The sequence below is a fragment of the Paenibacillus sp. WLX2291 genome (assembly GCF_046603665.1).
Classification (GTDB): Bacteria; Bacillota; Bacilli; order Paenibacillales; family Paenibacillaceae; genus Saccharibacillus.
The window spans coordinates 2,928,328-2,985,998 of the sequence record NZ_CP176755.1; the positions used below are offsets into that span (position 1 = coordinate 2,928,328).

A 57,671-nucleotide genomic window follows, 5' to 3' on the forward strand; every position below is an offset into this window, starting at 1 on the left:
CAACCTCATCCGTCTCCTCCTCACGCGCCTTCATTCATAGTATTGAATAATGGCGCAAATGAATTATGGAATACGCAACAACGTCATGATTGTTGTTGATCGGAAATGTGGAACAAAGCGTAATGTTTCTGTAAATCATCTTCTTCATTCGCAAATGACTATCAAATCGTGAAAACATTCATAACATTACAATGATTCATTTTACAAAACGAAAACATGATTAACCCAATTGTAACTTATTCTCGCTATCTGAAAAGGCTTAACTTTGTTTAAACACCAAATTTAGTACTTTTTGATCACCTTTGTCTAACGCAACATTTACATAGATTGTTGGAAAATCCGGCATAGATGCAGAAGTATGTAAAATTCGATGTGATGAATTGCATGGGGCAAGTAGGAGTTTATCAGGAAAGGAATGACTTTCTTAGCCTATTCTGGTATGATGAACACGAAATCCCGACAGAAAGGATGATGATCATGAGAACCTTTACTTTTTTTCACAGCTGTCCGACGCCCTTGACCATTTCTGAATCGGGAGCCATGACCGGATAACGTATCATAAGCTCCCTTCATCCAAAGGAGCTAACCGAATTGAATAACAATAACAACACAAGCACGAATACGAATACGAATACGAATACGAATACGAATACGAATACGAACTATGTTGTAAGTATGTCTGACTATGGATACAATGATTATTTTGCAGATCAATTTAATCAGCTGGAGCAAAGTACGTCGCTTATTCCAGCGCGTGTGACTGCTGTCTTCAAGCACGTACTGCGCGTCATATCTGCGGATGGTGAACAGCTTGCACGTCCGAAGACTTCTGCCTTCCGCGATGCTCTGCGCACTGAACGTCCGGCGATTGGTGATTTTGTTGCACTGGAGAGTCATCCGGGCGATACTTCGCTGATCCATGCCGTCTTACAGCGCCAGACATTATTTCTGCGAGATGATCCAGACCCGGACGCACAGCAGCAAGTCGTCGCGGCGAATTTTGATTATTGCTTTCTTGTTAGTTCAGCCAATGACGATTTCAACATCAATCGTTTGGAACGCTATCTGACAATCGCCTGGAACAGTGGCGCTCGTCCAGTTATCGTTTTGACCAAAGCAGATCTGGCACATAATCTGTCCACTTATCTGGATGAACTGGAAGCCGCAGCGGTAGGCGTGCCTGTCTTTGCCGTAGATAGTCTGAGCGGCAGCGGGCTACCGGCACTTCGCGCGATGCTGTCTCCCGGTCAGACGATTGTGCTGCTTGGCTCATCTGGTGTTGGCAAGTCGTCACTCGTTAACGCACTGGCGGGTGAGGAGAAAATGAAAACAGGTGGCATTCGCGAAGACGATACGCGTGGTCGTCATACGACTACTCACCGTGAACTGCATCTGCTATCCAATGGCGTGATCGTCATTGATACACCGGGTATGCGAGGGCTTGGTGTTGGTCAGGCATCAGAAGGTTTAGAAGAAACATTTAGCGATATTGAAACGCTTGGTGAACAATGTCGTTTCGCCGATTGCTCACATGAAAATGAACCCGGCTGCGCGGTACAACAAGCGCTAACTGATGGTACACTCTCATCCAAACACTACATCAATTGGCAAAAGCTCAAACGCGAGATCGCCTTCAACGAGCGCAAACAAAACAGTCAACAAATGCGCCAGGACAAGCAAAAATGGAAAGCAATTAGCAAAGCTATTAAAGGCAATAAAAACAGCCCGAAAAATAACAAAAAAGCTTAATTGGGACGTCTATTTGAATATTTCATTCTGTTTCGTCTCCTTATTATGTAGTACCGCTATAATGGTCACTGCGCTAATCACTTTGCTATTATATCTATAGTGTTGCTATGTCCATGTTACTCGCATGTCTACACAACAGTCACTCCCATGCTTATACAATATGGTTAAGTAAATCCACGTAAATATATTCATGCATTTATGTGGATGAATGAGCATATCCCTTCCATTCATTTAGCGTATGCAAAAAAGCTTCCCTTTCTCTACACGGTTTTCAGAACCGCTTGAAGAAGTGAAGCTTTTTATGCGTAAGACATTATTCATTTCTAATCTAGTATGCTCTAAAAATCATAAAATCACAAAATTACAACTTCCGGCTCCGGTACAAAACCGAAACGTGCATCTACTTTTTCCTGTACGAGATTGATCAGATGCAGCACATCACTGGCAGTTGCACCACCGGTATTTTGAATAAAATTGCCATGATGCGGTGAGATGCGTGCCTGTCCATGCTGGGTACCACGCAATCCTAACTCATCTACCAGCTTGCCGGTCGGCTGACCGAAATCATAATTATTTTTGAATACCGATCCACAACACGCATGGTCAAAATGATGCTTGCCGCCTCGATCGTCGATCACATCGTGAAATGCCTGTGGAACACGATAACCCGCTGCTTCTAGACGCGGAATCCAGTTTTTGTAATAAGCAAAATACTCTGGCAAGATCGACGACGCGATACTCGACTCTCTCATCTCGCGCATAATCTCATCCCATTGCTCTTGTTCCGGTAGCGTGTACTCCCCGATATGCAAATCTGCACCAACGATAATCCACGGATTTTGCTGAAAAATGGATTGCTTGTACGCATACTGACATTGCTCTACGCCAATCTGCTGCATCCCCTTTTCCGGGTGCATCACATCAATATAATACACACGCTCTAGCAAACCGCTAATATCGTGTTTAAAATATTTGGCATTCATATAAATGCCCGCCCCCATCGTACCGGGCAGCAAATACGTAAAGTCCATCCCCTGTATACCAGTCATAACACCGATCAGCGCAAGCCATGTCATCGGTACTCCTGCCGACACAAACAGCCGATTTGTGGAAAATTCCAATTCTACATGGCGCTTGAGCGACAGAAACAGCATATCGTCCTGCGGCTGATCCGGGAACAGTACATTGGAACCCATACCGAACCATTTCACACCTAGTCCTTTTTGCTTACTGCCTTCCAACAATGTTACCAGTTCAGCAGTCGTCGCAGGCTGTCCCAGATGCCGCGCGGTACCACCAATTTCATAAGTCGAATAAGGAGCCAGACTGGCATTCAGCTGGCATAATTGATCAAATTGCAGTGTGTTCACATTCATCGTAACCCCTCAGTTCATACACCAAATGTTTGCTTCTCTCTTTTGCATATTGTTGTAGATGTATACTCCAATTGCCGACGAGCGGCATCTTACCTATTATAGATAAGCTTGCATGAAAACCCAAGCACAAAAAAATAATAATTTTCTCATTTTCATGACTTTTTCAACATATTCATTGACTATGCCTGTGAACAGGCGTAAAATTTTAAATTGCGATTATATGAAATTCACGTGTCTGCACTACCCATTTTTGAATAAAAGGTGATAATTATGTCTACAAGTCCATACCGGATTTTGTTGTTCTATAAATTCGTCAACATTGATGATCCGGAAACATTAACCGCTGAGCATCTGCAATATTGCAAAGACCTCGGCATCAAAGGGCGCATCCTGATTGCGCCTGAAGGTATTAACGGTACACTATCTGGCACATGGGAGCAAACAGAGCAGTATATGAATGATATGCGTGCTGATGCGCGCTTTGCCGATATGGTGTTCAAGATCGACGAATCGGACGTTCATGCGTTCAAAAAGATTTTCGTTCGTCACAAGCAAGAACTCGTCACGTTCCGTCTGGAAGAGGATGTAAACCCGAACGATCTGACCGGCACGCATCTCTCGCCCAAAGAATTTTACGAGCAGCTGCAACGTGATGATGTAATCGTCATCGACGGTCGCAACGACTACGAATATGATATCGGTCATTTCCGCGGTGCAATCCGTCCAGGTGTCGAATCGTCCCGTGAGTTCCCAGAATGGATTCGTGAGAACTTAAGTGAGTTCAAGGATAAAAAGATTCTGACGTATTGCACAGGTGGCGTGCGCTGTGAGAAACTGTCCGGCTTCCTGCTAAAAGAAGGCTTTAATGATGTTGCTCAGCTGGATGGCGGTATCGTCACCTACAGCAAAGACCCTGAAGTCCAAGGTCGGCTGTTTGACGGCAAATGCTATGTATTCGATGAGCGCATCTCCGTTACAATTAACCATACTGACGAGGATATAATCGTTGGAAAATGCTTCCACTGTGAAGATACGACAGATCATTATGTGAACTGCCCGGTGTGCAACTTGCAGCATATCGTGTGTGATAGCTGTGAAGATGAGCATGAGCATTATTGTTCAGATGCTTGTCGGGAGCAGGCGCTAGTAACGGCGCAAAAATGAATATAAGATTTTGATGTAATATAGTATTGATGTAAAAAGGAATAGTCGACGATTGCTGTGTTCGCAGTGATCGTCGACTATTTTTAATTTATGGGTATTATAGCTTGGGTATATTCACATCATGCGGCTGGAATCAAAATATTGGCTTGGTCCGCCGTGATCGAGTTCAAGTTGTTCGCGGTAATTGCCGCTCGTATATTCGCCGATGATACGGCGCCAGAACGTTTGAGCGGGGATGTTGGTGCTGACCTGCGTAACTTTCCAGCGACCAGAATAGCGGTCGAACAGTTGATGGGCTGCCCATTTGCCGACACCAGCGCGTCTATATTTGTGCAGTACGAAGAATTCGGTCATATAGTAATCCGCAGCTTCTCCGGTTCCAAGTCGGTCAACAAGTGCAAAGCCCGCAATACGGTAATCCGAGTAGATGAGATATGGAAATTTGCGTCCGGGACGGCTCCAAAATTCGTCAAGATCAGGGTATTCAGGGAAGCGTCCTTTATCGTTCAATTCGATATTCAGATAATATGTAAAATCGTATAGATAGAATTGCATCATTTCGCGAATGACTTTTTTCTTGCTTCTTGGTACCATTTCCAGCGATAGCGCCATGATCGCCCCTCCGTTGTATGTCAGTCGGTGTGTGTACACATCCAGCACATGAAAATTTTGGCATTTATCTCATGCCTTCCTTCTACTATATAACGTGGATGTCCAAGGAAGCAAATCATTGTGTTACAATCAAATTATGAGGTGAGACAACGATATGACGATACAGAAAATCAACGATCGCCGCAAGCTGGAAGAGAAGTTGCCGTCCATGCCGTGGTATGTAGAGCAGTTCATCGGCTATAAGCTGCCCGATCTGTCACCATCCACATTGCTGGAATACATACGGGATTATGAATCCTTTTTTGGCTGGTTGATTGCCGAAGGATTATCTACTGCGACGTCATTTACAGATATTCAATTGCAAGAACTAGAGACGCTGCGAATGGATGATGTGACAGGTTACCGACTGCATTTGACGACCCGTGCTGAGAGTACGAACGCGCGTGTCACCGTGTCACGCAAGCTGTCCTCCCTGCGCTCGCTATTTCATTATTTAAGCCAAATTGCTGAGGATGATGACTTTTACCCTTTATTAAAACGTAATATTATGGCCAAAATCGAAGTCAAACGGCTGCACAAACCGAAGGATACCGCTGCCAAGCTAAAAGGGAAAATTCTGGAGGATGAAGAACTGCTGGAGTTTGTCGGCTACATTCTCGAAGGGCACCGCGAGACCATTGCCAAAAACAAACAAGCACTGTATTCGTATGAGCTGAATCGAGAACGCGATGCCTGTATTGCCAGTCTCATTCTAAACTCCGGGTTACGCGTGTCCGAGGTTGTGAATTTGAATATGAATGATCTGGATCTTAATCAGAAGATGTTGTATGTATCGCGTAAAGGTAATAATGACGAGACATTCAAAACGCCTGTGTATTTCCGTGAGCAGGCGCGCGATGAATTGAATACGTATTTGCAATTGCGCGAGTCTCGTTACCGTACACCACGCAATGAGTCAGCACTATTCGTTGCCAAGCCAAATGGACAATCTTCCGGTAAACGCATGACCAAGCGTGCAATTCAGGCGATGATTATCAAGTACGCCACGCATTTTGGTAAGCCCTATTTGACGGTGCATAAGCTGCGGCATTCCTTTGCCACCGATTATTATTTGCAAAATGATATTTATAAGACCAAAGAGCAGCTTGGTCACGCTTCAACAGAAACGACCGAGATCTATGCGCATCTGACCGATAAAACGATGTCCGAGGCGATTGAACGTCGCGGTGATCAATAAAGTAATACCGTCCTACTCTCCATCTGGAAGCGCAGGACGGTGTTTGGCATACCAATCATTAGATGATTGTTACTTCTCGTTTGTCAGTTTAACCGCCAGCTCGATAAACGAAGCGACTGCTGTACGAATACGAAGCTCCACACCTTCGTCAGCCGGATTACCGTCCTGATCAAACTCACGCTGTGCGCCGCCAATGGATATCCATTCCGGGCAGTTGATGCCGTGCAGATTGCGCACGATCGTTTGCAGATGTAGCAGCGAAGCTGTACCAACCTGACCACCTGCGGAGTTAGCAGCTAGTACTACTTTGTTATTAAAAGACTCGCTGTTGAGGAAATCGAGTGCATTTTTCAGAACACCTGATAGTGAACCGTGATACTCCGGTGTTGCAAGCACGAGTGCATCCGCGCCTTTGGCAGCAGCGGACAGCTTCAGTACTTCCTCATGACCGTACGCTTCGCCCGGACCGTACAACGGCAATGGATGCTGTTGCAGATCAAATACTTCTGCTTCATGCCCTTGCTCTTTTAACAGACGAGCAATATATTCACACAGCCGGGTGGTGGATGCTTCTGGGCGTGTGCTTCCTGCGATGAGTGTTACTTTTAACATGTTAATCTCCTCCTACGTTCTATCATCTCTATTTGTTCACATGCGCTTGTTCATCCTTAGGTAATGCGGGAAATCAGGATTCTATGTAAGCATTCAATAACGTGAACAATTCCATAATACCATCTTTTCCGCATGGAATAATAGGTGTTTGCTTCAAATTTGAAAAATGGGCAGCGACGATCTCTGGTTGTAGACGTGCATAGATCCAGTGCAGCGCAGTCACCTGCTCTACTAATTCCAGCCCTGCTTCATCTGCAACAATGACCACCTTCGGATAACTTTCCATTTTAAAGCCTTCCACGATAATCAGATCATACGGGGGCTTGCCGGTTTGTGCCAGTTGGTGAATCAACTCATCCAAGGGTGTCGATTGCCCATATAGAATTGCAGTACGAGACGGCGAAGTGATTGCTACCGCCGCCGCACCCGCTTCTGTATGGGCAAATGTATCGGTACCTTCATGATCCATTTGAAAATTATGCGCATCATGCTTGATGACTGCTACCCGTTTGCCTGCCGCTGCCCATAATGAGAGTAATGAAGTGATGAGTGTTGTTTTGCCAGCATTTTTGTAACCGACGATCTGAATAACCGGGATGGACGTGTTCTGCTGATTACCGCTCATTAGCGTACCAACCTCAGCACACTGACACTGGTGCCAGCAGGCAATGTTTCACTCGTTGGTGGAATGACGATTAGGCAATCGCTATCCTTGATCGTCACCATCACATTCGACTCATCCAGCAATGCGGGATAAGCGATCAGCTTGCCATCGTGCGCTTCCAGCCGTCCGCGTACATAGCGAGTAAAGCTGTTAATCTTCACATAGTCACGTCCCAGCTCTGCTTGCCACTCTGGCAAATAACTGTCCTGACTGCCCATCATTTGACGAATGGTTGGACGGACAAGTAATTCACAACCGACAAAACAAGCACCCGGATTACCAGACAGCGCGAACAACAGCTTGCCATCCTTGACTGCACCAGTCGTTACGCTGCCCGGACGCATTGAGATTTTGTTAAACAGCATCTCTACATCATCACTGCGTACAAGGTCACCCATAATATCGTAATCTCCAACCGAGACACCACCGCTGGATACGACCAGATCATACGTTTCCAGTGCATTCAGCATCATGCCACGTGCCAGTTCCAGATCGTCTTCGACAGCTCCCAGCAGATGCGGCTCACCACCTGCGGCAGTAATTTGCTCAGCGAGCATAAGCGAGTTGCTATTGCGGATTTTGCCCGGTTCAATCTCGTCCTCCACACTAAGCAATTCCGTACCTGTGGAAAATACCGCTACCTGTGGACGACGATATACCGTGACCGTATGTACGCCAAAGGTCGCCAGTACACTAATCTCCCCTGCTCCGATTACTCTGCCTTGCTCAAGTAGCACATCGCCCTGCTGAACTTCCAAACCGATCGGCGTAATATTACGTCCACTCTCCATCTGACGCTTGATACCGACAAAGGTCTCTCCGTCTTCTATCCGTTGCTCGGTCATTTCCAGCATTACGACCACGTCCGCACCGTCCGGCACCATTGCGCCTGTCATAATGCGTGAAGCATGACCGGACGTAATATGTACAGATGGCGTATACCCACACGGGATATTATCGACTACTTTGAGCCAGATCACCTGATCACTGGATGCTTGCTTCAGATCAGCAGATACAAGTGCATAACCGTCCATGCCGGAACGACGAAAATGCGGATAAGGATGAGGTGCTGTGACTGTTTGTGCTAGAAAACGTCCGCCTGCTGTATGCAATGGAATCTGTTCAGTTGCAGATGGTTGGACATGAGCGGCAATCTTCTGTTGAGCTGCTGCGGGTGTAATCGGTTTACGATGAAATTTGGCAGGATCCAGCTGAGCTGGTATTGCACTATTTTGCTCTGATTCGGGTTGTGCTGTCATAAGTATAGTCCCTCCAAAATAAATATACATACAATCACTTACTTACAAGATTCACTTCATTACGCAAACTTGATGATGAAATCAAAAGGTAAACATGCCAGGTACATATTTCTGTCCTGGTATCGTAGTCTCATTTATAACTCAAGTATAATAGACATGCAAGTCAACCTGTAATGAACGTACATGCAAAGTTCGGCAGGGCGTTGTATGTCGAAGATGGTTATTGAGTTTGCATACGTTGCTGTATCTTACTATAAGAAGTAGCGTGAATTGTTATAAAATGATGATTTACGTTTTCTACGTATCGTATGTATGCTAGAACTGGAAATGTTGGGTTCGCGGTTGAAGTGGCATAGAATATTATAGTTTCTATTATGAATTTTTCATATGTTTATTTTTTAATATTAACAAAATAGAACAAATCCCTCCTCGACTAACAATATGGTTGGTTGGTTGGTTGGTTGGTTGGTTGGTTGGTTGGTTGGTTGGTTGGTTGGTTGGTTGGTTGGTTGGTTATACTAGCCCTTTATCTACAAACAAAAGCAGGAATCTACGTATCACCAATGTAGATTCCTGCTTGGATGTTGCCAAATGCAATTCATTTTACCGTTCTATCTTCGTCCGCGTTTACGAACTTTACCGGAGCCAAAGCTGGATTTGGGCGAACTGCTGCGTGAGGAGAAGAACCCCCCGCTTTTGTTGGACGAGCTGCTGCCGCGGTTGATTGTGCCGCTAGAAGATGGCGAACCGCGATTGGAGACATCACTTCCATACGTAGAACGTTTCGATCCGGATGTATTGCCTCGTTTGAAAATAGAACCGGATTTATCCACCGTCAGCGGTGGAGCCTGCTTCATATCCTGTGCAGATGGCTTGTTATACTGCGTCTTCGGCGGATAGGTGTTCTGACTTGTATATCCTCGGTATGTACCGCCGCCATATCCTCCGTAACCACCATAACTGCTACCGCCGAACAATTGCTGAAGCAGCGACGCCGTCAAATACCCCTGCAAAAAGCTAGAGTTGTAATTTTGTCGTACATATTCGGTGGAATCGACCTCAATTAATGTATCTTCCGTTTTCGCCGGATCACGCTGCACCTGAATCAGTTCATCGTTATAGACGAGAAACATGCGCTCCGGGTCTTGCACTGACATATTTTCAGGCGTGCGTTGATCAGACAATTGCTCCGCCACTACCGGCACCGTCTGATTGGCAGCACGATATACATACGAAGTAGAATTACCATTGCGACTAACCGATTCCAGCGGGTAGTTGATCTTCGAGCTGCCAAATCCACAGCCTGACAGTAGCGATGCAACCAGACTGACGATCAGAATCAGTTTTATTGTAAAAGATGATCGTTGTTTCATATACATTCGCTCCTAATTGGCCCGGATGACCGAAACATCGCCATTCAGTACATATTCGCCTTCATACAGAGTAAAACGTCCACCCTGCCATTCAATGCGCAACAGCTTGTGGTCATCCGATTGATGCTGCCACACATGCTGATCACCGTTGGCTGCTCCCGGCAATACAGGTGTACGCCCAGTAGATAACACCGTCCCACTATATTGCTCATCCAAATAATAATCAGTGCCATCCATCTCAATATGAGTTGGCACTTCATTCGGATTCTCCAATCCACCATCAATCGGTGCATACAGTGCATAACGCAGTTGTTCCCGCGATTCCACATGCAGATATACAATGTTCGAGCCATCTTGCAGCGTTAGCATGACCGCGTTACGCGCCGCATTACGCGCAGTGCCGACCACTTCGTATGTAATCAGCGACACCTCGCATATATCACCAGCACGCAAATCCAGCGGCCCTTTGTCTGGACGCGGTGCTTCTGGTTTGGAGATCAGATTGCTAATTCGTTTCCACAGTCCCATGATTATGCATTCCTCTCTATCCTTGTTGCTATCAATTGATATTATTTCCTTCAGATTCGAGACACACCTGTTCATTTACAGCGAAGCGGAAATGATAAATGCGCCAACTAGTTGCAGCGCGCCACCAAGCAATCCATGTCCGATCATACCTTGACGTGTACCTTCATCCAGATCCAAGCCAGCAATTTTCTTGAGTAATAGTCGTGCGAGCTGTTCCAACACGAGCAAGATCACAAACGATACGATCGATACAAGCACTGCTTCCCACAGACTCCACGACGTATTAATCGATACCGACAAAATGTAACCTTGTGCAAACAACTTCATCACCAGTCGAATGGCTACCGCTGTATTGCCTGCCTTGATCTCGGCAATGTCCTTATATTTCGTAAAAAAAGAATCCAGATACATAAGCACACATAACAGTACAGCACCTACACCAGTCCATACGAGAATTTGCAGTATAATATCCCAATTCATGCAGTTTCCAGCCTCCAACAATTTAGAATCAATTCCATGTTACTGTCCATCTGATTAAAATAGCCAAACAAAAACGAAGGAAGAACCGTTATCGTTCTTGCCTTCGTTCGTTATCCGCATCATGAGGATACAATTATTGCTTTTCGTATTGCTTCATCAGCGCAGACAGTTCGTCCTCGATCTCCTTGTTCGTGCCAAGTGCTTCGATTTCGTCGTCCAGCGATTTGCCTTTGGTGTTCATCTCGTTGCTTGCTTCGGCGCGTGCTTCCATTTGCAACATTTTGTCTTCCATGCGCTTCATACCGGAAGCGGCTGAATCGGCGCTGAACCCATTCATCGTTTTGTTGATCTCGGTTTGTGCCTTCGCTGCGTTATAGCGAGCAACCAAAGTTTCGCGCTTGTTCTTCATCTCGTTCAGCTGCTTGCGCATCTCTTCCAATTTGCCACGCAGATTGTCAGCTGCCGCTTTGTTTTGGTCAAAATTAGCTTTGTATTCGTCACGCTTCGCTTCGGCGCTTTTCTTTTCTTCCAGCGCACGACGAGCGAGATCAATGTTTTGTGCTTGAGCAGCAACATGCGCTTGCTCTTCACGTTTTTTCACTAGTGCATCCTGTTCTTCGTACAATTGCTTAAAACGCTTCTCAATAGCAATTTGTGAAGCGACTGCTTTTTCCGCATCTTCCAGATCGGCTGCCATATCGCGAATATACTGATCTGTCATTTTGATCGGGTCTTCTGCCTTTTCGATCAGGGCGTACACATTGGACAGCGTAAGATCACGCAAACGTTTGAAAATAGACATAACTTTGTTCCCTCCACTTGATTATTTAAAATGCGCAATGCCTAACACAAAACCCCGGTCATGCACACCCGGTTGTTTGTTATGCAGGTTAATACGGAGAAACATACATATGGTTTCAGCTTCAATTCTCAGGTGTGCCAGCACCCTATCGACTGGTAGAACGAACGGACGGCATAGAGTATGTACAACTATGTTCCATGAATATCCAGATCGCTCTATCATCATTAAAGCTCGCTCTGGAAACACATGTTTTCCATTAAGAGGTAATAAATAATTACCCAAACAGATATGCCTTTGATTCTCAACACATTCATTTTAGCGGATATTAGGACTATAGTCTATATTCAAGCATGTGAAATGGCATATTTGCACAAATGCGCAAGAAGATCATTTCAGTCATCTATTCAATTTAACCTTGTCGTACTTATCGATAACATAGATCATGACACATAAATACCCCTCATCAGTGGTTGGGGAGCCACCGATAAGGGGTATCTGTTCATTCAGAAGGGGTTGGATGGTTTGTAGTCAACCACGTCGCCGGGACGAAGGGCGAGTGATTGGATTTTAGCGTGTTGTTACAAACAGATTATTGCTGTATTACATCGATTTGGTCAGTGTGATTGAGCTGTTGTTGTCGCTCCATTCTACATCCCAGCCAAGCAGTTCAGTGATCGAGCGCAGTGGTACAACCGTACGACCATCGCTGTTCACCATTGCTGTTGCGGACAGTTTTTTGGTTTGACCATTTACTACGACTGTATCTTTGCCAATCCAGAATTTCATAGTATCGGAACCAGCAGTTACAGTTACTTCGTTAGCTGCTTTGTTCCAAGTTACTTTCGCACCGATTCCTTCGCCCAAATAGCGCAGTGGAATATACGTAGTGCCATTCATAACCATTGGAGCAGTATCCATCATCGTTGTTTTACCATCGATTTTCAGCGTTTTGCTGTTCAGCTTCATCCAGATCATCATATCATCAGAAGTCGAAGTCGATGGTGTAGATGTGCTTGGTGTTGTTGGAGTTGGTGCTGGTGTCGTTGTTTGCGGTTGCTCTGCTGGTGCAGAAGCTGTTGCAAATTTGTCAGGGTATTGTTTTACAATTGCGCCACCCAGTGCTTCGCCGATACCGAACATTGTTTTGTAGCCTTCACGGTCGGCAGTGTAAGAACCAGCATAGTCTTTGCTTGCATATTTATCAATGACAGCTTGTACTTGATCTTCGTGTGTCATCAGTGCATTTTGGGCTGCGCTAGCTGGCAGGTTGTTGGCTGTAGCTGTACCTAAGAAGCTAGCGAAGTCTTTTGTAAATGTAGTGATGCGATCTTTCACTGCTGTCAATGCTGCTTGATCATTCTTTTTCAGTGCATCTACATAGTCGCTTTGTGCTTTGATGTGATTAGTTACCCAGATTTGTTCGAATTGATCAGCACCTGCATTGCCATAGATAGATGCAATCGCTGCTTTGAAATCGTTTGTGTTGCCTGCTTCAGCGGCAATCAGTGCATCAGAAGCAGCAGATTTACCATCATACTGCTCTTTCATTTGCAGTGTGGACAGTGCAAAGTGCTCAGCTGCCAGATGGTTCAATGCAGAACGCAGATCAGCGGCTGGTGTATCAACGCTCGTGTTGTCAAACATTGCTGGTTTTTGCGCTACGATAGCACCGGACAATGCTTTACTGATAGTAAACATCGTGTTCAGACCTTCACGATATTCTGTATACGCACCGCTGTAATCGCCAGCTACGTATTTTTCAAATACATCTTGTACTTCATCTTCATGCAGGCGAATAGCTTTGGCTGCTGCATCTTCAGGCAGTTTATTTTCAGTTGCTGTTGCCAGGAAAGCGGAGAATTCATCGACAAACGTTTGAACTTTCGCTTCGGCTGCTTTCACAGCTGTCTGGTCATTCGCTTTTGTTGCTTTTACCAGTTCATCAGTGTATTGGTTATGAGCACGGAAGATACGCTCGAACTCGTCAGCTCCTTGTTTGCCGTACAGAGATTCGATAGCAGGTCCCATATCGACCGCATTCTGGTCGAGTGCTTTGTAAGCTTCGGCTGCATCAGGTGCGCCTTCATATGCTTTGGTCATTGCTTCAACAGCCAGTTTAAAGTGCTCGGATAAAAGATAATCCAGACCTGCACGTAATTCCGCTGCTTTGGTGCTTACTGTTGGTGCTGTTGTAGTAGTGGAATTCATGTCTGCCGCAAAAGCACCAGTAGTCGGCACAAGCAGAGATAACGTCAAAACAGGTGCAATTATTTTTTTCATCTTCATCATTAAAAACTCCTTTGCAAAAATGATTGTTGTTGACTGTTCCTATCCCTATCAACGCGGATGGTTTCCATTTGGATCACATCTTCGCAAAAAATTATTTCAAAATGGTTAAAAGTAGCTGCACTATTTTGCCACAAATCCAAGCACCGTGCGGCTTGCAGGTGACAAATATGCATCTACATTTATTTCAACTTTGTCATTTTTAATATAGCAAAAACGCCATTTTCCAAAGTTACATTTCGGAAAATGGCGTTCTCTGACGTATTAATTGCGTGAAACGATTATTTGCGGTAGCCGCGCAAGTATGGAACAGGAACATCCGCTTCCACTTGCAAAGCTTTGGCTGCATGGACAGGCCAATATGGATCGCGCAGCATTGCACGTCCAATCGCAACCAGATCAGCCTGATCTTGCTCTAGTACGCGCTCAGCATCTTCGTACTCATCCAATAAGCCAACAGCAATGACAGGAATATTCAGTGCACGTTTCAATTGTGCAGCCATTTCCGCTTGATATGCAGGGACGACCTTCATGCCACCTGCTCCAACCGGGCCTTCTCCACCGGAAGATACATGTAACATATCAACTCCAGCATCGCGGTAACGACGACATGTATCTTCAATCTCGTTCACGCTATACCCATGATCTACATATTCGCGTGCCGATACTCTCATTAATACTGCCATATCGTCCGGTACTGCTTTTCGAACGGCTTGAACGACTTTTTCTCCAAACAATGGCAGATCTTTGCCGTACTCATCATCGCGCTTGTTCACAAGTGGAGAATGGAACTGATGCACCAGATAACCATGTGCTCCATGAATCTCTACGGTGTCAAAGCCCGCTTCTACGGCGCGTCGTGCAGCATCACCGTATGCCTGAATCAGTTCTTCGACCTCTGCTGTAGACAGCGCGTGCGGCTCCTTGTAGCCTTCTCCATCGTACGCAATCGCAGATGGCGCAACCGGCGGATTGGCATCTTCTGCTTTGCGCCCAGCGTGACCGAGCTGAATACCGATTTTGCTACCATAGTTGTGAACTTGATCGACAATATGGCGCCATGCTGGGATAAAGTCATCCGACCAGATTCCAGTATCTTCGTCGGTAATGCGTCCATCTGGATGAACCGCCGTCATTTCTACAATGATCAGACCAGTGCCGCCAACAGCGCGGCTAATATAGTGAACGTTATGCCATTCGTTGGGCATTCCGTCTTTGGTATGCACGGAGTACTGGCACATCGGCGGCAAAACCACACGATTTTTCAGCTCCAGGTTTTTTAGTTTATAAGGTGTAAACAACTTCGCCACAGTACATTCCTCCAATAAGTAAAATAACTGATAGTACAATAGAAGATTATCCTTTTACAATATATAAACAATATCAAATAAAGGATTCCATTCGAATCGGCATTATCGGTAATCATTATATACTATATTACTAATAATAACAATTTACGAGAACCTGTAATACGTTATACAAAAAAAGCATATGATCATTCATCCTTATTCGGATCAATGATCATATACTTTGCGATTGTTCCTTAGTGAATCGCCATCATACGGCGATCTTTTACAATACTTTGCTGAGGAAGTCCTGAGTACGCGGGTGCGAAGGTGCGCCGAAGACCTGCTCCGGTGTGCCCTGCTCCACAATTTGCCCACCATCCATGAAGATGATACGGTCGCCAACTTCACGTGCGAAACCCATCTCATGCGTGACAATGACCATTGTCATGCCCTGTTGAGCGAGTTTTTTCATAACTTCCAGCACTTCGCCAACCATCTCTGGGTCGAGTGCAGATGTCGGCTCGTCAAACAGCATCACATGCGGCTGCATTGCCAGTGCACGAGCAATCGCAATGCGCTGCTTCTGACCACCAGACAGCTGATTTGGATAGCTGTCTTTTTTGTCAGACAGACCGACGGTTTGTAGCAGATCGAGAGCGATCTTCTCGGCTGCTGCTTTGTCGAGCTTTTTCACTTTGATCGGTGCAATCGTCAGGTTTTGCAGTACCGTTTTGTGTGGAAACAGATTGAAGTGCTGGAACACCATGCCCATATTTTTGCGAGCACTGTCGATATCGTACTTGCGGGCAGTAATCAGTTCATTTTCAAAATAAATCTCGCCGCCTGTCGGCTGCTCTAGCAGATTCAGACAACGCAAAAATGTACTTTTCCCCGATCCACTTGGACCAATTACAACGACAACTTCGCCCTGTGCAATCTCGATATCGATGCCGGTGAGCACCTGATTTTTGCCAAAAGACTTTTGTAGACCTTTAACGTCGATCACTTACACTCCATCTCCTTTCCAAGATGCCCAGCAATTTGGACAATACAAATGTCATTACAAAGTAAATGGCTGCTGCAATCAGCAACGGATTTAATGCGGAATACGTAATACTGCGTACTGCTTGCGCTTGGAACATCAGATCGGCGACCCCGATAAAGGAAACGATCGATGATTCCTTGATAATGACGATAAACTCATTACCGATTGCTGGCAATACACTTTTGACTGCTTGCGGGATAATAATGTGGCGCAATGTTGCACCATACGACATACCGAGCGAACGTGCCGCTTCGGACTGTCCACGATCCACACCCTGAATACCAGCTCGGAAAATCTCTGCCAAATAAGCAGAGCTATTGATCGATAGCGTAATAATACCAGATTGCAATACGCTGAATTCAATATGGAACGTTTGCGCAATCCCATAATGGATGATCAGCAATTGCACCAGCATCGGTGTACCACGCAAAATCTCAATATACGTCATCGCGATCCAACGCAGAATACCTACGTTCGACAAGCGCATGAGCGCTACGATCAGACCGATTACAAAACCGAACAGTACGCCCAGTGCGGAGAGCAACAGTGTATACTGCACGCCTTTGGCATAATAATGGCGATAATCCCAGAAAATATTGAAGATGTTGGACGAAGCTTTCTGCTCATCTGAATTCAAGGCAGTTGCGTCCTGCACGAACTTGGAAACCTCATCTGTCTTCTTTAATTCAGCCAGTGTACCGTTGATCTGGCTCAATAACTCAGTATTACCTTTTTCTACAGCAATCGCCATCTCGGTATCACTATCTGGAATGGTTGCTGCTGTGATAGCCAGGTCGCTACTATTGGCAACTTGACCTTCTGCTACAGGCCCTTCCATAACTGCTGCATCTACACGACCGGATTGCAATTGCAGTACGATATCAGAAATGCGGTCAACCGAAGTCAACTTGGCACCTTCGATATCTTTGGCGATACCTTCTTGGATCGAACCTTTTTGTACGCCGATGGATACACCTTTCAGGCTGTCCAGCGTAGCGTATTTATCCTTGTCTTCCGCACGGGTCATGATAACCTGACGCGAAATATAGTAGGAATCCGAGAAATCGACATTTTTACGGCGTTCCGCTGTTGGCGTCATACCGGAAATGATCATATCGATCCGTCCGCTGTCCAAAGCGGGCAGCAAACTGTCAAACGGAATGTCTTGAATTTCTAACTGCGCGCCCATATCTGCGGCGATGCGCTTGGCAATCTCTACATCAGAACCGACGATCTGATCTTCACCGTCGATATTTTTGCGAAACTCATACGGTGCAAAATCCGCGCTCAAGCCGACAATAATCTTTTTGCCGGAACCTTCTGAGGCAGATGCCAGAGGTACAATCATAAAAAACAGCATCAGCATGCTGAGTGTACATGCAAGCCATGGTTTTAGTGCTTTCAACCTTCTATCTCCTTTACGTCCTATGATGTGGATGGTGCTTGTTCCTATGTGACTTTGGAGTCAACCGGGTTATTATAAATGAAATTGTATGATTATTCAATGGTTTTGTATACATGAGTGGGAATAAATTGGGACGCTATAGCAATTTAAAATAGGTTGGTTGTGAGTACAACCGCTGCGGAAAAGGATTGGGGAACGAACTTGAGTAGAGGCACGAGAATCTTTTGGATTAGGAGTAAATGAAGATTCTCGCACCTCCAAAATCGTTCTTTTCCCCAATTCCTTTTCCTCCGCTAGTGCAATCAAGTATCTTTGAATGTATCTAGTTTATTTTCAAGCTTTCTTTACTGTAGTGCAAAGTAAACCAGCTTGTTCCAAACTGAAATTCGTTTGCAACACACTTGATTCCGCCATCATGCTATACTGTTAGCAGGTACACCTTTACATATTTGATCCAAAGGAGAATTACATCATGAGTCATGAGCAACTGAAACAGCAGATTAGAGCTACGATTGAGCAGAATGCGGAAGCGTTTCAAGCGGTATCGACGTATATTGGACAGAATCCGGAATTGGGCAGTGAGGAGTTTAAAGCTTCGGCGGCTTTGAAACAGGTGCTGGTGGAGCATGGGTTTGATGTGCAAGGGGCTGCACTTGGGATTGAGACGGCGTTTTTGGCTACGTATTCGGCAGCAAAGCCGGGTCCTGTTGTCGGGTTGATGTGTGAGTATGATGCGTTGCCTGAGATTGGGCATGCGTGCGGGCATCATCTGATTTGTATGATGAGTGTCGGTGCGGCGGTTGGGCTAAAGAGTGTACTGGATGAGATTGGCGGTACGATTCGCGTGTATGGTACACCAGCAGAGGAAACGCGCGGGGCGAAGGTTCCGATGGCAGCAGCAGGCTGGTTTGATGATTGCGATTTTGCGATGATGGCGCATCCGTATTATGCGTATGAAGAATCGGGAATTTCGCTGGCAATGGATGCGCTACAATTTGAGTATTTTGGTAAATCGGCTCATGCGGCAGCTAGTCCACAGCATGGTATCAACGCATTGGATGCGGTATTGCAGCTATTTAACGGCGTAAATGCAATGCGACAGCAAACGCGTAGTGATACACGGATTCATGGCATTATTAATCATGGCGGTGTAGCTGCCAATGTCATCCCAGATTATGCGTCTGCACAATTTTATGTACGTTCAGGTAGTCGTGCGTATACGAATGAGCTGGTAGAGCGTGTAAAAAACGTCGCTCACGGTGCAGCACTCCAAACCGGTTGCCGTTTGGAAATTTGTAATTATGAATATTCCTATGATGAGCTGATTACGAATCAGACACTATCAGCTACGTTTAACCGCAACCTGATTGCTAACGGTATTGCCCTAGACGAAATTCATTCTGGCAAAGATGCAGGTTCGCTTGATCTCGGCAACGTCTCCGTACGCTGCCCTGCGATTCATCCATATATGAAGGTGACGGACGAAAAGCATGAACTGCACAGCATTGGTTTCCGTGATCGCGCGCAGGAACCGCAAGCGCTGGATGCTATGATTTTTACTGGAATTGTACTGGCAGAAACGGCGTTTGATGTAATGACCGATAGTGAACTGCTGCGAGAAATTCGTCACGAATTTGAACAACGTGTGCAGAAGCAAGCTGTACTTTAATATTGTTATCAATTTTATATTCCTGATGTGTATATGAATGGAGGTTTTACGTTATGCCCACGTCATTTACAGTCGTTATTGTTATATTTGCTGTCGTTTTGATTATCATTAATGTATCCAAAAGCAAATCCCAGCAGCAAGGTCGTCGTGCAGCGCAGGATGAGCGATTTTTCCGTAAACATTCTCCCCCTCCTGCTCATCTGGTGCCGCCCGGTCATCCTTGCGAACCGTTAGCGCACAAGTTGTTGCAATCGTTACCGGCTCATTATGACCATCAGCTGCGCCAGCGCATATTGACCGAGCATCCAGAATTGAGTCGGGATGAGTACGAATGGCGCTGGTTTGAGATGAAGCGTTATCTGCTGCTCTGTGCTCTGTTTCGTGAAGTACCGATGTTTAGCGATAAAGTGGATAGTGTATGGCATGAAATGTTGATGTTTACACGGGATTATCAGCAATTTTGTGAGCAATTTTATGGGTATATGCTGCATCATTCTCCGCATGGTGGCAAAGTATCGCTACCAGATCAACGAGCGCTATTTGATTGGGCATATGCGGAGCTATTCCCAATGGAGCGCGCCAATTCGTATTTGTGGGGAAGCTTCTTCCGGTTTCCGTTATCGAAGTCCACGATTAATGAATTACTGATGTTTCATCCGAATCAGCAGGGTCAATGGACGTACAATCGGGCGACATTTGAACATAGCCCGGAAGCCAAGCAGGCGATTTTGTATCTGAATCAGCGTTTTCAGGCGCATAATCAAGCAGTGCTACAAGGTAATAAACCGGGCGATCACCGGAATCGTACAGCCAACCACAATAGCAGTTCTGATTCTAGTAGCTCGTACACATCCAGTTATTATAGCGATAACAATTATGGACTGGGTACGGCAGCAGCGGCATGTGTATACTATTCAGCTTTGCCACCTGCGGATTTCTGTTCATCTATCAATTCCCATTTGCCAACAGACGTGCAACAGCAACATTCCCAAGCGACCTCGCACTCCAGTTCAGCATGCGGAACGGGTTCTTCCGGTTCAGACTATAATTCGGGTCACTCCGGCGGACATCATTCGAATCACTCGGATCATTCCGGTAGTTCGTGCAGTAGTAGCTCGTGTAGTAGTAGCTCATGCAGCAGCGGAAGTTCGTGCAGCTCGTGTAGTAGCAGTTCGTGATTGGAATTTTTATTTTGGTGTGGAGCGCAATAGAGCATTCAATTATTATAAGTAAAAGGAAGGTGGCATCATTCGCTACCTTCCTTTTTGTCGTCTTGAGATATTTCCCAATACTATAGTAAGTATACATGCACCTGCTTAAAAGTTAATCTACTTTAGAAGGTCCCTTTTCTACACAATATAAGCTCATCCTATCTAATAAAGTGCTACTTCCCAATTCTCAAATTCTGGCTCCACTTTGTATTGTTCATCAATATAACTACGAATGAACTGCGCTGCTCTCATTTCTGCATGCTTTGCATTACAGACTACACCTTCCTCATCCATCTCAATGACATTAGCAAAAATCGCATATACTTGCTCCAAAGCACTCGGTTCTTCAAATATACATGAGTAATCCATACCGTTAAGTAATGGTAATCCAACTGTTCCATTTGCAATCCAGAACGAAAACGTTCGAAGAGCACCGCTGAAGGAATGGCTTATTTTTTGCATTGTGATCCTCCTTTATCTTTCAGTTCAAAACTTGACTCCTATGATATCAGTATACTTCTATTCGATCAGTCACACAAAAACAGTAACTCTGTCGTTAAATACAGCTATCCAGAATTACGCCTCTAAATGCAATAGCTCCAAAGGGTTATTGTGCATTTTTTCACTAAATTGACTTAAATCTTTGTTATTTGTTTGAAAATTGTATTAAATATCACATCGCCAATAAAAAAATTGGTACGCTAGGCTCCATCAAGACTCTCATCATAGAGCAGTTAAAAGAAGGGATATCACATATGATCATTGACACAGTATTATGGAGCCGATTGGTAACCGGGCTAACCTTATCTTTTCATGTTATTTTCGCAACGATTGGCGTTGCCATTCCACTTATGATCTCAATCGCAGAATTAGTCGGTATTCGTAAAAAAGACAAGCATTATACGTTAATGGCAAAGCGTTGGACTAGAGGATTTATCATTTCTGTTGCCGTAGGTGTGGTCACAGGAACCGCTATTTCATTGCAATTGGCATTGGTTTGGCCTAACTTTATGCAGCTTGCCGGGAATGTAATTGCGCTCCCGTTATTCATGGAAGTATTTGCTTTTTTCTTTGAAGCTATTTTTCTAGGCATCTATCTGTATACGTGGGAGCGATTCCGCAATCCGTATCTTCACTGGCTGTTAACGATCCCGATTGTTCTGGGCGCAGCCATGTCTGCTGTTTTTATTACTACGGTCAACGGTTTTATGAATCAACCGGACGGATTCGTACTGGAAAATGGACAATTTACGGCAATCTATCCGCTGCAAGCGATGTTTAATGAAGCAACACCATCCAAAGTATTTCACGTACTCACATCCGCTTATATGACTGGCGCCGCCCTGCTAGCAGCCATCGCCGCATTTTCCATTCTCAAAAAAGGTGCTTCTGTATACAGCCAAAAAGCGCTCAAGCTAATGATGAGCGTGCTGCTGATTTTTAGCTTTTTGACTGCCTTTGCAGGCGATGTTTCCGCCAAGTTTCTCGCAGAGCATCAGCCGGAAAAGCTAGCTGCTGCCGAATGGCATTTTGAGACTGAAAAAGGCGCCGATCTGATCTTTCTCGGCTGGTTGAATGCGGAACGCGAAGTGATTGGTGCGCTACATCTACCAAAAGCACTCAGCTTTTTGGCATTTAGCGATTTTAATGCCGAAGTTACAGGGTTGAACGAATTTCCTGCCGATGAGCAACCGCCGCTACTGGTGCATTATTTGTTCGATTTTATGGTTAGCATCGGCTTTGCGTTACTGGCTGTGTCTGTGCTGTTCTTCGTACTCCTATTCTGGAAAAAGCGCAACGAGCATCATCGCTGGATGCTGCGCACGATTGTGTTCGGTGCACCGCTTGCTTTTCTCGCAGTAGAGCTGGGCTGGTTTTATGCTGAAGTCGGACGACAGCCATGGATCATTCGTGGTTATATGCGTGTGGACGAAGCAGCCACCACTTCACCAAGTATAATGCCGCTCTTTTTCGTCTTTTTATTGCTGTATATTATTCTCGGCACATTGTGCATTGTCGTGCTGCGCCGACTGTTCCGCAACAATCCCGCAGAAGCAGAGCTGGAAAAGGCGGCACATGCAGAGGCAACGTTGTCCAAGGAAGCAGGTGATCTGACATCATGAGTTATGAAATGGTCGGAATTTCGGTATTGTGGATTTTTCTGTACGGATATTTGATAATTGCATCCATTGATTTTGGCGCAGGCTTTTTTGCCTTCTATGCGCGGGCAACGGGCAAAGATCATCTGATCAACCGCCTCATTTCTCGCTATCTGTCGCCTGTCTGGGAGATTACGAATGTATTCTTTGTATTTTTCTTTATCGGGCTGATTGGCTTTTTCCCAGATGCTGCTCACTATTATGGAGCGGCGCTGCTAGTGCCGGGCAGCATTGCGATTATTTTGCTGGCGATTCGCGGTTCGTTCTATGCGTTTGAGAATTATGGTTCCAAGAAAAACATCGTTTTTCTGTTTTTATACGGTGCAACTGGATTGCTGATTCCAGCATCGTTATCAGTCGCGCTTGTACTGTCGGAAGGCGGATTTATTATTGAGCAAAATGGCGCTGTACATCTGGAATATGTAAAGTTGCTTACGAGTCCGCTTGCTTGGAGCATTGTCGCTCTGGCGCTGACCTCAGTTCTGTTTATTAGCGCTTGTTTTCTATCCTTTTATGCACATCGGGCAGACGATCGTCCGGCGCTTGAGCTATTGCGCAGTTACGCGTTGTTCTGGAGTACTCCGACCATCATTGCTGCATTTACAGCATTTCTATATTTGAGTCAGCACAATGAACGTCATTTTCAAAATATGATGAATTTGTGGTGGTTGCTCGGTTTATCCGTTCTCTGTTTTCTAATTGTACTGTGGCTGCTGTACAAAGGACGCCATTATGACTGGGCATTTATAGGCGTGATGCTTCAATTCGGCTGTGCCTTTTTTGCTTACGGTATCGGGCATTATCCTTACATTCTCGATCCTTATATTACGGTGCAGGGTAGCGCAACTGGAGAAGCGATGGGGATTGCGCTGATTGCTGCTTTTATCGGCGGACTGCTGCTGCTCATTCCGTCACTTGCCCTCGTATTCCGACTATTTCTTTTTGATGCGGATTATGTCAAAGGCAAACGCTGAGGAGGGATGAATCCATGAAAACAAACGCCGGACTTTTAAAGGAAATTATGCTTGCACATCGCAAACGTACCCGGTTCATACGACTGCTCTCCTTTGCGCTTGGCATCATGACCATCTTGCAAGCTGTACTACTGGCTGAAGGCGTGCAGCAGATCTTTGTTGAATCAGCTCCACTACGCTCATGGACTGTCGTCGCTGGCGCTTTGCTTATCGTAATGATCCTGCGTACTTGGATTTCATATGTAAATGGTTATATCGGGCTAAAGATAGCGGCAGATGCGAAGCGCACACTGCGTCTTCGATTGCTGCGCCTGCTGGCTTCGCATCCGCTGATGTCTGCACGTCAAGGGCAAACCGGCAGTAAAATCAGTGTCGCACTCGATAGCGTTGATGAAGCGGATAGCTATTTTAGCCAGTACGTGCCCAAAATGATCGAAGCGTCTATCGTACCGGTGCTAATTTTGCTAGTTGTGTTCAGTCTGCATGTTCCATCAGGACTTATATTGCTGTTTACCGCTCCATTTATCCCGTTATTTATGGCATTGATCGGTATCCAGACACGGCAAAAATCCGAAGAGAAATTCCAGCAGCTGTCTTTGTTTTCTGGCACTTTTCTCGATTCTCTGCAAGGAATGATTACATTAAAATTGTTTGGACGTACCGGAGAACAACAGCGCACAATGGAACAGCGCAGTTTGGCATATAGGGATTCCACGATGAGTATTTTAAAAGTGGCTTTTACAAATACGTTTGCACTGGAAACAATTGTTATGCTGGGCATCGGTATTGTTGCGTTGGAACTGGCTTTGCAGCTGGTGGTCTTCAAAGCGTTGAATTTTCATGTAGCGTTTCTGATTTTGCTATTGGTACCAGAGTTCTATAATATGCTAAAAAATGCAGGTACAGCATTTCACGGCGGACGTACAAGTATGGGCGCTATTCGCAATATTGAAGCGTTATTGCAGGGTTCAAATGATGGTAGCAACAGTGCGCATATGCAAGAAAATGATGCGAATACTGCTATTCATGCTACAAATGCTACAAATGCTACAAATGCTACAAATGCTACAAATGCTACAAATGCTACAAATGCTACAAATGCTACAAATGCTACAAATGCTACAAATTATGCTGCCCCGTCTTCCCTACTGTCAATTGCCAAACCAAACGCACCTATGATTGAACTGCGACAGCTGGCTTTTCATTATCGTTCTGGAGATTTTGAATTGAACATAGACGGACTATGTATCGAGCCGGGACACAATATTGCGATCGTCGGCAAAAGCGGTGCTGGCAAAACGACACTGCTGCATCTGATTGCCGGGCTGCTTCCTCCTTCCAGCGGCGAAATTCGTGTGGATCATCAGTTATTAACGACTGCAAATGAACAAACATGGTTCTCACAAATCTCGTACATTACACAGCATCCTTATATTTTTGCAGGAACGATTGCCGAAAATATTGTCATATCAGTAGATAGAGAAGTCTCGGCAGTAGAAATCGCGGCGGCAGCTGAATCAGCTGGTTTATCGGAACTGATTGCGGAGTTGGAACATGGTTACGATACCCCGGTAGGTGAAGGTGGACGAGGCTTATCCGGCGGCGAAAAGCAGCGACTTGCTCTCGCACGAGCGTTTTTGAAAAAGCCGTCTGTGCTACTGTTTGACGAACCGACCACCGGTCTTGATTTGCATACAGAACGTATATTGCTGCGTTCGATCCGTCAATTATCACAGCACGCCACAGTCATTACGATTGCGCATCGGCTGCATACGATTCGAGAAGCTGATTGCATTCTGTTTATGGAGCAGGGCAAGCTACTATCCAGCGGCACACATGAGCAATTACTACATGCCGTTCCGCAATATGAGGAAATGATACACACTCGTCGTCAGGAGGTGGTAGGATGAGCGAACTGTCCATTTTTGCCAGAGCAATGCTTCAAGAGCGCAAAGATATACTGCTCTCCATCGGTGCCGGATTTCTCGCTGGGATTGCTGGGGTTGCTTTATTTTCCATGAGTGGGTATCTAATCTCGAAAACGGTCTTCCTCCCTCCTCTTTATACGCTGATCTTACTGGCATCGCTGGTCAAATTGCTGGGACTAACGCGCGCAGCCAGTCGCTATGGCGAGCGTCTGTATTCGCACCGTGCTACATTCTCGTTGCTGAGTCGGCTACGGACGACCTTTTTCGCCAGACTGATTCCGCTGTCGCCAAACGTGTTGAATCGTCAGCGTAGCGGAGATCTGCTCGCTGTAATTGTTGGGGATGTGGAGAGTCTGCAATTTTACTTTTTGCGGGTTGCCTATCCACCGATGATCGTCATATCGGTGTTTTTGGCTACGGTGATCTTCACGTCCTTTTTCTCAATCTGGATTGCATTGTTGTTCGTGCTTGGCATGATCCTGATCGCGTTTGTCGTGCCAGCGGTTATTCGAAAAGGACAGCAAAACCAAGGTGCTGTACGCAAACAACGAGCAGCATTTTCAACTGAGGCAGCGGAAATGATGTATGGCTTTATCGATCTGAAAGTATATCGGCAACTGCAACAGCGTGAGCAACATCTGGCACAGATTTCCGAGGAATTGACCGAGATGCAGCACAACGATGCTACTCGTCTCCTTCGTGGGCAATCTCTGCATGCGTTGACTACCTTTATCATGTCGTGGTGTGTGCTTGCAGTAGGCGCGTGGTTAATTGTTGACGGTTCGATGGAAGGTATCTTTCTAGCGATGCTCATTATGACGGCTATGACGGTATTCGATGAGTCCGCGGCGATGGCGACATTGCCTGCCTACAAGCAGGACAGCGAATTTGCAGCCAAACGCCTGAATGAAATAGTACCGCAAACGCCGCCAGTGCCAGAACCTGTTCAATCATTGCAACATGATGCAGCAGTAGACATAGAACTGGAACATGTCTACTTTCGGTATGAAAACGATTGGCGCTGGACACTACAAGATATCTCCTTACAATTGCCTGCCGGATCAAAAACCGCTATCGTAGGAGCAAGCGGTTCGGGCAAAACCAGCTTATTAGAATTGCTGCTGAAGCTACACACCGCAGATCAGGGACAGATTTCTCTAAATGGTGTACCCATCCGTGAATGGAATACCGATAGCATCTGGAAGCAGAGCCGTGTCGTACTACAGCAAGGTCACTTTTTCCATGGAACATTACGCGAGAATCTACTACTAGAACCGAACGCATTCACCGATGCTCAATTGACAGATTTGCTAGAGCAAGTAAATCTGGGTCATAAAAAACTGGATGATCTCATGCTGGAAAAAGGAGAAAATTGGTCGGACGGTGAGAAGCAGCGTCTGGCGTTGGTTCGTGCCATGCTTACACCTGGTCAAATATGGCTGCTGGACGAGCCTACTTCATCGCTTGATTATGTCACAGAGCGCCATATTCTCCGCCTTCTGATGGAGCGAGTTCAAGATGCTACACTGGTCATGGTGAGTCATAGATTAACCGGATTGGAAGATATGGATCAAATTGTTGTCATGGACCAAGGGAAAATCGTGGAAAATGGCACTTATTGTGAGTTAATGGCGAAGAGAGGTTACTTTTACGAGTTGAAGCAGCTGGAATTGGAGCTGATTAGTTAATTTTTATAATGATGAGAGTAGTATGGTTTGATTATCTATCCAATGAAATACCGGTAATACTCCATTTACAAACAAGTTATACGCAAGCCACCAGTACTCATGAATGTTAATCAAGCCTCGATTTAATAGACAGTTTATAAACACCCTGTAAAACGAACTGGCGTCGGTATTCTATCGGCGTCTATTTGTTTTATTTTCGCTTGGTCGTTTGGTATTGTAAATACGCGTCCAGCAACGTCAGCGGTGTACGTAAACTGACGCTTTTTGCGGATGAGAGACTGAGTACCAAGAGATTATATGAGCCAGAGTACTTTAATCCAGATATTTACTCAGAATAGACATTATAATGTGTACGCAATCTCTACACCAATTGAGATAAAACCCTTTGTTCGTTGCTTTTAACATGTTTAAATGTCCTCCATGTCTTATGATACGTTCAAAAGCATCATGTTGATGTTGAAGCCAAGGTTGTTCATATCTGGTTGACTTGAAAAATAATGATTGAGCTTTTTCACAAATACCTGATTATCATCTGCTATCATCACTCGAATCATCGTTACATCTTCTCCTTTCATCCATTCTCAGTTCAGTTGAATTTTAAATACAACAGGTACTAAAGTGGACATAGGTCTGCTTTGAATATAGAGAGCCTCTGGCGTTTGTTGCCAATGCACTTGATCCTCAAATCCCAATACACTTATCATTTGAATAATACCAGCAAAATGTGGAGATTTTATTCGCAGGGATGTAATACGAACCCTTCCATCTTGTGGATAGACCAGTAAAATCGCGTATAAAGTAGTGTCTTTGAACGTAAAACGAATATCCTGCGATGTATACGGTTTCGGTTCATGATCTGTAAAATGTCCCTCCATAATGGTCGTTGGTCCTTCTCCAGAAATACGCCAGTGTATCGTTTCATAGATCGCTTCGCCATTCCTACGCAGCCAATCGCCAATATCAAGCAAAATTCGTTGATCCTCTACTGGAATACTGCCATCGGCTTTGGGACCAATATTAAGCAATAGATTACCGTTTTTGCTAACAATATCAATTAAATCACGAATGATATCAACAGAAGATTTGTACACATTCTCTTCGGTATAACACCATGAATTTTTGGCAACGGCAGTGTCAGTTTGCCAGTAATAGGGCTGAAGTTCAGCAAACTGACCACGTTCAACGTCGGGAACAGCCGTACCAAACATAAACGCATCAAACTTGTAATTGATTGCTACTGGTATGCCCCACTCTTTGCCTTTATTGTAGTAATAGGCTGCGAATGTTCTAAGATATGGCTTAAACGCGGCATGTTGAATCCACCAATCGAAATAGATAAGCTTCGGCTGGTAAAGGTCTACAATTTCGCAAGTTCGAATTAGCCAATCCTCTAAAAATTCAATACTAGGTGGAGAAGCAAATAGGTCATGATGATCCGGTTCTGGCTCAGCTGGCCAATAAAAGTCGCTTCTAGTCAAAGGCTTATGGATGTCAGATGGAAAAGATCTACCATGTGACATAAAAAAACAATGCTCTGCTCGATGCGAAGAGGCACAGAATATTAAATGTTTTTCTTCAAACGCCTGCTTCATCTCACCAAGCAAGTCGCGACCAGGTCCCATATGAAAGGCATTATAAAATGAAACATCACTTTTATACATCTGAAAACCATCGTGATGTTCAGCAACTGGCATTATGTACCTTGCCCCTGATGCTTTGAACAACGTTGCCCATTCCTTTGCATCGAATTGATTAGCAGTAAACATCGGAATAAAATCTTTGTATCCAAATTCCGTATGCTTCCCATATACTTCAATGTGATGTTCATAAGCTTTAGAACCCGGAATGTACATATTACGTGAATACCATTCATTTTCAAAAGCAGGGATAGAATACAATCCCCAATGAATAAAAATCCCAAATTTCGCTTGCTTATACCAATCCGGAACATCGAAACTTTGCAATGATTCCCAACTTTCTTTAAAATCTCCTCTTGCAATTACTTGTTGAATTTGCTCTAAATAAGAAGATCGATTCATGTCATACTACACATCCTTTATCTTTTCTTTTCGCAATATAGTATACGAAACACATACAATCCGATACATGTAGATTAGTAACTAAATCCTGTACAAAAATAACGAAAAAGGGAGATTTGCATCCATGAATGACGATATTCTGCTTTCTAATTATCTAGCCAATCTCAAAGTAGAATTTATTATTGCGAATTACAATAGATGTTCTTCACAATGGAAAGAACTAGACTACACGCCCGATTACAGTAAATTCTATTGGATATGTGAAGGAGAAGGTTGGTTAAAAATTGGAAGAAATGAATACTATCCGCAACCGAGAGAATTATTTTTATTGCCACAAGGCATCAAACAATCCTACTCAGTCATTAATGAGCATCCTTTTCAAAAATACTGGTGTCATTTTACCGCACATGTAAATGGCATTAATTTATTTAAACTGTTGGATATTTATCCTTTATGCATACCATATCAACCTGATCGGTTAACCCAAATTTTTCAAGATATTATCACTTTTGCTCATTCCGATGCAGTCTATGCCAATTTGTTGGTTAAAAGTAAACTGATGGAACTTATTAGTTATTTCATCATGAATGTACATTCAGATCATCGACAACTCGTTTTAAAAAATCGAGCTGCTCTAGATCAATTAGCTCTTGTCTTAAACTATATTGATGATCATATTGGTTCTACTATCACGCTTGAAGAATTAGCACATCTTATTTACATGCATCCGAATTCTTTAATCCGTATGTTTAAGCAGCACATGGGAATGCCTCCCATTCAATATATCAGCCGCAAAAAAATCGAAAAATCGAAACAGCTGTTAACAGTAACCTGCTGCTCAATTTCCGATATTGCACAACAGTTGGGATTCAATGATAATTTTTATTTTTCTAAGCAGTTTAAAAAATATGTAGGCTTAGCACCAACGGATTATCGAAGATATATAAATACTCATTAAAGCTGCCTATCAAGAATGGCAGCTTTTTCTCTTATAATTTGGATGTATACAATGGATTTTCTCCCTACATGTTCACTTTCTGTTTTTTAGTAATATGGTAATTTCTTCATCCGATTCTTGCATCCCTCTTGCAAACCATTCTTCAATCCAGCCGAATAATCCATAAGAGAAATATGCTGCGACATACGCACCAAAATTTGGATATTCTGGTCTTGGTCCATATAAGGTTTTCAACACTTCTTTAAGCAGATGAAAAAGCTGGCGTTGACTAAGCAGCAAGTAAAAGCCACTGTTTGCTGTGAAATGTGCAAACAAACTGCCCAACATTTCTTCCTCTGATTTATGATCGCTACTCTCATACTCTCTATGCCAGCCAAGAATTAAGGTATTGATATACTCCCGAAGCACGTCTTCCTTTTCACTGTAATTTCGATAAAAAGAGATCCGACTAACCTGTGCCGTTGCAACGAGTTGGCTAATAGAGATACTTTTGAGTTCATAGGTCTTTAACAAATCAAGCATAGCATCAGTAATTTGCTGCTTTACATAGGTATTTTTCACATTAGAATCCGCCATGTTACATTTACTCCTTTCTGTATCATTTTTGCTCATTATATTGCGTGTCCTCTACTGTGGTGCTACATTCGTTATATCAAATGATACATTTGTAACATGAATCTGGTCAATATAAATAGGTTGATCATAAAGGAGTTTGACAAAGATGACACTTACACAAAAACGCATCCTCATACTAGCTATAATTGTCATTGCAGCTATCGTCTCTGGACGGCTGGCTGTAAGAGCAACACTGAATTTCTTGCTCGGTGGCACATTGTTTGGAGGCAATTTTTTATGAATAGTGAAGACAATCGTAGGAGAAAAAGAAGATGGGGTTTTATTTATATTGGTACTTTTATTGCTGTATTCGCCATTTCCGCTATTTTCAAAATGACGTATAGTCCGCTATCTGGCGAAATGAAAGTAAATTGGAACGATTCTGTCGGGCATATCTACACAGATATCGCTTATGGCGATCAAGAGAAGAACAAATTCGACTTGTATGTTCCTGCTGATCATACAAAGAAACATTATGGTCTTGTCGTATATCTTCATGCAGGTGGCTTTACCGGTGGTGATAAAAGTGATGACGTTACTATGCTGAAATGGCTCACTTCCAAAGGTTATGTTGCAGCAGGAATCAACTATACACTACGCGACGATAATAATCCCCAAGCTAGTGTCTATACTATGTCCCAAGAAATCAAAAAAAGTATGCCTATCGTCAAAGCGGAAGCACAAAAGTTAGGCTATGATCTCGATCACATGGCTATCGCTGGTGGATCGGCAGGCGGAACACTTGCATTATTATATGCCTACCGGGATGCAGATACTTCCCCTATTCCTGTCAAAATGGTTTTTGAAATGGTTGGACCACCTAGTTTCTATCATAAAGATTGGACGAACTATGGTTTAGACAAAAATCCAGAAGCAGCAGCAGGATTGTTCAGTATTATGTCTGGTAGTCACATTACACCTGATATGATTGGAACAGAACGTTATATAGAAGCTGTGAAGGATATCTCCCCCTACATGTGGATTCATGCTAACTCTGTCCCTACACTCGCAGGTTATGGAAGATATGACAAGGTAGCTCCATTTGGTAGCGTGAAATACCTTGTTAACGCATTGAAAGCAAATAATGTTCCGTATGACTATTTTGAGTTCCCTCATTCAGGACATGGTCTACAAAATGATAACAAAATCTATGCCCAGTATATCAACAAGCTTAATGAATATTTAGAACACTATATGGGCAGCAACTAAAAGCAAAGGATCGTTAACATATGAAAATATTATTACGTATATCACTAATCTTCGTCATTCTGATTGTTGTTGTGATCGCAGGAGTATGGGGGTTTATTTCATATCGTGGTTCTCACTATTTTGACTTTGTCACAACTGATCAACCTATTGAAGCGAAGTATACTGCTCTAGGTCCATATGACGTTTCTTATGCTGAATTCAGTGCTGACAATGATATGTTTAAACAATATGAGATCTGGTATCCTTCTGACATGAAGCAAAACTCCTCTACGTTACCGCTTGTCATTATGGCGAATGGTACCGGCATTACTGCTTCGAAATACAAAGCTGTCTTCAAACACTTAGCTTCATGGGGCTTTATTGTCGTCGGTAATGAAGATGAAAATTCGAGAACGGGTGCTTCTTCTGCTGCGGCTCTAAACTTTATGCTTAGTCTAAATACGGATCAGCAAAGTGATTTTTATAAAAAAATTGATGTCGATCATATTGGAATTTCGGGACATTCACAAGGTGGTGTAGCAGCGATAAATGCTGTTACTCGACAGAAAAATGGTCACTACTATACAGCCATGTTTACAGCAAGCGCTACATCAAGTTTTTGGGGGCAAAAAAATCAATTGGGATCGGACTGGAGCTATGATGTTACCAATATCCATATTCCGTATCTGATGGTTGCTGGCACTGGAGCATTTGATGCGGGAACTGCTACAAGTATACAAGCAAAACAAGGACAGGGAATCGCTCCATTATGGTCATTGCAAACCAATTATGACCGTATTTCGGATAAGGACAATAAAATCATGGCACGACGTGTTAATACAGATCATAGTGATATGCTCAATCATGCAGACGGATATATGACCGCTTGGTTTATGTATTGGTTAAAAGGAGATCAACAAGCAAGAGATGCGTTTTTTGGTGATCATGCAGAAATCTTAACAAATGCAAACTGGCAAGATGTTCGTAAAAACCACTAATTAATACTTCATTCCATGCAATCTATACACTATTTGCAGAATACAATACCGTCCGTCTAAGCAAGCAATATGTATTTTAAATTTTATTATGTGAGGAAATTTATAATGAGAATCTCTAACTCTGTTACGGAAAGTGAAACAAAAAAACCTCAAAAAAAGCATATCATTTTGAAGACTGTTGGTATTCTGTTTGGCTTACTAATAGTAGCGGCACTTTGTATATATCTGTTTGTTTTACAGTATCCCAATCTAAAAGAAAATCCAAAGATTGGTACATGGTATCGAGTCACCAGTTCAGAAATGAAATCATCAGATGGAAGTTCGTATAGAGCATTTTTCAAAAAAGGAAGTGCGAATAAAGTCATTGTTTATTTTGCGGGTGGTGGAGTCAGCGTAAATGAGGAAATGGCCAAAGATGAAACGTACAATACCAAAGAGATTCCTATAGATATTTTAGCAAATCTAACAATGAATATGGGTGGAATTGCAACAGCAACAGATACTAACCCTTTTAAAGATTGGACGATCATTGAGTTTCCTTATGCTACAGGAGATTTTCATGCAGGGACTGGCGAGTTCAAATATATAGACAAAAAAGGAAAAGAAAAAATACTATACCATAATGGATATACAAACTATTCATTGGCTATGAAACAAGTAATGCAACTTGCTGGTATCGATCATCCCGAAGATGTACTGGTCACAGGCTATAGCGCAGGTGGCTTTGGTGCAGCTTTATTGGCCGATGACGTCTTTACGAATTATTTCCCAAATGCTAAAAGTAAAACGGTTTTAGCAGATGCTTCCTTATTACTCAATAAAAATTGGCATGATATAGCCACCAATGTCTGGAAAACACCAGTTCAAATTGCGAATCGATTAACGACAAATAATATTACATTAGACAGCCTTACTTCTTTGCATAAAAAATATGGTGATCAGGTTCATATCTTATTCGATTCTTCCACACGCGACGGCGATCTTGCAAAAGTTCAAAATTATTTTGATACCGGAGTAATGGATGTAAACGAAGCTAAAGCCGACATCTACCAGAAAAACTTAAAAACTATGATACATGAAATCAAAAATCAAGCCGGCGGTTATTTATTTATTTGGGATGGGTTACCATGGTACGATGATCCACGGAATTTGACGATGCATACAATTACCGCAACGCCTCATAGTTTTGTTAATTTCAAAGAACAAGGGATCTCCATTGCAGACTGGATAATGAATGCCGTACATGGACAATTAAAAGATTATGGTCTTACTCTAGTAGATAAAAAATACTAAATTGAAAATATCAACCTCCAAATTAAAAAATTGTAAATAAAACTAAAATAATCCTTTTATAAAAAGAGTGTTATACACAGGATTCGCAGAACTTCTTCAATCTAGATTCTATATGGTACAAAGTTGACATGCAGCTTAAATTTTCCTCTTTGAAACCCTGAATGACATTGCTACAATGGATAAAGACATTTATGTGATAGATCATCATCTAACGGAGATGATCTATCACATCATTCCCCTTGTCCTGTCTACGATTTCACTTACATCGGAGGAACGCACTTACTATGACACGCACTTGGTTTCCACGCTTGCAAGGCAACAGCCGCGGCTGCCTTGCCTTTGAACCATTTTTCCTAATTCCTTTTAGTGGCGAAGATCGTAGGGTATCAAATTCCCTATAAACTCTAATAAAATTACGATTCATTCGATTCAACTTTGCATAATATATCATTGTTTATCTTGTGCCGTCGGCACGAAATCGGCACGAAACTAGAAAGGAGTTCGTTATCTTATATATATTGCGATTGCTTTTCATCTACGGTTTCACATACATAAAGCAGAAATTATATACGTATACTATCTTTCCTATATCTAAACTAGAAATCCTCTTCTTTTGATCTCCACTCTACTTTCTTCACGGACAAGCGTGTAGATAGTACTGTTGACCTTTTACAAATCAAGCGGCAAATAGCTTTGCCTTTCATACAGCAACATACTCTTCTTCCAACCGACACAGCTGGTCAACGCATTCGTGCAGCGCGTTTAGAGAATCATATGACGATTCGTGAAGTTGCCTCGCGAATACAGATTTCAACTAATTCACTCAGCTCGATTGAGAATGAGAAAACTAATCCTTCATTGCTTATAGTCGGAAAACTTTCTACATTATATAACAAAGAGATTTGGTATTTAGGTGCTTATGAGCATATGCCTGTAGAAACACAGGGTCAGCGTATTCGCAAGGCAAGGTATTATCGTGGATGGGTAAAACAAAACTTAGCAAACTTCTTTAATATTGAAGCAAAATCTGTTTACAACTGGGAAGCAGATCGTGTTCGACTTTCCAGTGAAACAAAAAAGAAATTAGATTCGTTTTTTCAAATATTCCATTAAATACATTGAGCCGCTTATATTTAAATAAGCGGCTCAATGGGTATTCATCCTATGGCTATTGAATTATTTAAGAATTAGTTTCATTATCAAACTAATTAGTAAGAATGCAAATCCACAGCGAGAATGCTTCCTCCGTTTGTTAAAGACAGCTTATTCACTTTTTCATTTATTTGTTCAGTTATAATATGAACTGGTTGGTCAATGAATTTTGAATCTCTAGGGCTTCCTTGATTGGGCATAATATTTTTTCAATTCAAAAAATAACCATTATTCAGAAAAATTTAAATATTTTGAGAATAATGCAAAATCAAACAAAGATATTATACTAAAAATAATAAGAAAATAAAGTTTAAAATTAGATCAACCTTTTCATTTTAAGCTTAAACAAAGTATAGAATCAATTTTTAAACAATCATGGATTATTAGAATTTGAAATAAATTTAGATTTTAAGTAGATTTCTTATCCAGAGATCTTTATCACCTACTATATAAAATTAAAGTTTTCATAAAATTTCACACGAAGACTTTAATTTTTTTAGCACTTAGTAACAAACAACTTATTTTCAAGCCCTCCACGTTCTTTGTTCTTTTCCAATCGAAGCTTGTCAAACTCTTTGATACTTATTCCTTTATATTCGATAATTGCACAAGCTACTTCACTCAAGTCTGCCGGCTCATCCAAACTTTGAGCTTCATTAGTGTTCATTTATCCAATTCTTCACTAAAATATTTCTCCATAACTTTAGTGAATTTTTCAAACTCATTAGTTGCTTTTTTGAACAACTTTGTTGTTTGTTGTTCTGTAGCATCTACAACACTATTTTTTTTCATTTTAGCACCTCGCAAATATTTCACTTCTATTTTAGACTTCTTCCCGTTCTCAGACTTCTTCCCGTTCGTAACATTGTCTTTTAATTTAACATTCCATTCTATGTTGATTGGATTATCAATAAGCCAAAGTCCGTCTGGTATGAATTTCTGATCTATTGACAGCAAATATAAATGATCCCATCCATCATGAATTGGAGATATAATTCTAGTTGTAGAATACCCCGACACAGTTTTGACTTGAACTTTGTATTCCTTACTATTGTTTTTATCTATATATTTAATATCCCAACCTTTTTCACTTGCACTACCATACTCTATAGATTTATGACCTAATTCTGATAGGTATTGATATATATAAGCTTCACCAATAACGCCTGTTTTTTGATCACCTATTTTAGGAATAAAACTTTGAGATGAATCTTTTTGAGCTTCTTCTAATTCGAAATAGGCTTCTGCATATCTTTGTACATTATCCATAAAATGTCTGAAAAGGTGATTTCCGTTCATAAATTCTCCTTTTATTGTAGATATGATATCAAAAAACTTTAAAATACTGTTTTAAATTTGAAGCTAGGCTCTCAGCGATAAATCAATAGGTTAATTGCCACTGAATCTATACTTTTCAAAAATGCTATTTGTTCTTTTTCTACTTTTCCTTTCCTATTGATGAGTGTCTCTCGTAAAGAATGGTAACCGTTAATAAAAGGCTATTTTTCTTATACATTCTTTTTAAGAGCTCAACTTCTGATGTTTAGCAAATTTGCCATTTTGACCACATTCACATTTTTTATAAGTCAAGACTAAATTCTAGACTTTATATACATTAATGTGAATACTTCCTTGAAGATTATATGGAAATAATTGGTCTACATTAGCTAACATATCATAATTAGAGGCAATATGAATAGCATCAAAAAAATAAAAAGAGTTCACATAATAAATTATCAGAGAATAACTATTCAAATCATTTTAATCTCTTTTAAGTATTATGTGTTTATTTAGTACACATTCCAAGCTGAATAATCTACCAAGTCGTCCTTTCGTTGTAAGATGACTTAGTAAAATCGGTTGAATTTGAATTGGTCTGAGTTAGTATTCAAAAACGTACAAAATATATTGAGAAATTTTGAAATAGCATATAAGCGCATATTTATTATACTCGTGGTGCTAGCTGAAAAATAAAAATAGCCTTTGCCCAGAAAAACATCCAAAATGAAAGTGACCAAACCCCATTTTGGAAGGTGGATTCCTGTGCAAAGACATCTTCATTGTACACAAAAACCATGCTCGGTACAAAACCAATCTGGCGCTATTTTGAAAAAAGTTCAGCAGGAATTGCAAGCGCTCGCGCCCTTTCTTCAACGGAAAAACCATCATCTGCTTCAGCAAAGCGATGCCCATATCCTGACGCTTCATCTGCTGGGAAAAGGTCTAGGATTCACCTCTGAACGTGCCTGTCATCGCTTTATCCAAGGAAACTTAGGCCCTATCGTGGAACGTTCTCGGTACAATCGACGATGGCGAGATCTGCGCTTCGCGCTCAAGTGGTTACGCAAACGACTCTCTTCGCCGGAGTTCGGCAGCGCCTACTCAATCATCGACAGCCTTCCCCTGCCCTTGTGCCACCCGGTTCGTGTCACAAAGGGCGCGATGCTTTCGAGGTTTAGCTGACGTTGGCTATTGCGCTTCAAAACAGAGTCATTACTACGCCTTCAAGTTGCACGTGCAAATCGACTCATTCGGTTTCGTCCAAAGTTACGTCTTGTCGGCTGCTTCGGTTCATGATGTACAGATGGTAGAAGAGTTGCTTTGCCAGCACCTTCTGCCCTCGTTCTTGGAGATAAAGGGTACCTTAGTCGCTCTTTACATGTTCGGTTGGAACAAAACTTCGGTACCATTCTTTGTGTGCCCACTCGTTCAAACAGCAAAAAAGAACGGTGGACACCAGCCTTTACACGCTGGATGCGACGCAAACGCAAGAAAATCGAAACGGTATGTTCCATCTTAGTGACTCGTTTTGCTCTTTCTTCGATTCGTTCGAAGAGTCCATCTGGATTCGAAACGACTTTAGATGGGATTTTGCTAGCCTATACGCTTTGGAAAACAGGAGTAATCCAAGATTAGTTTTAACTAGCACCACGGGTATTATTTATATAAATCTAATACTGAAAGCAAACTTTCCTCGGTCTCACAATAACATAGTATGCTAATTTTCTGTCTTCCTCATGTTAGAAATATTAACCAAATTATGACTATTAAATTCTTTTCGACATATACCTTAAGAAAAAAATTCTTGTAAGTGCTAGTAAACTTTCAATTCATTTATTCTCATTGGCTTTCCGAAATCTACTGTTTCTAAAGGCACATCGAAAACTGATATAATCAATATATAATGTTAGTTTTCAAATAGTAAATGCTTCATTATAAATAGATACTAGGAGGAGAATCATATGCATACACATACGAGATAATACGGATATGCGCGAATTTCAACTTGAGAGCAGAACGAAGATAGACAATTACATGTATTATTACAACAAGGAATTAAAAATGAATTTATTTTTATTGATACAGTTAGTGGCAAGAATTTTGATCGTCCAGAATATTAACTTTTAAAGTGAGTATTGCGAGAGGGCGATACTTTATTTGTTAAGTCGATCAATCGCTTTGGTCGCAACAAACAAGAAATACTAAAAGAATGGCAATGGCTTATTGATGCTAAAATTCATGTAGTCGTGATCGATATACCTATTCTGGATACACGCAAGTATCAGGAACTAGAGGGTGTAGGTAAGTTGATTATGGATTTAGTACTACATATATTGAGCTGGTTGGCTGAGGAAGAATGGAATGACATTAAACAAGCTCAGTCTGAAGGTATAGCAGCAGCTCGTAAGCGAGGAAAACATTTAGGTAGACCGGCAATACAATTGTCTACACTTTCACCAGAACAAAGCTTCTTATTAGAATCCTTTTACCCCAAATGGAAATCTAGAGAAATGACTGGAGTAGAACTAATGAAGAAACTAAGTTTGAAGAAGAATACTTTTTACAAAATAATCAAACAGTATGAGAATAACTCGTATTCAATAAATTGAGTGATACACAAAGAAAAGTATACAGAATAATATACAATTATCTTTCAATTTATAACGAAATCCTGACATAGACTATGTTATTGAATTCCATTTTTAAATCTAGAAATTAAGTAACACATATGCTAGAAGTAATAAAATTGTTTGGTATAGCAAAATGAATTAAAATAAGCAATGATATCATAGCTAAAAACAGCTATAATTTCATTGCTTGTTTTATATACTTGTTAAAATATTAGCATAATTATAATATAAAATTTATAATTTTCAGATAATAAACAATTAGTCTCATTTCTTATTTCATTGATATAATTATAATTCGCTTATACTGATATACTAGTTTTCAAACTTTCTCGTGTTGATGATTGTCATCTACATAATACGTTTTTAAAGTTCTCAACATTGGGAATAAGTACATCCATAAGACCGCAATTACAATAGTTCCCATACCACCAATGATCGTGGCTCTAACAACTCCAAACCAACCAGCCATCGTACCTGATTCGAACTCTCCTAACTGATTAGAAGCTCCGATAAACAAGTTGTTAATTGCGTTTACACGTCCTTGCATTTCTTTAGGTGTATTTACCTGTACAAGTGTCGTACGAATGACTACGCTGATTACATCTGACGCACCAATTAAAACAAGAGCCAATAGAGAAAGTATCAAGCTTTTAGATAAAGCAAACAATACAGTGGCTAATCCGAAAACAATTAGCGATCCAAACAATAATGTACCCACTGATTTATTTACAGAAAATCGAATAAGAATGAGAGACATAATCAATGCCCCTACTGCCGGAGCTGTCCGCATCAATCCTAATCCCCAACTTCCTACTTGGAGAATATCTTCTGCAAAAATAGGTAATAAAGCAGTCGCACCGCCTAGTAATACTGCAAATAGATCAAGAGAAATAGCACCCAATATAATCTTTCGAGTCAATACGAAGCGTAACCCACCAAGAATAGCATCTACATCTTCTTTCTCCTCTATCTTCTGAGCATATTTTACTTTGATGCGAGAAATTAAAAAAGCAGAACTCAACATTGCAATAAACGAAATAATATATACAACAGATGGAGCAAAAATGAGCAATACTCCACCTAAAGCCGGCCCAATAATCGAAGCTGCTTCACCAGCTGACGCATTCCAAGCGGAAGCTTTAGGCAAAGATTCGCGATCAACCACATCAGGAACCAATGCAGAACTAGTTGGACTCTCAAAGGCTCGCGAACTACCAAAAAGTACAGCCGCAATGAGTATATGATATCCTTGTATCCAGCCTCCTACACTTGCAATCAAGAGAAAAAGAATGACTGCACATTCAATCAATTGACAGAGATATACTACTTTAACTCTGTTAAATTTGTCTGCAACTTGTCCAGCGATAAGTGTAAACAAAATCATAGGTATAAACTCTACGAGACCAACAAGTCCTAAGCTGAATGCATCTTTAGTTAATGAATACATTTGCCAACCTATAGTCACAGTTAACATTTGAAAAGCTGTCGTTGCAAAAATTTTAGATATCCATAAATTTCGAAAAGCAGAATTGACCTTTAATAACGATGAATTTGAATTTATTTTTGAAATAATAATCACTCCGTACAAATTATCATATTCTTGATGTCACATCATATTTTCATTAAAGCTATCGATTAAATTTAAGATTGAGAACGAAATTTGGACGGTGAATAGCCTGTATACTGTTTAAATACACGACCAAAGTATGATGGATCAGTAAAACCAATATGTTGAGCAGTATGTTCTATAGAGAGCCTAGAAAATTGTAATAAACGTTTTGCTTCAAGCATTTGACGATCACGAATCAATTCACCAGCTGTTTTACCTAACGTACGTTTCGTAGTTTGAATTAAATGATTAGGGGTGACAAATAACATCCGTGCATAATTATCGACACTAGTATGACTTTTAAAATGTTCTTCAACCAACTTTAAAAATGACTTTGTTAGTAGATAGGCTCGATCTTCGGTTTGTTGAATAGTGTTAGCCATTTGATTACGCTGTATTTCAATTAAAATTAATTGCAGATAGAAGCGTATTGCTTCATCACTATACAACATTGTCATTTCAGATTCTCGATGAAGCAGTTCAAATATACGATCAAATGCAACTGTTTGTTCTTGATTGATATAACAAACTGCGTCTATATTGCCTATATAATTATTTATAAAAGAAAAAGAATCGGATTCTTGCTTGCATACAATATCCTTATGAAACTTGATTAAATAGCCTTGCAAAAGTTGATCTGTATCCTCAAAACTCCATCCATGAACTTGTCCTGGAGAAATAAAACAAATTACATTTTCATTCAATGCATACGTTTTGAAGTCAATAGTAACTGTCCCACTTCCTTTGACAAGCCAGAAAATTTCATAAAAGTCATGACGATGAGGAGATAAAACATCTTTCTCTTCGGTACGAAAAAAAGGACGTTCGATTCGAGATAAGTTTATTTTTTTCACATCCACCAATGTACGATCATGGATAATGGGGATATCTTTAGTCATATGATAACCTCTCATTACATTAAACTGTAATCTTTCATAACAAAGTTAAATCTTACGTTACGAATTGCCCAACACTTTCTGTTGAATGACTTCAAGCACTTTTTCTTTTCCCAATGGATACTCAGATTCATGCCATTCTTCTCCTATAATTGAATAAAGCTTTTTCTCCTTTACTGCCTTCAATCGAGTAAATAAAGGATTTGATATAAAGTCCTTGAATCGCGATGCTACAACTTCATCTGTATTTGCTTCATATGCATAATATCCTACAAAAATATGGTCTGGCTGTAATCCGTAAATAGTATCCAGGGATACTACTTCCACCGTTGAGTCCGGTTTATTTAAGGGTACACCTTCTGCTGCGGGTAATCCCATATCGGTAAAAAGTACATCGCCAAGTAAAGAACGCCCATAAATCCGATATTCTGTTGCATTAGTTACATAAAGTGTAAATGTCTCACCAGGAAACTTGGCTTTAATTTTGTCTCCGATTATCTTTGCTTTTTTCATATATTGATCAAACCATGTAGTCACTTCTTTTTCTTTACCTAAAAACCCGCCCAATTCGTGAAATTGTTCTTTCCAGGAATAAAGATCATTTTTAAGGTAAATGGTTGGAGCAATTTGAGATAACTGGTCATATAGTTTTTCTGTACGTGAATTGCTAATAATTAAATCCGGCTTTGCTGCTATAATATCTTCGATTTTTACAGTCTGCGGAGAAATAAATGTAACATCATCCAATTTCCCATTTAAATATGTTGGGGCTTTTCCATTTAATCCGGTGGAAGACATAATAGGCGTATATCCCATAATAAGCAGCTGTTCTGTTGTATATGCCAAATCTACAATTCGTTTTGGATGAGCGGGTATGTCCACATTTCCTTTTTCCGTTTGGATACTACGCATATCTTCGCTCTGTGCAGTGTCCGAAGACGAAGAAGTTGTTGATGAATTGGTATTCATATTGTTACAAGCAGACAAAACAAAAATCAAAGATATAATAATGATACCTACTGTTATTTTTTTCAAAGAGTTCACCATGATCCTTTTTTATATTATTTAGATCGAAACAAGAGGTAGAGAAAGTATGGTGCTCCAATAGCCGAAACTAAAATTCCAGCAGGTAGCTCCATTTTAGGCACCATTGTACGCGCACACCAATCACAAATGAGTAATAATAATGCACCTACCAGCGCAGAAACCGGAATCACATATTTGTACGTATTACCAATTAAACGTCGGGCAATATGGGGTGCCATCAAGCCAATAAAGCCAATACCTCCACCTGCTGCCACACAAGCTCCCGAAATACCTACACTCATCAGTAAAAATTTGAGACGTGCTCGATCCATTCGTATACCAAGACTAGCTACCGTACTTTCTCCAAAACTTAAAATATCAAGGTGGCGGTAGTTGTAAAACGCCCATAATGATAATGTTACAATCCAGGGAAAAGTTGACCAAATAATCGACCAGCCTGTCCCTGTAAGGCTTCCAGCTAACCATACTGTTGCTGACATATATACTTCATCGTTTAGTTTCAACGATAATATTACATATGCTGCTCGCAACCCTTCTCCTATCCCTATACCTACAAGAATTAATCGAACAGGCAAAATTCCTTTTCGCCATGCCAACATATAAATACTAATAGCTGTTAGCATAGCTCCTAAAAATGCAAAAAATGGGATACTCATTGCATTATAATTTGTAATAGTTTTACTTTGAAAAACAAAATACATCAGTAAGACAATCGAAAGCCCTGCACCAGAATGTACACCCATTAAACCGGGATCAGCCAAAATATTTCTGGACAATCCTTGCATAATTGCTCCCGATATAGCCAATCCGCCTCCAATGAGAATAGCTGCAATCATTCGAGGCAACCTTAAATCCAACAGAGTAAAATTTTGAATCTTTGAGCCTTGTCCTGTTAAAGTGAGCCAGACTTCTGATGGCGATATAGAAACCGCCCCCGAATTCAAACTCAATACGGATACACTCATCATCAAACCTATAAAGATGAACGATACGATCCATACACGTCTTCTTCGCAATGCTTGCATTACATTCCCCTCCATTGCTTTCTTGCAAGGTACAAGAAAAAGGGTACACCAAGTACAGCCGTTATTGCCCCTATTGGCGTTTCATAAGGAAATTGTATCCAGCGTGCAACGATGTCCGCATAGAGTAGCAATACTGCTCCCAGAGCAGCAGAACAAGGAATGATCAATCGATAATCCTGCCCTACAAGCGCTCTAACGATATGAGGAATAACAAGCCCGATAAATCCGATAGCTCCTGCAACTGAAATGGAAATACCAGTCATGATAGCTACCAAACCTATAGCCGTCACTTTGATAACGATCGTTTTTTGTCCTAGCCCTTTTGCAATATCTTCTCCAAGACTCAATATACTAATCGAAGGAGATAAAATGAAGGTGACAAGCAAAGATACAATGCTTATGGGAATAAGTAAGAAAACAGAAGGCCATCGCACCATAGATAAGCCTCCAGCATAAAAGAAAGCCAAATCTTTTGAAATCTCATAGTAAATAGCAAGTCCTGAACTGATTGAGCCAAACAAATAACTAATCACAGTTCCAGCTAAAATCATTTTTATAGATGTCATTCCGCCGGGAGAATATATGCTGATAAGATAAACGAATAAAATACTTACTCCTGCTCCGAGGAAAGAAACAAAAGTAATCTGTAAAACATTCAATAAAGGGAAAAACACCATAGCTATACATATAGCCAAACCTGCTCCTTGAGACAAACCTAGAATAGAAGGATCTGCCATAGGATTACGGGTAATCCCCTGCATGACAGCACCTGAGACTGCCATACAAGCCCCTACCAGTATGGCACTAAATATTCTGGGAAGCCTTAATTCGTAAATCAATACATGAATATCATTAGCATGATCATAGAAAAATAATGCTTGCCAAATATCCTTCCAAGAAACATTTGTACTACCATAAGTAATGGATATTGCTATCCCAATACCTACAAGCAAAATGCTAAACACACCAAGAATAATGGCAATCGAAATATACTTATTTTTTGTAGCCGTAAGAGATATCCTCCTTTATGAGTGAATAGGAACGATGGCTTAAACATCTTATTTGATAATGATTATCAATGTAAATAAATCCTATAAACAAACCAGATAAAGTACCGATTTTAATAACAAAAGTCCGAATTTAAATAAAATGCTCTATTCTTTTTGATACTCTTTCGGTGTCAGTCCAGTATATTTTTTGAACATTTTTATAAAATAGCTTGTTGTATTAAATCCGCAAGCAAAACCAACTTCCTGAATGTTTTGCGTTGTTGTATTTAATAAATATTTCGCAGTTTCAAGGCGATGCCTGATTACAAATTCAATAGGTGTACAGTGCATGTAGTCATTAAATATACGAGCAGCTTCACTTTTGCTAATACTTGCCGCCGATGCGATTTGATTAAGCTTTACTTCATTCATAAAATGATTTTCTACATAAGAAATCATAAGCTGCAAGCGTATATAAATTTGTAATTCCTTTTTATTTTTTTTCAATTTTGGGATCGATTCCATGTGTTTAATGATTATTTGCCATATTAAATTCATATAGCATTGAACTTGCATTTCAAAACATTCCTCTTCAAGATTCACTGTTTTAAAATCCAATGCAGGAACAGTCCCATAGGCACTCGCAGAACCATACGTTTGTAGCAAATAGAATACATTGAACAAATGGTACAGGATCTGTTGCTGCCAAGTAGTTTGAGGAGATAAAACAAAAAAAGGGATCTCTTCATTTGTCAGCAGCGGTTTGATATATTTCTGAAAAATTCGTGTAGATGAGGCAGCTATTAATTCTGCTGAAAAAATAATATTAGGGCACTGACACTTGGATTGTTCATCTATTTGCTGAAATCCATGCAGTATATTTCCATTAATAAAAATCCCATCACCTTTCTCCAAATCTACATAGTGATTACCAAAATGAACTCGAACGTTACCACCATATGCTATATAAAATTGAGGTTCAAAATGCCAGTGCAACGGAACACTTTGTTGCGAGAATTTGTATAATTCGTCTACATAATACTGAATAGGAAAATCAATATTACCATGTTTCGTTTTTTCAAATAGTGTATGCGTAAGTGGCATTTGATCTGCTTTCATTTTTCCTCCTATGGGAATATTGTTATATTTTTAAACGATATCGTTTCTTTTATTAAAATAGCCGACTGATATAATTATATCCTGTATTGGATAAGTATTTTAGCATTTCGACATATTAGGGAGGTTTATTTTAAAAATCAAAGACGAAGCCTTTATAGATGCAACGTCTTTTCAAATTACATGAAGGAGTGCGCAACCTATGGTAAAACAAGCTATATTTTTTATGATTGCTATGCTAACGGGTACACTTTTAAGTTTTGAAGGTGCCCTTTTCGGAAAATTAGGTGAGAATGTAGGAGAGTTGGAAGCAAACTGGTACAACTTTACAATGGGAGCCATTATCGCTTTGGTTCTTTTGATATTTTTTAGAAGGGGCAATCTTACAGAAGCTCTCCATCTCCCAAGATGGAATTTCCTTGGGGGCGTGTTGGGAGTTATCTATATGTTGGCTATCGTTATTGGGGTTCCTCTCATTGGTGTAGGTCTCTCCATGATCATTGTCATCATTGGGCAAATAACTACCAGTATTTTAATTGATCATTACGGCTGGCTTCATAATAAAAAAAAGCCAATCCAAGTGAGACGAATAGCTTCGATGTTATTCATGTTATGTGCATTGATACTTACTTTAATATAAAGGAGAATTGAAATGAGTATAGTTTTAATTATTATAGTTACGTTAATTGGTGGAGCAGCGGTTAGCACTCAATCATCAATCAATGGAACAGCAAGTAAACGTATTGGATTATTGGAAACTGTTTTCATCTCATTATCTATAGGTGCTTTAGTCCTTACTATTCTTGTTTGTTTTTTTGGTAGTGGCAAATTGTTTGACCTTATACATGCCCCTAAAACGCAATTACTTGCTGTATTTTTAGGTTTTGGTTATTTGTTTTTATCTAGTTTTAATGTGAATACGTTGGGGGTTACTCCAGCAAATCTTGCCACCATTGTTGGGCAAATACTAGCTGGTTTTGTTATTGATACGTTTGGATTATTTGATAGTGCGATGATTACGTTCTCCTGGCAACGCGTCGTTGCTATCGTTTTCATGTTGGGTGCATTAACTTTAATTTTTAGTGAAAAACAAAATACACCTACAACCCAGATCTTAAAAAAATCAAACCTTTCGTAGTAATCAATTGTATTTTACACATGCCAATATACCTCATACAGGATCGTATACATCGATCTTGTATGAGGCAATTATTAAATATAAGGACGAATACAATATTGTGAGTAACATCTATAGATGAGACTAATTATATGCTATTAAGTAATAATTTTTGATACCTTATGAGACTTCTAATGTCTTTAATTGAGATTTTTATATTTATTACAATTACAAATGATAATTCGTGTAACATATGTTTTTCCAGATGATCAAAATCTTATCTCTATCCTTTATATAAACTATGTAAAAGAGCTGCGATAATAACCCTAGCCCAAAACCAAATATCTAATAAATATACATCATTAAATGAATAACACAATAAAGCACAATAATTTTTGTCATGACGCTTTTTATTATTTCACTCTAAGATTCATAAAACTTTAATTATTCATAAGTTTACTATTCTCTCATACGTTTTCTTGTTTGTGGGTATCAAAAACTACTTGTTAAGAATCTATTGAGAAAAAGATCATATAGAATCACTTATCCAATACATTCATCTCAAAGTTTGAATAGCAGGAATCGAATTATCATTTATAAGGGAAAACTCCTTATAATAAAAAATAAAAAGAACTGAACGCTTATAAACTATACACTTTGTAAGGACACTTTGAAAAAAGGTTAGGACACGTCAAGAAGCTGTTGCCTGTATCATTCAGGCGGCAGCTTCTTGACATTCTATTGCCCACGTTTCCGATTGCAATACGTTATACAACGCTTGAGTTCTCGCTTCACTTTCTGGAGTGTTTAGGCAGGCTTGAGATTCGTTTCGTTTTTCAAATGACCAAAGAAGGATTCCTATGGAGCGTTATCCTAACAATCTCCTCTTCGCGACATGGATTGTCCGAGCTTCATTTTCTTCACGAGCTTTTGGAATGTTGGGTGTATAATGAAAGCCCTAATCTGAATGAACGCTTCACGTGTGAGATGGAGTTACTTTTTGAGTTGTTTGATCGTCTCCAGCACTAAAGTAAATCCCAGTGAATCTGAGACCGTATACGCTACAATTTTATTCGTTTGGGCATCTTGAATCTTAGACAAATATGCCCGGTGACACGCTCCGTAACGGAGATAAGTAATATTTGTTAGGAGAACTTGACTGGCGATGCTAGGTTTAAATTTCCATTGCAATGTATTGGGACACGTGCGGTGTTCCTGCGTCGCTTTGGCTATCCAACACGTAGGACTCTCTGCTGTTTCTGCCGATGGCACAAGGCTTTCTCGCTCCAATACGTATAATAAACGGAACGCGAGATCCCAGCAAGATGGCACAGCCACCGCACTTTATGTTTGAATGTCGGCTGATTCGCAATCTGCTGAATCCATTCGAATTTCTGCCTCATCCTTACTTTGATTTCGGTTTCTTCGCCCGCCTTTCGAGCCAATCGAGCTTTTTAGGAATTTGTTCTTGACTTCGAGCCATTCCAGCCGGGCGATCTTCTTTTTGGAGCGCCAGTGAACGCCCCGAACCTTACTTTCTGCCATCCGAAAGACCAATGATCCCCCTTCTGTTTGTAAGCGGTACGCCAACAATGAGGAGCCGTTTGAATACGTTTTTTTCCAACATATCGAAGTCAAAGCCTGCCTCTTGAAAAATCTCACGCGAGAGCTTTCCTTGCTTGTAAGCTTAGATAAAGTGTTCTCTAAACGTATCCGTATAGGTGATGGCTTTTTCGCTGACCTGTTTCATATGAGGATTATTTTGAAGTTGTTTTTGTTGCTGGATTGTGAACAATTGTTTAGCAATTCGTTTCGACCACCACTCGTTTTTTCTTTATTATACTCAAAAGACTCTACAAGATGTCTTTTTTCAAAGTGTCCATCTTATAAGGTAACGTTTATTATCTCATTCAAGTTCTTTTTATTCGTTTGAAATTATTTTAGATTTAACTATATAGTTATCATTTAAGTATTGTTACTGCATATTTATATTTTCATACAAATAAAGGAACAGATGACCTACCAACGGTTGAATTAGAACTCATACTCCGCTACACGTGCACCACCCAGCTTGTACAGCAGCATGAATTGCTCAGCCATAAAGCACGGTGAATAATGTAGATCCTGCTCCAACCAGTTATAAATAACCCCAAGATGGGCATAAATATTGTAACTCATATATACATCCTGCTTGACTAATCGTTCCGGCTGCTCGCCTTGCAACAGCTGCAATCCTTTGTTAATAAAACTCTCCAACAGCTGCTGGAATCGCTTCGTAAATGTGTGCTCATTGCCTAGCATCACTTTGTAAAAATCCGCATGACGCCAAATATGCTCAAACATCTCACGAAATACGCCTGCCAGCAGTTCCAGATCGAATGGCTGCTCCGGCTGACGAGTTTGCGGTCGTTCCATTACTTCATCTAGCTCCACCAATATCTCATCCATACAGCTGTCCAGCAAATCCTGTTTATCCTGATAATGAGCGTAAAAGGTTGCCCGGTTAATATCCGCCGCCCGCGTAATGTCCATTACAGTAATGGCATGCAGCGGTTTCTCATAAGCAAGCTGTAACAATGCCTGCAAAATCGCTTCGCGAGTACGCAGCACACGACGATCTGTGCGCTTTCCTTCCATACACTCGCCAGCGAAGTCTGTAGTCAGACTACTACCAATAGCTGGCATCGTTATATTCGAACTAGCAATACGACTAGCAGTATTCAAGTGATTAGCGGTACGACTCGTAGGATGAATGAATTTCATAGGGCACTCCTGTTCCTTGCTCCGGCAGTTCTCATAATGATCACTTGCCGAAACAATCTTTCATTTTTTGTATTACATTTGAGAGTTAAGCAACACTTATGTTCAATGTGACGAATAAGATACATTTCTTGTAAAACTGATGGTTGATTGCCATTTTTCGATAGGTAAAATATAGCATAACAGCCATGATCCATGTAAGGCTGACATCTGGTATCGAACCATCAGGAGGGAAATCATGTCGAATTTGCATATTATTATCGCGGGCGGAGGCATTGGCGGTCTCTGTCTGGCACAATCCTTACACAAAGCCGGAATCAGCTGCGCCGTTTACGAACGAGATCTGGAAATGGGCATATCCGGTTATCGATTGCATATGAATGCGGATGGCGGAAATGCACTACGCTTTGCATTGCCTGACCATCTGTATGAATTATATGTACAAACATCCCGTCGCACCCCACGCCGCGAAATGGCAATACTGCTGGACAAAAACGGGATCGAATTAGGTGTGCGTCCGCATATTGGACCTGCCAATGACCCGGTACTGCCGCATACAGCCGTCAACCGCAAAACACTGCGCCAGATTCTACTTATAGGGATTGAACATCTAGTGCATTTCGGTCAAAAGGTAACTGGATATACGCAAAGTGACAGCGGTGTGCAGGTGCAATTACAGGATGGCACCATCGTCAACGGCGATCTGCTCATCGGTGCGGATGGCATCAATTCCGTCATCCGCAAACAACTGCTGCCAGATATTGACGTCATCGATACCGGTACACGCGCCCTGTATTCCAAGCTCAAGCTGAATGAGAAGCTAGCGACTTCACTACCGGATGTATTCTTCGACGGACTGACTAGCGCATCCGACGACGCCGGTACGTATATGGCAATCTGCCCGTATCAACCACGCCGTGCTGTAACAGAAGCGGTCGCTGAGTTGGCACCGGGCGCTGCTATTGAGCATGTGGACGACTATATCATGGTCAGTCTTAGCATTGGACCGGATGCAGGCATCAGCGACGACGTACTGCGTCAATCGGCGCCGCAACAGCTACATGACATCATGAAAAAGCTGACCAGCGACTGGTCGGGCGATCTGCGCAAACTGGTAGCTCATATCGACCCCGACACCATTTTCCCGCAAACGATTCGTCTGCTCGACCCGGCAGAGCCGTGGACAACTAGCCGCGTGACTTTGCTTGGCGATGCCATTCATGCTATGCCACCAAGTTATGGTGCTGGTGCGAATCTGGCACTCAAGGATGCTCATCAACTCGCACAGCAGATGATTGCCATGAATGATCGTCCGGCGGATTGGGCAGAGTATGTGCATGCTTACGAGCAGCAGATGCGCTCTTACAGCTACCCGATTCTGGAGATGTCCTCCAATAAGCAAACGGCACGTACATTCACATTGATGAATAAGTAAATCCGGCAAGGATGATACCCATCTGAAATGTAAACGATACACTATCGACGATACAACACATATCAATTGGGAATGAGACTGCAATAATATCCAACTCATTCCCTTTCCAGAGGTGAACAAACGACTTGGATTCTTCTATCTCTTTGCCCAGCGCCCACACTGCCAACCGTCTACTATTGGTACTGGCGGGCGCATTAGTATTTGCTTCGATGAATGCAACGATGTTCAATGTAGCTCTGCCCTCGATCGGGACCGAGCTGGGATTACAAACATCGCAAGCAGGTTGGATCGTGACCAGTTATATGATCATCTATGCAATCGGCTCGGTGATGTACGGCAGACTTGCCGACCAGTATCGACTCAAAGACCTGCTAACTGTCGGTCTGTTGTTACTAGCTGTTGGATCGCTGTGCGGTTATTTTGCAGACAGCTTTGCATGGATCGTAACGGCGCGACTGATTCAGGCAGCAGGCGCTTCGGTGTTCCCGGCATGTGCGATGATCATTCCTGTGCGCTTCTTTGCACCGGAGATGCGTGGACGTGCACTTGGTATGACCTCTGCTGGACTCAGCTTTGGCGTGGCGGTAGGACCAATCATTGCAGGCTTTTTGACCACCTATTTGCATTGGAACGATCTATTTCTGCTGGCGATGCTGCCTGTTGTATCGTTGCCCTTTTTCCGTACATATTTACATGAAAAAGCGGGAACACGTAGCAAGTTGGATGTGCTTGGGGCACTGCTGCTAGCATTGACAATTGCAACGTTGCTGCTCACGATTACGAATATCAATATAGGTACAGCCGGATTAACCTTATTATGGCTGGTACTGTTCATTTGGCGGATTCACAAAGCAGCGGTGCCATTTATCGTCCCTGCGCTATTCCGCAATCCATATTATTGCTGGGGATTGCTGTTGTTTGGATGCAGCTCAGGCATCGGCTTCAGCCTGCCATATCTGACGCCGCTATTATTCTCGGAGATCAACGGATTGAGCGCTTTTACCAGCGGCTTGCTAATGTTCCCCGGTGCATTATGTGCAGCATTGCTAGCACGAGCGGGAGGCAAGCTAGCAGATCGCAAAGGCAATGCGTGGACGGGTTATCTAGCACTGTGCTTTTATTTGATCTGCTTTGGATGCTTTACCGTACTGGCTGGCAGCAATCCATATACGATGATGCTACTGCTAATCTTCGGCTATATCGCTCAGTCCTTCTTCCAACTGACGATGGCAAATACGATCTCTCGCACCCTTCCACCGGCGTTATCCGGTACAGGAATGGGATTATTTATGCTGGTGAACTTTGTATTCAGTTCGATTGCGACTACAGTGATGGGCAATTGGTTGAATCGTGAAGGCACGACTTCCTTTGCTGGTTGGATGGTGAATCCTGCGGCGGTTCGATATGGGGAGATATATGCGGTATTTGTAGTGATTGTGCTGTTGATGGTTGTCGTGTATACGTGGTGGCAACGGGCGACGAAGCTGCGTTAATTATCTATATATGCTGGGATAACACTAAACATTTTACAACAAACATACACAAAGACCTTTTCCGTAATAGCTTGGGAAAAGGTCTTTGTGTGTATGTCACATTTATTCGTTGATGCCTTTGGCAATTCGGTCAGCATCAGCGCTTCAACTGTTGTGCTCCAAACCCGATCTTTTTTAATAGCTCAATCAACTGCTCTTTTTCCTCATTAGAAACGGAAGCAAAATTGCTGGAAATCGTATGCACATGCTTCGGAAATACTTCATCGAACAAAGCTCTGCCTGCATCAGTAATGTCCACATTAAAAGCTCTACGGTCATCCGGGTTCGGCTTTCTTGCTACCAATCCCTTTTGCTCCAGCTTGTTGACGACATAAGTGATACTGCCGCTTGGAATCGACAGAATCTCACTAATTTTCTGTACCGGATGAGCCCCTTTGCTATACAGCAATTCCAGCGTAATAAAATTCTCATTGCTGATCTTATGGCTGGCAATGTCTTTTTGAATATTGTCGACTAATGCCTTAGAGGCTTTCATCCATATACGAAACAATCTCAAATCCAGATCGTTATGATCCTGCATTGTTCTAACCCCCAAATGAAGTTCATGATAGCTGACGGCGCATTCATCTGTATGCTTACTGTACCATTATAACTTTTTCGGAGTTAGCGAGACATCGTCATAAACCAATTCATTGCGATGGAATGTCTAAAATGGTAAATGATCGCCACCACCCCATTCATCTTCATCATCCGACACTCCCCATGCCCAGCAGAAGAAGCAGAATAAGGGGTCTATCGAATGAACGCGATCGTTCTGAGCATACTGGTCTTCCGACGTCTGACTGTCCTCAATCTCCAACTCTTCCACTTCCCACGGTCGCATGTCATGATTCATGTTGAACTCTCCTTTGCATTCGGAAATATCAGATGACGGCGTTGATATTTAACAGTAGCACAACAATACCCAGCACCAGCAAAATGATCGGCATACCTAGCTTGCTGCCCGGATCTTTAATCTTAATATGAGTCAAAATTCCACCTAGCATCGTACCGATAACGAGCAAGCTTCCCGCTACTGCTGCTACGCCGTTCCAGATGCCCCAGAGCAGCAGTACTGCCGCTATCATTTCGACCAATCCGGTAAACAGTCGAAATCCACTCCCATATCCATAACGCTGAAATTCATCCACCATTTGCTTGGAACCAAATTTCATACTGCCAAACATAATAAAGCCCAAACCTAGCAAAATCTGAAGCACGATCGATACAATAGTCATATCATAAGTCTCCCTTTTCTGTTTTATCCTAACTTTAGGATAAATATATCCTAAGTGTAGGATATTGGCAAGACTCTTTTTAATAACCTGCTATACTTGAACTGCTCCCCGTTTATCGGTTCCACAACAAGAACTGCTATAATATCCATCCTGTATGTACAAAAAGCACCCGTAACCTATTCATCTGACAAATGTTTAGCAGATGAGGTAGATTGAGGGTGCTTGTATCGATTCACTTTATTGAATCCAATCCAAGATCGGTAAAGGCAAAGATGAGTTTGCCCATATAACGACAAGACGATGGATGCATGAATTATGACTTGTTATTGACGATCTGCCCCTTAACCGGCTCCATATCTCCCTGCCAACGTACAGCAATCGATTTCCCATTTGCCAGATTCGGGTTATCTGCTATTTGGAAATGTAGATGCGCTTCACTGGAATTGCCGGAGTTGCCAATCTTACCGATAATCTGCCCAGCTTGGATGGGATCGCCTTTCTTCACGGTAACGGAGCCTTGCTGCAAATGTCCCAGCAGACTATATTCGCTACCATGCCGGATGACTACGTTATTGCCTGCGGGCTGCTCTGGATTCATTGTACCAACCGGCTCGTTGTCCGCAATATCGTTCACCACTGCTACCACTGTTCCATCTGCTGGTGCTAATGCAGGCTGACCGAATGCGTAATAACTCTCGTTACGCGTAGCATCCCCGCGGTAAGACATTCCATCCTTCACCTGAATAAAATCATACGCATACCGCTGTGATTCCACTGCATAGTGATAATTTTGCAATACATTGTTACCGCCCTAGAAGACGAACCAATCGCCCTGCAATGGCAGACGATACGTGGCGGTGGTCAGCTTCTGATCGGTTTCCGGAAACGATTGTACTGGCTGCAATTGTAATCCGGCAATCTTGCCCTGTTCATTCAGCAGAGCGGTCATTCCAAGCTTGCCAGTGTTATCCAACCAGTCATATTGCGTATGCTGGTTTAATGGAATTGCTTTGCCCAGCATGTCAAACGACTGTACATCCTTCAGCGAGGATTGAACCGTATCTTCCAGTTGCTGTTGTGACAGTACCTTTTGAAAGTCGGGAGTTAACTGCGCATATATAGCAGCCGTTTTGCCTTGTAGCAAGGCGCTCGGAAGCTGCTCCGGATGCAACGTCTCTGTTTCCGCTTTCTGCTCATGAGGATTGGAACTGTTTTCCTGTATGGCTGTTTCCTCCTACGCCGCTGATTCGCTTCCTTGCTGTTGCTTCACTGAGTACAAACGATAGATGAGTACTACCGTTGTTGTTTCCACTGCTGCATGCGGTAATAGATGGCGCAGCTGTAAGTGCAAGGGCTGAGATGGTTGTTCCTTTGATCTATATCACTAGCTTCGTCGTCAGTTGTAATTCATCTAATGTGTTCAGCTGTGAATAATTGCTGTAGATGATATTAATGTACTGTCATTTAAGTAATAATTTCAATTGAGAATGATCATTGTCATAAAATCTAAGAATGATTCAATATTTAACTAAACGTAGGCTTGTATTTTCTAATACTAACCGCGATATATTGAGTAACAACAAATGGATCGAATCAAAACAGGATAGGCACTCGCCTATCCTGTTTCAAATATCTAAATAATGTTCTTATATCGAATCTTCATCATAAGCAATTAATGCATTCACTCCATGCGCCATCGCAGATCCTGCTTTTAGTGCTGTTGCAACCATGATTGACTCTGCCATTTCCTCTTTGTTTGCGCCAACTTTTTTAGCTGCTTTGACATGAGCTTCAATACAGTATGGACAGCCAGTTACATGAGCAATCGCAACAGCAATCAATTCTTTTTCCTTGACAGACAATAACCCTTTCTTCATTGCCTGCATATCAAAAGCAATAAAGGCTTTAAAAGAATCACCTGCTAAAGTAGAATACTCTTTTAATCGATTCAAATAGGAACCTTTGTAAAGCTCATCGTCTTCCAGTGTTCCATCGTAAGCGTTCAGCGCATTCACTCCGTGTGCCATAGCAGAACCTGCTTTGAGAGCTGTAGCTACCATGATCGCTTCTGCAACTTCTTCTTTAGTTGCTTCTTTCTTCACGTTATTCACATGAATTTCAATGCAATAAGGACATCCAGTGACATGAGCGACTGCAACTGCGATCAGTTCTTTTAGTTTACCGGATAATACACCAGGAGCCAATGATTTTTGATCAAATTGAACAAAGGCTCTGAATGCATCCCCTGCTAGTTTACTATATTCACCTAAACGATTGATATTCGTTTTTTTGTATAAGCTATCATTATTCATATTTATATTCTCCCTTATTTATCTATTTTACAATTACCATTTGATGTCTGATTATCTACTTTACGTCTACAATATATAATTTATTAAATCCATGCTGCATTAAAATTCTAGCTGCTTTTTTACTTTTATGCAGCCATACCATAGAATCATCACTTCAACTTCAAGAGTTAAATCCTTTTACGATACAAGAGGCAGTCGCCCAACGAAATATTGATTGCTCCTTATATATGGGCTTGATAAAAATCGATAACATCTCGAATATCAAACATCTTTACGTGAGATGAAGTTAAAGCTACTACATCAATAAGACTTTGTTTTGAATACATTACAGAGATTGATTTTCATATCTGACATAGCGACATTCCAAACAAAGCTATACTTCCTAAAATAAATCACATCATTACACGGTTGTATGCTCAAACAATTTAATAAACTTTTCACTGTATATAGCAGCCGTTAATCCAGCACGACCAGTACCCATAATAATGGATTGGTACATCGCAATCTCTCCTTAATACTTATTTACAATCAACTACATGTATACACTTCACTTTAACTATCTTTTATTTTTGTCAGCAGATGCGCTACGGCTTGTTCGGCCGATCGTAGTGCCCCTTCCAAATGTCCTCCATAATTTTGATCCGTCTCCGTACCGGTAAACACAATAGGTGATTCTTCGAATTCTGTATGATTGATTGGACCATACATCGGATAATCTCGAAGTGGTTCTGCATCTTCGAGGCTAGCTGTCTCATTCTCTAATGACCAATCTTGATACAATAGAGCGATCGGATGTTGGGCAAGTGGACCAAACAAGCGAATCAATTGCTGCTGTACTGCTTCTAATACTTGCTCTTTTCCTGCCTTAGCACGTTCTTGTGCCGAAATACCAAAGAATCCAAATAGTGCACCTGTGCCTTCAGGTGATGAA

Annotated in this window: 55 protein-coding genes (2 of these 55 only partly in view); 22 read left to right on the plus strand and 33 right to left on the minus strand. The window is 41.7% G+C overall.

Annotated elements, in window-relative coordinates:
* Window positions 1–9: the start of a helix-turn-helix domain-containing protein gene (locus ACDE64_RS12415; RefSeq protein ID WP_411346963.1), read on the minus strand. The gene continues 2,361 nt to the left of window position 1, outside the view; the window shows 9 of its 2,370 coding nt (coding positions 1–9); its start codon is at window positions 7–9; its stop codon lies off the left edge, out of view.
* A 666-nt stretch (window positions 10–675) separates the two neighbouring features.
* Here ACDE64_RS12415 and rsgA point away from each other — a divergent pair.
* Window positions 676–1,749 (plus strand): ribosome small subunit-dependent GTPase A, encoded by a 1,074-nt coding sequence (gene rsgA / locus ACDE64_RS12420; protein ID WP_411350288.1) that lies wholly within the window; start codon window positions 676–678, stop codon window positions 1,747–1,749.
* A 353-nt stretch (window positions 1,750–2,102) separates the two neighbouring features.
* Here the strand turns inward: rsgA and ACDE64_RS12425 are convergent, their stop codons facing one another.
* Complete coding sequence (locus ACDE64_RS12425) at window positions 2,103–3,125, minus strand: UDP-N-acetylmuramate dehydrogenase (RefSeq protein ID WP_411346964.1); 1,023 nt, start codon at window positions 3,123–3,125, stop codon at window positions 2,103–2,105.
* Window positions 3,126–3,395: 270 nt separating this feature from the next.
* On the opposite strand from ACDE64_RS12425, the gene ACDE64_RS12430 reads away from it, so the two are divergent.
* Window positions 3,396–4,289, plus strand: coding sequence for a rhodanese-related sulfurtransferase (locus ACDE64_RS12430; protein ID WP_411342514.1), 894 nt, complete (start codon window positions 3,396–3,398; stop codon window positions 4,287–4,289).
* 114 nt (window positions 4,290–4,403) lie between these two features.
* Here the strand turns inward: ACDE64_RS12430 and ACDE64_RS12435 are convergent, their stop codons facing one another.
* Window positions 4,404–4,901, minus strand: coding sequence for a GNAT family N-acetyltransferase (locus tag ACDE64_RS12435; RefSeq protein ID WP_411346965.1), 498 nt, complete (start codon window positions 4,899–4,901; stop codon window positions 4,404–4,406).
* A 154-nt stretch (window positions 4,902–5,055) separates the two neighbouring features.
* Here ACDE64_RS12435 and xerS point away from each other — a divergent pair, with 154 nt between their 5' ends.
* Window positions 5,056–6,138: a tyrosine recombinase XerS gene (gene xerS, locus ACDE64_RS12440; protein ID WP_411346966.1), complete on the plus strand. Its 1,083-nt coding sequence runs from the start codon at window positions 5,056–5,058 to the stop codon at window positions 6,136–6,138.
* A gap of 69 nt (window positions 6,139–6,207) precedes the next feature.
* On the opposite strand, the gene ACDE64_RS12445 is transcribed toward xerS, so the two are convergent.
* From ACDE64_RS12445 to ACDE64_RS12495, 11 genes are all read right to left on the minus strand, one after another.
* Window positions 6,208–6,750: an NADPH-dependent FMN reductase gene (locus tag ACDE64_RS12445; protein WP_411346967.1), complete on the minus strand. Its 543-nt coding sequence runs from the start codon at window positions 6,748–6,750 to the stop codon at window positions 6,208–6,210.
* Window positions 6,751–6,823: 73 nt separating this feature from the next.
* Entirely contained in the window at window positions 6,824–7,375 is a 552-nt protein-coding gene (gene mobB / locus ACDE64_RS12450) for a molybdopterin-guanine dinucleotide biosynthesis protein B (RefSeq protein WP_411342518.1), read from the minus strand.
* A complete protein-coding gene (glp, locus tag ACDE64_RS12455; protein ID WP_411346968.1) occupies window positions 7,375–8,673 on the minus strand; it encodes a gephyrin-like molybdotransferase Glp in 1,299 nt (432 codons plus the stop codon). Before glp ends, mobB begins: the two co-directional genes overlap by 1 nt.
* 611 nt (window positions 8,674–9,284) lie before the next feature.
* Window positions 9,285–10,046 carry a DUF4247 domain-containing protein gene (locus tag ACDE64_RS12460; RefSeq protein WP_411346969.1) on the minus strand — a complete coding sequence of 254 codons (762 nt, stop codon included), beginning with the start codon at window positions 10,044–10,046 and terminating at the stop codon, window positions 9,285–9,287.
* A gap of 12 nt (window positions 10,047–10,058) precedes the next feature.
* Window positions 10,059–10,574: a DUF4178 domain-containing protein gene (locus ACDE64_RS12465; RefSeq protein ID WP_411346970.1), complete on the minus strand. Its 516-nt coding sequence runs from the start codon at window positions 10,572–10,574 to the stop codon at window positions 10,059–10,061.
* A gap of 75 nt (window positions 10,575–10,649) precedes the next feature.
* Entirely contained in the window at window positions 10,650–11,054 is a 405-nt protein-coding gene (locus ACDE64_RS12470; protein ID WP_411342522.1) for a DUF350 domain-containing protein, read from the minus strand.
* Between the two features lie 133 nt (window positions 11,055–11,187).
* Window positions 11,188–11,856, minus strand: coding sequence for a PspA/IM30 family protein (locus ACDE64_RS12475; RefSeq protein WP_411342523.1), 669 nt, complete (start codon window positions 11,854–11,856; stop codon window positions 11,188–11,190).
* 600 nt (window positions 11,857–12,456) lie between these two features.
* Window positions 12,457–14,142, minus strand: a complete 1,686-nt coding sequence (locus ACDE64_RS12480; RefSeq protein WP_411346784.1) for a copper amine oxidase N-terminal domain-containing protein — start codon at window positions 14,140–14,142, stop codon at window positions 12,457–12,459.
* A gap of 281 nt (window positions 14,143–14,423) precedes the next feature.
* Entirely contained in the window at window positions 14,424–15,452 is a 1,029-nt protein-coding gene (locus ACDE64_RS12485; protein WP_411346971.1) for an NADH:flavin oxidoreductase/NADH oxidase, read from the minus strand.
* Between the two features lie 262 nt (window positions 15,453–15,714).
* Window positions 15,715–16,437, minus strand: coding sequence for an amino acid ABC transporter ATP-binding protein (locus ACDE64_RS12490; RefSeq protein ID WP_411342525.1), 723 nt, complete (start codon window positions 16,435–16,437; stop codon window positions 15,715–15,717).
* Complete coding sequence (locus tag ACDE64_RS12495; RefSeq protein WP_411346972.1) at window positions 16,424–17,881, minus strand: ABC transporter substrate-binding protein/permease; 1,458 nt, start codon at window positions 17,879–17,881, stop codon at window positions 16,424–16,426. The genes ACDE64_RS12490 and ACDE64_RS12495 overlap by 14 nt, the downstream gene beginning before the upstream one ends.
* A 472-nt stretch (window positions 17,882–18,353) precedes the next feature.
* On the opposite strand from ACDE64_RS12495, the gene ACDE64_RS12500 reads away from it, so the two are divergent.
* The gene (locus tag ACDE64_RS12500; protein WP_411346973.1) at window positions 18,354–19,550 is read left to right on the plus strand and encodes a M20 family metallopeptidase; all 1,197 of its coding nucleotides are present in this window, start codon (window positions 18,354–18,356) and stop codon (window positions 19,548–19,550) included.
* Between the two features lie 53 nt (window positions 19,551–19,603).
* The gene (locus tag ACDE64_RS12505; protein ID WP_411346974.1) at window positions 19,604–20,728 is read left to right on the plus strand and encodes a hypothetical protein; all 1,125 of its coding nucleotides are present in this window, start codon (window positions 19,604–19,606) and stop codon (window positions 20,726–20,728) included.
* A gap of 195 nt (window positions 20,729–20,923) precedes the next feature.
* Here ACDE64_RS12505 and ACDE64_RS12510 read toward each other — a convergent pair whose 3' ends face one another.
* Window positions 20,924–21,223, minus strand: a complete 300-nt coding sequence (locus ACDE64_RS12510; protein ID WP_411346975.1) for a hypothetical protein — start codon at window positions 21,221–21,223, stop codon at window positions 20,924–20,926.
* Window positions 21,224–21,516: 293 nt separating this feature from the next.
* Here ACDE64_RS12510 and ACDE64_RS12515 point away from each other — a divergent pair, with 293 nt between their 5' ends.
* From ACDE64_RS12515 to cydC, 4 genes are read left to right on the plus strand one after another with little or no spacing between them, the layout of a single operon-like run.
* On the plus strand, window positions 21,517–22,884 hold the full coding sequence (locus ACDE64_RS12515) for a cytochrome ubiquinol oxidase subunit I (protein ID WP_411346976.1): 1,368 nt from the start codon (window positions 21,517–21,519) through the stop codon (window positions 22,882–22,884).
* Entirely contained in the window at window positions 22,881–23,894 is a 1,014-nt protein-coding gene (locus ACDE64_RS12520; RefSeq protein WP_411346977.1) for a cytochrome d ubiquinol oxidase subunit II, read from the plus strand. The genes ACDE64_RS12515 and ACDE64_RS12520 overlap by 4 nt, the downstream gene beginning before the upstream one ends.
* A 14-nt stretch (window positions 23,895–23,908) precedes the next feature.
* Window positions 23,909–25,804: a thiol reductant ABC exporter subunit CydD gene (gene cydD / locus ACDE64_RS12525; RefSeq protein ID WP_411346978.1), complete on the plus strand. Its 1,896-nt coding sequence runs from the start codon at window positions 23,909–23,911 to the stop codon at window positions 25,802–25,804.
* Entirely contained in the window at window positions 25,801–27,510 is a 1,710-nt protein-coding gene (cydC, locus tag ACDE64_RS12530; protein WP_411346979.1) for a thiol reductant ABC exporter subunit CydC, read from the plus strand. The genes cydD and cydC overlap by 4 nt, the downstream gene beginning before the upstream one ends.
* A gap of 581 nt (window positions 27,511–28,091) precedes the next feature.
* Here cydC and ACDE64_RS12535 read toward each other — a convergent pair.
* Window positions 28,092–29,549 (minus strand): alpha-L-fucosidase, encoded by a 1,458-nt coding sequence (locus ACDE64_RS12535; protein WP_411346980.1) that lies wholly within the window; start codon window positions 29,547–29,549, stop codon window positions 28,092–28,094.
* Between the two features lie 124 nt (window positions 29,550–29,673).
* On the opposite strand from ACDE64_RS12535, the gene ACDE64_RS12540 reads away from it, so the two are divergent.
* Window positions 29,674–30,507, plus strand: a complete 834-nt coding sequence (locus ACDE64_RS12540; protein ID WP_411346981.1) for a helix-turn-helix domain-containing protein — start codon at window positions 29,674–29,676, stop codon at window positions 30,505–30,507.
* A gap of 72 nt (window positions 30,508–30,579) precedes the next feature.
* Here ACDE64_RS12540 and ACDE64_RS12545 read toward each other — a convergent pair whose 3' ends face one another.
* Entirely contained in the window at window positions 30,580–31,083 is a 504-nt protein-coding gene (locus tag ACDE64_RS12545; protein WP_411346982.1) for a TetR/AcrR family transcriptional regulator, read from the minus strand.
* A gap of 145 nt (window positions 31,084–31,228) precedes the next feature.
* On the opposite strand from ACDE64_RS12545, the gene ACDE64_RS12550 reads away from it, so the two are divergent.
* From ACDE64_RS12550 to ACDE64_RS12570, 5 genes are all read left to right on the plus strand, one after another.
* Window positions 31,229–31,363 (plus strand): hypothetical protein, encoded by a 135-nt coding sequence (locus ACDE64_RS12550; protein ID WP_411346983.1) that lies wholly within the window; start codon window positions 31,229–31,231, stop codon window positions 31,361–31,363.
* Window positions 31,360–32,331, plus strand: coding sequence for an alpha/beta hydrolase (locus ACDE64_RS12555; RefSeq protein ID WP_411346984.1), 972 nt, complete (start codon window positions 31,360–31,362; stop codon window positions 32,329–32,331). Before ACDE64_RS12550 ends, ACDE64_RS12555 begins: the two co-directional genes overlap by 4 nt.
* A 20-nt stretch (window positions 32,332–32,351) precedes the next feature.
* On the plus strand, window positions 32,352–33,308 hold the full coding sequence (locus tag ACDE64_RS12560) for a chlorophyllase/cutinase-like alpha/beta fold protein (protein ID WP_411346985.1): 957 nt from the start codon (window positions 32,352–32,354) through the stop codon (window positions 33,306–33,308).
* Between the two features lie 105 nt (window positions 33,309–33,413).
* Window positions 33,414–34,601 carry a pectin acetylesterase-family hydrolase gene (locus tag ACDE64_RS12565; RefSeq protein ID WP_411346986.1) on the plus strand — a complete coding sequence of 396 codons (1,188 nt, stop codon included), beginning with the start codon at window positions 33,414–33,416 and terminating at the stop codon, window positions 34,599–34,601.
* Window positions 34,602–35,294: 693 nt separating this feature from the next.
* The gene (locus ACDE64_RS12570; protein ID WP_411346987.1) at window positions 35,295–35,714 is read left to right on the plus strand and encodes a helix-turn-helix domain-containing protein; all 420 of its coding nucleotides are present in this window, start codon (window positions 35,295–35,297) and stop codon (window positions 35,712–35,714) included.
* Window positions 35,715–36,249: 535 nt separating this feature from the next.
* On the opposite strand, the gene ACDE64_RS12575 is transcribed toward ACDE64_RS12570, so the two are convergent.
* Both ACDE64_RS12575 and ACDE64_RS12580 read right to left on the minus strand, forming a co-directional pair.
* Window positions 36,250–36,420, minus strand: a complete 171-nt coding sequence (locus tag ACDE64_RS12575; protein WP_411346988.1) for a hypothetical protein — start codon at window positions 36,418–36,420, stop codon at window positions 36,250–36,252.
* Complete coding sequence (locus ACDE64_RS12580) at window positions 36,417–37,052, minus strand: hypothetical protein (protein ID WP_411346989.1); 636 nt, start codon at window positions 37,050–37,052, stop codon at window positions 36,417–36,419. Before ACDE64_RS12580 ends, ACDE64_RS12575 begins: the two co-directional genes overlap by 4 nt.
* A 744-nt stretch (window positions 37,053–37,796) precedes the next feature.
* Between ACDE64_RS12580 and ACDE64_RS12585 the strand changes: the two genes are divergently transcribed.
* The 3 genes from ACDE64_RS12585 to ACDE64_RS12595 all read left to right on the plus strand — a co-directional run bounded on the left by ACDE64_RS12585 (window position 37,797) and on the right by ACDE64_RS12595 (window position 39,643).
* The gene (locus ACDE64_RS12585; RefSeq protein ID WP_411346990.1) at window positions 37,797–38,216 is read left to right on the plus strand and encodes a hypothetical protein; all 420 of its coding nucleotides are present in this window, start codon (window positions 37,797–37,799) and stop codon (window positions 38,214–38,216) included.
* 138 nt (window positions 38,217–38,354) lie between these two features.
* Complete coding sequence (locus ACDE64_RS12590; protein WP_411346991.1) at window positions 38,355–38,669, plus strand: transposase; 315 nt, start codon at window positions 38,355–38,357, stop codon at window positions 38,667–38,669.
* Window positions 38,670–39,169: 500 nt separating this feature from the next.
* A complete protein-coding gene (locus ACDE64_RS12595; protein ID WP_411346992.1) occupies window positions 39,170–39,643 on the plus strand; it encodes a recombinase family protein in 474 nt (157 codons plus the stop codon).
* A gap of 340 nt (window positions 39,644–39,983) precedes the next feature.
* Here the strand turns inward: ACDE64_RS12595 and ACDE64_RS12600 are convergent, their stop codons facing one another.
* From ACDE64_RS12600 to ACDE64_RS12625, 6 genes are all read right to left on the minus strand, one after another.
* Window positions 39,984–41,243 carry an MFS transporter gene (locus ACDE64_RS12600; RefSeq protein ID WP_411350289.1) on the minus strand — a complete coding sequence of 420 codons (1,260 nt, stop codon included), beginning with the start codon at window positions 41,241–41,243 and terminating at the stop codon, window positions 39,984–39,986.
* A gap of 62 nt (window positions 41,244–41,305) precedes the next feature.
* Window positions 41,306–42,172, minus strand: a complete 867-nt coding sequence (locus tag ACDE64_RS12605) for an AraC family transcriptional regulator (protein ID WP_411346993.1) — start codon at window positions 42,170–42,172, stop codon at window positions 41,306–41,308.
* 57 nt (window positions 42,173–42,229) lie between these two features.
* Window positions 42,230–43,204 (minus strand): ABC transporter substrate-binding protein, encoded by a 975-nt coding sequence (locus tag ACDE64_RS12610; protein WP_411346994.1) that lies wholly within the window; start codon window positions 43,202–43,204, stop codon window positions 42,230–42,232.
* A 26-nt stretch (window positions 43,205–43,230) separates the two neighbouring features.
* Entirely contained in the window at window positions 43,231–44,241 is a 1,011-nt protein-coding gene (locus tag ACDE64_RS12615) for a FecCD family ABC transporter permease (RefSeq protein WP_411346995.1), read from the minus strand.
* Window positions 44,241–45,194 carry a FecCD family ABC transporter permease gene (locus tag ACDE64_RS12620; protein ID WP_411346996.1) on the minus strand — a complete coding sequence of 318 codons (954 nt, stop codon included), beginning with the start codon at window positions 45,192–45,194 and terminating at the stop codon, window positions 44,241–44,243. Before ACDE64_RS12620 ends, ACDE64_RS12615 begins: the two co-directional genes overlap by 1 nt.
* 201 nt (window positions 45,195–45,395) lie before the next feature.
* Entirely contained in the window at window positions 45,396–46,349 is a 954-nt protein-coding gene (locus ACDE64_RS12625; RefSeq protein WP_411346997.1) for a helix-turn-helix domain-containing protein, read from the minus strand.
* Window positions 46,350–46,548: 199 nt separating this feature from the next.
* Here ACDE64_RS12625 and ACDE64_RS12630 point away from each other — a divergent pair, with 199 nt between their 5' ends.
* The gene (locus tag ACDE64_RS12630; protein WP_411346998.1) at window positions 46,549–46,986 is read left to right on the plus strand and encodes a DMT family transporter; all 438 of its coding nucleotides are present in this window, start codon (window positions 46,549–46,551) and stop codon (window positions 46,984–46,986) included.
* A gap of 12 nt (window positions 46,987–46,998) precedes the next feature.
* On the plus strand, window positions 46,999–47,484 hold the full coding sequence (locus ACDE64_RS12635) for a DMT family transporter (RefSeq protein ID WP_411346999.1): 486 nt from the start codon (window positions 46,999–47,001) through the stop codon (window positions 47,482–47,484).
* A gap of 2,013 nt (window positions 47,485–49,497) precedes the next feature.
* On the opposite strand, the gene ACDE64_RS12640 is transcribed toward ACDE64_RS12635, so the two are convergent.
* Complete coding sequence (locus ACDE64_RS12640) at window positions 49,498–50,226, minus strand: TetR/AcrR family transcriptional regulator (protein WP_411347000.1); 729 nt, start codon at window positions 50,224–50,226, stop codon at window positions 49,498–49,500.
* Window positions 50,227–50,461: 235 nt separating this feature from the next.
* Here ACDE64_RS12640 and ACDE64_RS12645 point away from each other — a divergent pair, with 235 nt between their 5' ends.
* Window positions 50,462–51,658: an FAD-dependent oxidoreductase gene (locus ACDE64_RS12645; protein WP_411347001.1), complete on the plus strand. Its 1,197-nt coding sequence runs from the start codon at window positions 50,462–50,464 to the stop codon at window positions 51,656–51,658.
* Between the two features lie 125 nt (window positions 51,659–51,783).
* The gene (locus ACDE64_RS12650) at window positions 51,784–53,151 is read left to right on the plus strand and encodes an MFS transporter (protein ID WP_411347002.1); all 1,368 of its coding nucleotides are present in this window, start codon (window positions 51,784–51,786) and stop codon (window positions 53,149–53,151) included.
* Between the two features lie 136 nt (window positions 53,152–53,287).
* Here the strand turns inward: ACDE64_RS12650 and ACDE64_RS12655 are convergent, their stop codons facing one another.
* From ACDE64_RS12655 to ACDE64_RS12685, 7 genes are all read right to left on the minus strand, one after another.
* The gene (locus ACDE64_RS12655; RefSeq protein WP_411347003.1) at window positions 53,288–53,731 is read right to left on the minus strand and encodes a MarR family winged helix-turn-helix transcriptional regulator; all 444 of its coding nucleotides are present in this window, start codon (window positions 53,729–53,731) and stop codon (window positions 53,288–53,290) included.
* Window positions 53,732–53,857: 126 nt separating this feature from the next.
* Window positions 53,858–54,046 carry a hypothetical protein gene (locus ACDE64_RS12660; protein WP_411347004.1) on the minus strand — a complete coding sequence of 63 codons (189 nt, stop codon included), beginning with the start codon at window positions 54,044–54,046 and terminating at the stop codon, window positions 53,858–53,860.
* Window positions 54,047–54,074: 28 nt separating this feature from the next.
* Window positions 54,075–54,428 carry a DoxX family protein gene (locus tag ACDE64_RS12665; RefSeq protein ID WP_411347005.1) on the minus strand — a complete coding sequence of 118 codons (354 nt, stop codon included), beginning with the start codon at window positions 54,426–54,428 and terminating at the stop codon, window positions 54,075–54,077.
* Window positions 54,429–54,741: 313 nt separating this feature from the next.
* Window positions 54,742–55,224 (minus strand): M23 family metallopeptidase, encoded by a 483-nt coding sequence (locus ACDE64_RS12670; protein WP_411347006.1) that lies wholly within the window; start codon window positions 55,222–55,224, stop codon window positions 54,742–54,744.
* 15 nt (window positions 55,225–55,239) lie between these two features.
* On the minus strand, window positions 55,240–55,599 hold the full coding sequence (locus ACDE64_RS12675) for a hypothetical protein (protein WP_411347007.1): 360 nt from the start codon (window positions 55,597–55,599) through the stop codon (window positions 55,240–55,242).
* Window positions 55,600–56,074: 475 nt separating this feature from the next.
* Complete coding sequence (locus ACDE64_RS12680) at window positions 56,075–56,740, minus strand: carboxymuconolactone decarboxylase family protein (RefSeq protein WP_411347008.1); 666 nt, start codon at window positions 56,738–56,740, stop codon at window positions 56,075–56,077.
* Between the two features lie 552 nt (window positions 56,741–57,292).
* A protein-coding gene (locus ACDE64_RS12685; protein WP_411347009.1) for a flavin monoamine oxidase family protein crosses the window boundary here: on the minus strand, window positions 57,293–57,671 show its 3' portion. It continues 734 nt past the right edge of the window; 379 of the gene's 1,113 nt are visible here — the last part of the coding sequence; its start codon lies off the right edge, out of view; the stop codon is at window positions 57,293–57,295.

Coding starts and splice junctions, on each gene's coding strand:
- ACDE64_RS12555 (WP_411346984.1), top strand. CDS start 31,360: ATGAATAGTGAAGACAATCGTAGGAGAAAAAGAAGATGGGGTTTTATT.
- ACDE64_RS12625 (WP_411346997.1), bottom strand. CDS start 46,349: ATGAAAGCAGATCAAATGCCACTTACGCATACACTATTTGAAAAAACG.
- ACDE64_RS12640 (WP_411347000.1), bottom strand. CDS start 50,226: ATGAAATTCATTCATCCTACGAGTCGTACCGCTAATCACTTGAATACT.
- ACDE64_RS12535 (WP_411346980.1), bottom strand. CDS start 29,549: ATGAATCGATCTTCTTATTTAGAGCAAATTCAACAAGTAATTGCAAGA.
- ACDE64_RS12550 (WP_411346983.1), top strand. CDS start 31,229: ATGACACTTACACAAAAACGCATCCTCATACTAGCTATAATTGTCATT.
- ACDE64_RS12465 (WP_411346970.1), bottom strand. CDS start 10,574: ATGGGACTGTGGAAACGAATTAGCAATCTGATCTCCAAACCAGAAGCA.
- ACDE64_RS12560 (WP_411346985.1), top strand. CDS start 32,352: ATGAAAATATTATTACGTATATCACTAATCTTCGTCATTCTGATTGTT.
- ACDE64_RS12680 (WP_411347008.1), bottom strand. CDS start 56,740: ATGAATAATGATAGCTTATACAAAAAAACGAATATCAATCGTTTAGGT.
- cydD (WP_411346978.1), top strand. CDS start 23,909: ATGAAAACAAACGCCGGACTTTTAAAGGAAATTATGCTTGCACATCGC.
- ACDE64_RS12615 (WP_411346995.1), bottom strand. CDS start 44,241: ATGCAAGCATTGCGAAGAAGACGTGTATGGATCGTATCGTTCATCTTT.
- xerS (WP_411346966.1), top strand. CDS start 5,056: ATGACGATACAGAAAATCAACGATCGCCGCAAGCTGGAAGAGAAGTTG.
- ACDE64_RS12470 (WP_411342522.1), bottom strand. CDS start 11,054: ATGAATTGGGATATTATACTGCAAATTCTCGTATGGACTGGTGTAGGT.
- ACDE64_RS12575 (WP_411346988.1), bottom strand. CDS start 36,420: ATGAACACTAATGAAGCTCAAAGTTTGGATGAGCCGGCAGACTTGAGT.
- ACDE64_RS12605 (WP_411346993.1), bottom strand. CDS start 42,172: ATGACTAAAGATATCCCCATTATCCATGATCGTACATTGGTGGATGTG.
- ACDE64_RS12445 (WP_411346967.1), bottom strand. CDS start 6,750: ATGTTAAAAGTAACACTCATCGCAGGAAGCACACGCCCAGAAGCATCC.
- ACDE64_RS12635 (WP_411346999.1), top strand. CDS start 46,999: ATGAGTATAGTTTTAATTATTATAGTTACGTTAATTGGTGGAGCAGCG.
- ACDE64_RS12520 (WP_411346977.1), top strand. CDS start 22,881: ATGAGTTATGAAATGGTCGGAATTTCGGTATTGTGGATTTTTCTGTAC.
- ACDE64_RS12580 (WP_411346989.1), bottom strand. CDS start 37,052: ATGAACGGAAATCACCTTTTCAGACATTTTATGGATAATGTACAAAGA.
- ACDE64_RS12655 (WP_411347003.1), bottom strand. CDS start 53,731: ATGCAGGATCATAACGATCTGGATTTGAGATTGTTTCGTATATGGATG.
- rsgA (WP_411350288.1), top strand. CDS start 676: ATGTCTGACTATGGATACAATGATTATTTTGCAGATCAATTTAATCAG.
- ACDE64_RS12510 (WP_411346975.1), bottom strand. CDS start 21,223: ATGCAAAAAATAAGCCATTCCTTCAGCGGTGCTCTTCGAACGTTTTCG.
- ACDE64_RS12660 (WP_411347004.1), bottom strand. CDS start 54,046: ATGAATCATGACATGCGACCGTGGGAAGTGGAAGAGTTGGAGATTGAG.
- ACDE64_RS12665 (WP_411347005.1), bottom strand. CDS start 54,428: ATGACTATTGTATCGATCGTGCTTCAGATTTTGCTAGGTTTGGGCTTT.
- ACDE64_RS12480 (WP_411346784.1), bottom strand. CDS start 14,142: ATGAAGATGAAAAAAATAATTGCACCTGTTTTGACGTTATCTCTGCTT.
- ACDE64_RS12565 (WP_411346986.1), top strand. CDS start 33,414: ATGAGAATCTCTAACTCTGTTACGGAAAGTGAAACAAAAAAACCTCAA.
- ACDE64_RS12430 (WP_411342514.1), top strand. CDS start 3,396: ATGTCTACAAGTCCATACCGGATTTTGTTGTTCTATAAATTCGTCAAC.
- ACDE64_RS12500 (WP_411346973.1), top strand. CDS start 18,354: ATGAGTCATGAGCAACTGAAACAGCAGATTAGAGCTACGATTGAGCAG.
- glp (WP_411346968.1), bottom strand. CDS start 8,673: ATGACAGCACAACCCGAATCAGAGCAAAATAGTGCAATACCAGCTCAG.
- ACDE64_RS12515 (WP_411346976.1), top strand. CDS start 21,517: ATGATCATTGACACAGTATTATGGAGCCGATTGGTAACCGGGCTAACC.
- ACDE64_RS12425 (WP_411346964.1), bottom strand. CDS start 3,125: ATGAATGTGAACACACTGCAATTTGATCAATTATGCCAGCTGAATGCC.
- cydC (WP_411346979.1), top strand. CDS start 25,801: ATGAGCGAACTGTCCATTTTTGCCAGAGCAATGCTTCAAGAGCGCAAA.
- ACDE64_RS12505 (WP_411346974.1), top strand. CDS start 19,604: ATGCCCACGTCATTTACAGTCGTTATTGTTATATTTGCTGTCGTTTTG.
- mobB (WP_411342518.1), bottom strand. CDS start 7,375: ATGAGCGGTAATCAGCAGAACACGTCCATCCCGGTTATTCAGATCGTC.
- ACDE64_RS12545 (WP_411346982.1), bottom strand. CDS start 31,083: ATGGCGGATTCTAATGTGAAAAATACCTATGTAAAGCAGCAAATTACT.
- ACDE64_RS12630 (WP_411346998.1), top strand. CDS start 46,549: ATGGTAAAACAAGCTATATTTTTTATGATTGCTATGCTAACGGGTACA.
- ACDE64_RS12645 (WP_411347001.1), top strand. CDS start 50,462: ATGTCGAATTTGCATATTATTATCGCGGGCGGAGGCATTGGCGGTCTC.
- ACDE64_RS12475 (WP_411342523.1), bottom strand. CDS start 11,856: ATGTCTATTTTCAAACGTTTGCGTGATCTTACGCTGTCCAATGTGTAC.
- ACDE64_RS12460 (WP_411346969.1), bottom strand. CDS start 10,046: ATGAAACAACGATCATCTTTTACAATAAAACTGATTCTGATCGTCAGT.
- ACDE64_RS12435 (WP_411346965.1), bottom strand. CDS start 4,901: ATGGCGCTATCGCTGGAAATGGTACCAAGAAGCAAGAAAAAAGTCATT.
- ACDE64_RS12540 (WP_411346981.1), top strand. CDS start 29,674: ATGAATGACGATATTCTGCTTTCTAATTATCTAGCCAATCTCAAAGTA.